At 73.1% G+C, this 55,666-nt stretch carries 56 protein-coding genes (2 of these 56 cut by a window edge); 36 read left to right on the top strand and 20 right to left on the bottom strand.

The genetic code is table 11. The annotated features are described in order from the left end of the window. Positions 1–306, top strand: partial view of a hypothetical protein gene (locus OG702_RS15245; protein ID WP_327289422.1) — the 3' end only. 489 nt of this gene lie to the left of the window's left edge; the window shows 306 of its 795 coding nt (coding positions 490–795); its start codon lies beyond the left edge, outside the window; its stop codon occupies positions 304–306. Here the strand turns inward: OG702_RS15245 and OG702_RS15240 are convergent. From OG702_RS15240 to OG702_RS15220, 5 genes are all read right to left on the bottom strand, one after another. Then, positions 293–1,333 carry a helix-turn-helix transcriptional regulator gene (locus OG702_RS15240; RefSeq protein ID WP_327289421.1) on the bottom strand — a complete coding sequence of 347 codons (1,041 nt, stop codon included), beginning with the start codon at positions 1,331–1,333 and terminating at the stop codon, positions 293–295. The genes OG702_RS15245 and OG702_RS15240 overlap by 14 nt on opposite strands. Continuing rightward, positions 1,330–2,391, bottom strand: a complete 1,062-nt coding sequence (locus tag OG702_RS15235; RefSeq protein ID WP_327289420.1) for a helix-turn-helix transcriptional regulator — start codon at positions 2,389–2,391, stop codon at positions 1,330–1,332. Before OG702_RS15235 ends, OG702_RS15240 begins: the two co-directional genes overlap by 4 nt. 353 nt (positions 2,392–2,744) lie before the next feature. Continuing rightward, positions 2,745–3,200 (bottom strand): tellurite resistance TerB family protein, encoded by a 456-nt coding sequence (locus OG702_RS15230; protein ID WP_327289419.1) that lies wholly within the window; start codon positions 3,198–3,200, stop codon positions 2,745–2,747. Between the two features lie 120 nt (positions 3,201–3,320). Beyond that, entirely contained in the window at positions 3,321–3,809 is a 489-nt protein-coding gene (locus OG702_RS15225; RefSeq protein WP_327289418.1) for a hypothetical protein, read from the bottom strand. A 134-nt stretch (positions 3,810–3,943) separates the two neighbouring features. After that, a complete protein-coding gene (locus OG702_RS15220; RefSeq protein WP_327289417.1) occupies positions 3,944–4,519 on the bottom strand; it encodes a TerD family protein in 576 nt (191 codons plus the stop codon). Positions 4,520–4,660: 141 nt separating this feature from the next. Here OG702_RS15220 and arfB point away from each other — a divergent pair, with 141 nt between their 5' ends. Further along, complete coding sequence (arfB, locus tag OG702_RS15215; RefSeq protein WP_327289416.1) at positions 4,661–5,089, top strand: alternative ribosome rescue aminoacyl-tRNA hydrolase ArfB; 429 nt, start codon at positions 4,661–4,663, stop codon at positions 5,087–5,089. Positions 5,090–5,130: 41 nt separating this feature from the next. Here arfB and OG702_RS15210 read toward each other — a convergent pair whose 3' ends face one another. Further along, positions 5,131–5,643: a flavin reductase family protein gene (locus OG702_RS15210; RefSeq protein ID WP_327289415.1), complete on the bottom strand. Its 513-nt coding sequence runs from the start codon at positions 5,641–5,643 to the stop codon at positions 5,131–5,133. 309 nt (positions 5,644–5,952) lie between these two features. On the opposite strand from OG702_RS15210, the gene cdgB reads away from it, so the two are divergent. Further along, a complete protein-coding gene (gene cdgB / locus OG702_RS15205; protein ID WP_327289414.1) occupies positions 5,953–7,611 on the top strand; it encodes a diguanylate cyclase CdgB in 1,659 nt (552 codons plus the stop codon). 317 nt (positions 7,612–7,928) lie between these two features. Here cdgB and OG702_RS15200 read toward each other — a convergent pair whose 3' ends face one another. Next, positions 7,929–8,900, bottom strand: a complete 972-nt coding sequence (locus tag OG702_RS15200; RefSeq protein WP_327289413.1) for a quinone oxidoreductase family protein — start codon at positions 8,898–8,900, stop codon at positions 7,929–7,931. A gap of 107 nt (positions 8,901–9,007) precedes the next feature. Between OG702_RS15200 and OG702_RS15195 the strand changes: the two genes are divergently transcribed. After that, on the top strand, positions 9,008–9,349 hold the full coding sequence (locus OG702_RS15195; RefSeq protein ID WP_327289412.1) for an ArsR/SmtB family transcription factor: 342 nt from the start codon (positions 9,008–9,010) through the stop codon (positions 9,347–9,349). 8 nt (positions 9,350–9,357) lie between these two features. Here the strand turns inward: OG702_RS15195 and OG702_RS15190 are convergent, their stop codons facing one another. Beyond that, positions 9,358–10,047 carry a response regulator transcription factor gene (locus OG702_RS15190; protein WP_327289411.1) on the bottom strand — a complete coding sequence of 230 codons (690 nt, stop codon included), beginning with the start codon at positions 10,045–10,047 and terminating at the stop codon, positions 9,358–9,360. Between the two features lie 34 nt (positions 10,048–10,081). Continuing rightward, positions 10,082–11,287, bottom strand: coding sequence for a sensor histidine kinase (locus OG702_RS15185; RefSeq protein WP_327289410.1), 1,206 nt, complete (start codon positions 11,285–11,287; stop codon positions 10,082–10,084). Between the two features lie 375 nt (positions 11,288–11,662). Between OG702_RS15185 and OG702_RS15180 the strand changes: the two genes are divergently transcribed. The 10 genes from OG702_RS15180 (at position 11,663) to OG702_RS15135 (ending at position 19,597) form a co-directional block, all read left to right on the top strand. After that, positions 11,663–12,571, top strand: coding sequence for a Rossmann-like and DUF2520 domain-containing protein (locus OG702_RS15180; RefSeq protein ID WP_327289409.1), 909 nt, complete (start codon positions 11,663–11,665; stop codon positions 12,569–12,571). Beyond that, positions 12,568–13,398 carry a pantoate--beta-alanine ligase gene (gene panC / locus OG702_RS15175; protein ID WP_327289408.1) on the top strand — a complete coding sequence of 277 codons (831 nt, stop codon included), beginning with the start codon at positions 12,568–12,570 and terminating at the stop codon, positions 13,396–13,398. Before OG702_RS15180 ends, panC begins: the two co-directional genes overlap by 4 nt. After that, entirely contained in the window at positions 13,395–15,149 is a 1,755-nt protein-coding gene (locus tag OG702_RS15170; protein WP_327289407.1) for an L-aspartate oxidase, read from the top strand. Before panC ends, OG702_RS15170 begins: the two co-directional genes overlap by 4 nt. Before the next feature lie 119 nt (positions 15,150–15,268). Next, positions 15,269–16,261: a carboxylating nicotinate-nucleotide diphosphorylase gene (nadC, locus tag OG702_RS15165; RefSeq protein WP_442814712.1), complete on the top strand. Its 993-nt coding sequence runs from the start codon at positions 15,269–15,271 to the stop codon at positions 16,259–16,261. A gap of 6 nt (positions 16,262–16,267) precedes the next feature. Beyond that, positions 16,268–17,062, top strand: a complete 795-nt coding sequence (locus tag OG702_RS15160) for a type III pantothenate kinase (RefSeq protein WP_327289405.1) — start codon at positions 16,268–16,270, stop codon at positions 17,060–17,062. Positions 17,063–17,171: 109 nt separating this feature from the next. Continuing rightward, positions 17,172–17,864 (top strand): hypothetical protein, encoded by a 693-nt coding sequence (locus OG702_RS15155; RefSeq protein WP_327289404.1) that lies wholly within the window; start codon positions 17,172–17,174, stop codon positions 17,862–17,864. A 108-nt stretch (positions 17,865–17,972) separates the two neighbouring features. After that, on the top strand, positions 17,973–18,149 hold the full coding sequence (locus OG702_RS15150) for a hypothetical protein (RefSeq protein WP_327289403.1): 177 nt from the start codon (positions 17,973–17,975) through the stop codon (positions 18,147–18,149). 65 nt (positions 18,150–18,214) lie between these two features. After that, complete coding sequence (locus OG702_RS15145; protein WP_327289402.1) at positions 18,215–18,610, top strand: BlaI/MecI/CopY family transcriptional regulator; 396 nt, start codon at positions 18,215–18,217, stop codon at positions 18,608–18,610. Positions 18,611–18,619: 9 nt separating this feature from the next. Then, positions 18,620–19,138: an amino-acid N-acetyltransferase gene (locus OG702_RS15140; RefSeq protein ID WP_327289401.1), complete on the top strand. Its 519-nt coding sequence runs from the start codon at positions 18,620–18,622 to the stop codon at positions 19,136–19,138. A 120-nt stretch (positions 19,139–19,258) separates the two neighbouring features. Further along, positions 19,259–19,597 carry a histone-like nucleoid-structuring protein Lsr2 gene (locus OG702_RS15135; RefSeq protein ID WP_327289400.1) on the top strand — a complete coding sequence of 113 codons (339 nt, stop codon included), beginning with the start codon at positions 19,259–19,261 and terminating at the stop codon, positions 19,595–19,597. Here the strand turns inward: OG702_RS15135 and OG702_RS15130 are convergent. Then, a complete protein-coding gene (locus OG702_RS15130) occupies positions 19,528–20,112 on the bottom strand; it encodes an SCO3374 family protein (protein ID WP_327289399.1) in 585 nt (194 codons plus the stop codon). The two genes, OG702_RS15135 and OG702_RS15130, sit on opposite strands and share 70 nt — an antisense overlap. Positions 20,113–20,563: 451 nt before the next feature. Here OG702_RS15130 and OG702_RS15125 point away from each other — a divergent pair, with 451 nt between their 5' ends. Then, the gene (locus tag OG702_RS15125; RefSeq protein ID WP_327289398.1) at positions 20,564–23,074 is read left to right on the top strand and encodes an ATP-dependent Clp protease ATP-binding subunit; all 2,511 of its coding nucleotides are present in this window, start codon (positions 20,564–20,566) and stop codon (positions 23,072–23,074) included. A 350-nt stretch (positions 23,075–23,424) separates the two neighbouring features. After that, positions 23,425–24,147: a M23 family metallopeptidase gene (locus tag OG702_RS15120; RefSeq protein WP_327289397.1), complete on the top strand. Its 723-nt coding sequence runs from the start codon at positions 23,425–23,427 to the stop codon at positions 24,145–24,147. A 36-nt stretch (positions 24,148–24,183) separates the two neighbouring features. Here OG702_RS15120 and OG702_RS15115 read toward each other — a convergent pair whose 3' ends face one another. Then, positions 24,184–24,777: a TetR/AcrR family transcriptional regulator gene (locus OG702_RS15115; RefSeq protein ID WP_327289396.1), complete on the bottom strand. Its 594-nt coding sequence runs from the start codon at positions 24,775–24,777 to the stop codon at positions 24,184–24,186. 211 nt (positions 24,778–24,988) lie between these two features. Here OG702_RS15115 and OG702_RS15110 point away from each other — a divergent pair, with 211 nt between their 5' ends. From OG702_RS15110 to OG702_RS15085, 6 genes are all read left to right on the top strand, one after another. Further along, positions 24,989–26,581, top strand: a complete 1,593-nt coding sequence (locus OG702_RS15110) for an MDR family MFS transporter (protein ID WP_327289395.1) — start codon at positions 24,989–24,991, stop codon at positions 26,579–26,581. A gap of 564 nt (positions 26,582–27,145) precedes the next feature. Beyond that, positions 27,146–27,286, top strand: coding sequence for a hypothetical protein (locus OG702_RS15105; protein WP_327289394.1), 141 nt, complete (start codon positions 27,146–27,148; stop codon positions 27,284–27,286). A 227-nt stretch (positions 27,287–27,513) separates the two neighbouring features. Beyond that, positions 27,514–28,053, top strand: a complete 540-nt coding sequence (locus tag OG702_RS15100) for a SigE family RNA polymerase sigma factor (protein ID WP_327289393.1) — start codon at positions 27,514–27,516, stop codon at positions 28,051–28,053. Then, positions 28,041–28,796 (top strand): hypothetical protein, encoded by a 756-nt coding sequence (locus OG702_RS15095; RefSeq protein ID WP_327289392.1) that lies wholly within the window; start codon positions 28,041–28,043, stop codon positions 28,794–28,796. The genes OG702_RS15100 and OG702_RS15095 overlap by 13 nt, the downstream gene beginning before the upstream one ends. Before the next feature lie 4 nt (positions 28,797–28,800). Beyond that, positions 28,801–29,481, top strand: coding sequence for a two-component system response regulator CseB (gene cseB, locus OG702_RS15090; protein ID WP_327289391.1), 681 nt, complete (start codon positions 28,801–28,803; stop codon positions 29,479–29,481). Positions 29,482–29,487: 6 nt separating this feature from the next. Beyond that, on the top strand, positions 29,488–30,732 hold the full coding sequence (locus tag OG702_RS15085) for a HAMP domain-containing sensor histidine kinase (protein WP_327289390.1): 1,245 nt from the start codon (positions 29,488–29,490) through the stop codon (positions 30,730–30,732). A gap of 116 nt (positions 30,733–30,848) precedes the next feature. Here OG702_RS15085 and OG702_RS15080 read toward each other — a convergent pair whose 3' ends face one another. Beyond that, a complete protein-coding gene (locus OG702_RS15080) occupies positions 30,849–31,793 on the bottom strand; it encodes an A/G-specific adenine glycosylase (protein WP_327289389.1) in 945 nt (314 codons plus the stop codon). 130 nt (positions 31,794–31,923) lie between these two features. On the opposite strand from OG702_RS15080, the gene OG702_RS15075 reads away from it, so the two are divergent. Then, positions 31,924–32,802, top strand: a complete 879-nt coding sequence (locus OG702_RS15075; protein WP_327289388.1) for a hypothetical protein — start codon at positions 31,924–31,926, stop codon at positions 32,800–32,802. 30 nt (positions 32,803–32,832) lie between these two features. On the opposite strand, the gene disA is transcribed toward OG702_RS15075, so the two are convergent. Further along, positions 32,833–33,984, bottom strand: coding sequence for a DNA integrity scanning diadenylate cyclase DisA (gene disA, locus OG702_RS15070; protein ID WP_442814428.1), 1,152 nt, complete (start codon positions 33,982–33,984; stop codon positions 32,833–32,835). Positions 33,985–34,073: 89 nt separating this feature from the next. Then, positions 34,074–35,471, bottom strand: a complete 1,398-nt coding sequence (gene radA, locus OG702_RS15065) for a DNA repair protein RadA (protein WP_327289387.1) — start codon at positions 35,469–35,471, stop codon at positions 34,074–34,076. A gap of 221 nt (positions 35,472–35,692) precedes the next feature. Here radA and OG702_RS15060 point away from each other — a divergent pair, with 221 nt between their 5' ends. Beyond that, complete coding sequence (locus OG702_RS15060; protein WP_327293238.1) at positions 35,693–37,435, top strand: hypothetical protein; 1,743 nt, start codon at positions 35,693–35,695, stop codon at positions 37,433–37,435. Between the two features lie 631 nt (positions 37,436–38,066). Here the strand turns inward: OG702_RS15060 and map are convergent. After that, a complete protein-coding gene (map, locus tag OG702_RS15055; RefSeq protein ID WP_327289386.1) occupies positions 38,067–38,834 on the bottom strand; it encodes a type I methionyl aminopeptidase in 768 nt (255 codons plus the stop codon). A 44-nt stretch (positions 38,835–38,878) separates the two neighbouring features. On the opposite strand from map, the gene OG702_RS15050 reads away from it, so the two are divergent. Beyond that, positions 38,879–39,148: a helix-turn-helix domain-containing protein gene (locus tag OG702_RS15050; RefSeq protein ID WP_327289385.1), complete on the top strand. Its 270-nt coding sequence runs from the start codon at positions 38,879–38,881 to the stop codon at positions 39,146–39,148. Positions 39,149–39,160: 12 nt separating this feature from the next. Here the strand turns inward: OG702_RS15050 and OG702_RS15045 are convergent, their stop codons facing one another. Further along, the gene (locus tag OG702_RS15045) at positions 39,161–39,958 is read right to left on the bottom strand and encodes a hypothetical protein (protein WP_327293237.1); all 798 of its coding nucleotides are present in this window, start codon (positions 39,956–39,958) and stop codon (positions 39,161–39,163) included. A gap of 221 nt (positions 39,959–40,179) precedes the next feature. Here OG702_RS15045 and OG702_RS15040 point away from each other — a divergent pair, with 221 nt between their 5' ends. The 4 genes from OG702_RS15040 to ilvD all read left to right on the top strand — a co-directional run bounded on the left by OG702_RS15040 (position 40,180) and on the right by ilvD (position 44,785). Further along, on the top strand, positions 40,180–41,235 hold the full coding sequence (locus tag OG702_RS15040; protein ID WP_442814427.1) for a Ppx/GppA phosphatase family protein: 1,056 nt from the start codon (positions 40,180–40,182) through the stop codon (positions 41,233–41,235). A 40-nt stretch (positions 41,236–41,275) separates the two neighbouring features. Then, positions 41,276–42,130: a sugar phosphate isomerase/epimerase family protein gene (locus OG702_RS15035; RefSeq protein WP_327289384.1), complete on the top strand. Its 855-nt coding sequence runs from the start codon at positions 41,276–41,278 to the stop codon at positions 42,128–42,130. Then, a complete protein-coding gene (locus OG702_RS15030; RefSeq protein ID WP_327289383.1) occupies positions 42,127–42,789 on the top strand; it encodes a TetR/AcrR family transcriptional regulator in 663 nt (220 codons plus the stop codon). Before OG702_RS15035 ends, OG702_RS15030 begins: the two co-directional genes overlap by 4 nt. A gap of 142 nt (positions 42,790–42,931) precedes the next feature. Further along, on the top strand, positions 42,932–44,785 hold the full coding sequence (gene ilvD, locus OG702_RS15025; protein ID WP_327289382.1) for a dihydroxy-acid dehydratase: 1,854 nt from the start codon (positions 42,932–42,934) through the stop codon (positions 44,783–44,785). A gap of 64 nt (positions 44,786–44,849) precedes the next feature. Here ilvD and OG702_RS15020 read toward each other — a convergent pair whose 3' ends face one another. Beyond that, positions 44,850–45,740, bottom strand: a complete 891-nt coding sequence (locus OG702_RS15020) for an SGNH/GDSL hydrolase family protein (protein WP_327293236.1) — start codon at positions 45,738–45,740, stop codon at positions 44,850–44,852. A 442-nt stretch (positions 45,741–46,182) separates the two neighbouring features. On the opposite strand from OG702_RS15020, the gene OG702_RS15015 reads away from it, so the two are divergent. From OG702_RS15015 to OG702_RS15005, 3 genes are all read left to right on the top strand, one after another. Beyond that, positions 46,183–46,569: an SSI family serine proteinase inhibitor gene (locus tag OG702_RS15015; protein WP_327289381.1), complete on the top strand. Its 387-nt coding sequence runs from the start codon at positions 46,183–46,185 to the stop codon at positions 46,567–46,569. Between the two features lie 168 nt (positions 46,570–46,737). Beyond that, complete coding sequence (locus OG702_RS15010) at positions 46,738–46,998, top strand: GlsB/YeaQ/YmgE family stress response membrane protein (protein WP_327289380.1); 261 nt, start codon at positions 46,738–46,740, stop codon at positions 46,996–46,998. An 83-nt stretch (positions 46,999–47,081) separates the two neighbouring features. Continuing rightward, positions 47,082–48,338, top strand: coding sequence for a GNAT family N-acetyltransferase (locus tag OG702_RS15005; RefSeq protein ID WP_327289379.1), 1,257 nt, complete (start codon positions 47,082–47,084; stop codon positions 48,336–48,338). An 8-nt stretch (positions 48,339–48,346) separates the two neighbouring features. Here OG702_RS15005 and OG702_RS15000 read toward each other — a convergent pair whose 3' ends face one another. After that, positions 48,347–50,314 carry a WD40 repeat domain-containing serine/threonine protein kinase gene (locus OG702_RS15000; protein WP_327289378.1) on the bottom strand — a complete coding sequence of 656 codons (1,968 nt, stop codon included), beginning with the start codon at positions 50,312–50,314 and terminating at the stop codon, positions 48,347–48,349. A 306-nt stretch (positions 50,315–50,620) separates the two neighbouring features. After that, the gene (locus tag OG702_RS14995) at positions 50,621–51,556 is read right to left on the bottom strand and encodes an SDR family NAD(P)-dependent oxidoreductase (RefSeq protein WP_327289377.1); all 936 of its coding nucleotides are present in this window, start codon (positions 51,554–51,556) and stop codon (positions 50,621–50,623) included. A 112-nt stretch (positions 51,557–51,668) separates the two neighbouring features. On the opposite strand from OG702_RS14995, the gene OG702_RS14990 reads away from it, so the two are divergent. Then, on the top strand, positions 51,669–52,619 hold the full coding sequence (locus tag OG702_RS14990) for a helix-turn-helix domain-containing protein (RefSeq protein ID WP_327289376.1): 951 nt from the start codon (positions 51,669–51,671) through the stop codon (positions 52,617–52,619). A 7-nt stretch (positions 52,620–52,626) separates the two neighbouring features. Here OG702_RS14990 and OG702_RS14985 read toward each other — a convergent pair whose 3' ends face one another. Beyond that, entirely contained in the window at positions 52,627–53,094 is a 468-nt protein-coding gene (locus OG702_RS14985; RefSeq protein ID WP_327289375.1) for a hypothetical protein, read from the bottom strand. Between the two features lie 184 nt (positions 53,095–53,278). Between OG702_RS14985 and OG702_RS14980 the strand changes: the two genes are divergently transcribed. The 3 genes from OG702_RS14980 to proC all read left to right on the top strand — a co-directional run. Then, positions 53,279–54,097 (top strand): ABC transporter ATP-binding protein, encoded by an 819-nt coding sequence (locus OG702_RS14980; protein ID WP_327289374.1) that lies wholly within the window; start codon positions 53,279–53,281, stop codon positions 54,095–54,097. Next, complete coding sequence (locus OG702_RS14975) at positions 54,094–54,831, top strand: ABC transporter permease (RefSeq protein WP_327289373.1); 738 nt, start codon at positions 54,094–54,096, stop codon at positions 54,829–54,831. The genes OG702_RS14980 and OG702_RS14975 overlap by 4 nt, the downstream gene beginning before the upstream one ends. Positions 54,832–54,904: 73 nt before the next feature. Next, positions 54,905–55,666, top strand: partial view of a pyrroline-5-carboxylate reductase gene (gene proC / locus OG702_RS14970; protein WP_327289372.1) — the 5' portion only. 48 nt of this gene lie beyond the right edge of the window; only the first 762 of its 810 coding nucleotides appear in the window; its start codon is at positions 54,905–54,907; the stop codon falls past the right edge of the window.

The following is a 55,666-nucleotide window of genomic DNA, read 5'->3' as shown; positions in this document are numbered from 1 at the left end:
GCGGCGGTGCTGCGCGTCGCGCACGACGCCGCGCTGGACGGGGAATGGGACGCGGCCACCCACTTCTACACGGTGGCCGCCGCCCGCCTGCACGGGCAGGGCTCCGCCGACGCCGAGCGGGTGGTGCGGCTGGCGGTCTCCGCCTGGCTGCGGACCGCGCGGCCGGTCTCCGCCCCGCTCGGCTTCGCCCTGGTGCACCTGCTCATCTCGACCTTCCCCGGGCTGCCGGGACCGATCGCCGCCCTGCTGCGCCGGCTGGCAGACCACCTGCCGGGGGCGGCCCGCGGCCCGGTCAGGGGCTGGTGAACAGCCCGGTGAACTCGGCGGCGGCGGCCAGCTTCAGGCCTGCCTCGAAGCGGCTGGCGGCGTCCAGCCGGTCCATCAGCTTGGCCACGGCCCGCTGCACGGTGCGGCGGTGGACGCTGAGCTTGCGGGCGATCTGGTCGTCGCTGAGCCCGTCGGCCATCAGCCGGATGATGGCCCGCTCCTGGGCGGTGACCTCCGGCTGGCCGCGGCCCGGCTCCGGCTCCGGGGCGTCGAGCGTCACCGCGCGCAGCCAGAAGTCCTCGAAGAGGGCGATGTACGACTTCACCAGCACCGCGCCGACGACCACCACGAGCGACTGGCCGGGGTCTTCTGGATCAGCGGCGAGCAGCGCCGTGTGCCGGTCGAAGATCAGCAGGTCGTACGGCGCATGGTCGATCAGCCTGACCTCCGCACCGGCGGCCGCCAGCTCCTGGACGTACCGCAGGTGCTTGGGGGTGTGCAGGCACGAGCGGGGGTATATCGCCCGCACCCGCACCCCGCGTGCCAGCATCCCCCGGTCCCGGTCGAGCGAGGACTCCAGGATCTCCATCGGCGGCATCGGCCCCGGGTGCAGCGAGTCGCAGCTGAAGCGCATCGACTCGTTCAGGTCGATCATCATCTGCTTCTTGTGCACGTCGCCGCCGAGGAAGCGCACCGCGACATCCGCCGCGTCGTCCTGCGCGACGACCGGCTCGTAGACCGTCATCAGCGAGTGCAGCACCCGCTGCATCTCCCGCACCCCGCGCTCGTGCTCGGCGGCCGCGGACCGATACGCCTCGATCGCCCCGAAGATCGCCGCCTGCGGCTCCACCGGTCTGAGGGTCCCGTTGTCCTTCGGCCGCAGCAGGCCGAGCCGTTCGAGCCAGCGCCAGCCGGCCGCCGCCTGCGCCTCGTCCAGGTCCGCCGCCGCCCGCAGCTGCTCGGCCGACGCCCCGGCGTCCCTGCGTATCTCCCGGTAGAGGGCGAGCGCGGCCTCCTCGTCCCGCCCGTCGGCGGTGTCGGCCGGCACCGTGTGCGGCGGCCTCACCGCACGACGAAGGTCTTGGCGAACTCCGCGTCGTTGGCCAGTTTCAGGCCCGCCTCGAAGCGGCTGGTGGCGTTGAGCCGCTCCATCAGCTTGGCGATGGCCCGCTGGACCGTACGGCGGTGCACGCCCAGCTTGCGGGCGATCTGGTCGTCGCTGAGCCCGTCGGCCATCAGCCGGATGATGACCCGCTCCTGGCCGGTGATCTCGCTGTCCTCGGCCGTGCTCGCGGTGGCCCGCGCCAGGGTCAGCCCGCGCAGCCAGCAGTCCTCGTAGACCGCGAGGAAGGAGCGGATCAGCGCGGTGCCGCGGATGACGATGACCGCCTCGCTGGGGCGCTCGGGGTCGGCGGCCAGCACGGCGGCGTCCCGGTCGAAGGTGAGCATGTCGAAGGGCGCGTGGTCGACCAGCCGCAGCTCCACCCCCGAGTCGGCCAGGGTGTGCAGGTAGCGGGCGTACTTGGGGGAGTGCAGGCAGGACATCGGGTAGATCGCCCGGCTGCGGACACCGCGGGCCATGATCGTACGGTCGTGCTCCAGCGACGCCTCCAGCACCTCGATCGACGGCATCGGCCCCGGATGCATCGAGCCGCAGGAGGTACGGGCAGCGTCGGACAGGTCGAGCCTGGTGCGCTGCTTGCGGCGCGGCTCGGTGATGAACTCCACCAAGACCTCGCTCGTCTCGCGCTGCACCGCGGGCCGGTAGACCGACAGCAGCGCCTCGGTCACCCGCTGCAGCCGCACCCCGCTGCGCAGCTGCTCGGTCGCGTTGATCTGGTACTGGTCCATGGCCCTGGCCAGCGCGGCGTCCGGATCGATGGCCTCGGCGACGCCTTCGCGTATCTGCACCAGGCCCAGTTCGTTCAGCCGGCGCCAGCCGCGCCCGTTGTGCGCGTCGTCCAGGCCGGCAGCCGAGTAGAGGTCGTCACTGGGGATGCCGCCCTTGGTGCGCAGCATCTCGTACAGCGCGAGCGCCGCGTCCTCGTCCCGCTGGGTGCTGACTCCGCCCGACGTGCTCGCCGCCCCCGCCGGGCCGGCCTCCTCACTCGGTACGGGAAGCATGTGCCTTCCTCCATAGGGTGATCCGGCGGCCACTCGGATACCGAAGGGCGCCCCCGCACGCCCGAGGTTCCCCGAACCCCAAGTATCTGTGCCTGCCACAGAGTGTCACGCAAGTATTACCCGCGAACGGAGCCGAACGTACTGGGTATCCGCAACGTGCAACCGGCATGTGACAGGGCTCGCGCCGATTCCGGAGCATATTGTGCCGGACCGGCCCCTGGCTTCGGCCGGGTCCGGACATTATCCGCCCCGCGCGGCCTCCCGCGCACACATGGCGATGCCCGGGACGCGGACGGGCGTCCCGGGCATGGGTGTGCCACCGGCGCGGCCGGCCGCGGGGACCGGCGGGGCGGTCAGAGGTCGAACTCCTGCGGGTTGAGGCCCACCGCGTAGCAGGCCTCGCGCACGACGGCCTGCTCGGTCTTGTCGAAGTCGCCGTCGGCGCCGCCGATGACGATGCCGATCTGGATCACCGCACGCGCCTCGGTCGGCTTCTTCTGCACCTTGCCGATCTCCTGGAGGATCGCCACCTTGCCGAAGGCGAAGTCGGCGGTCAGCTTGCCCAGGTAGTCCTCGAAGCGGCGCTGCAGGTCGAGCGCCGGGAAGTTCTGCAGCACCTCGTTGGTGCCGATCAGCGCGGCGACCCGCTGCCGCTCGGCCGGGTCGATGGTGCCGTCGGCGGCGGACACCAGCGCGCACATCGCCATGCTGGCGTCCCGGAAGGCACCGCTCTTCAGGTCGTTCTTCTTGGCGTTCAGCTGAGTCTGCATGTTGCTCGCGGACTCCTTGAAGCGGTCCCACAGGGCCATCGGGCGTCTCCTCGCACAGGCGGTCGTTACGGTCTGAGAACTCATCCGGAGCGTAAAGGAGTTCCCAAGCCGACCGTAACGCCCCCCACCGGGGTGTCCCGGACGGCCGGGCGGCGTGCTTCAGACCCGGGGGAAGCGGGCGAGCAGCGCCCACAGGGCCGGGTTGCCCGCCAGGCCCTCGTGCATGTCGGTGAGGTCGGCGACCACGTCGTGCAGGAAGTCCCTTGCCTCGCGCCGCAGTTCGGCGTGCCGGACCGGCAGCGCGGGCTCGTCGGGCAGCCAGTCGGCGGTCACGTCCACGAAGCCGAAGCGGCGTACGAAACGCAGCCGGTCGGTGGATTCGGTGAAGTCGAACTCGGCGTGTTGCGGCCGCGCCGCCCGGCCGCCCGCCGGGTCCCGGTCCAGCTGCTCGGCGATGTCGCACAGCGCCCAGGCGAAGTCCAGCACCGGCACCCACCCCCACGCGGTGGACAGTTCCCGCTCGCCCTCGGCCAGGTAGACGTCGCCGCAGAAGAGGTCGTGCCGCAGCGCCCGTACGTCCGCGGTGCGGTAGTCCGTCTGCGGGGGGTCGGGGAAGCGGCGGGAGAGGGCGTAGCCGAGGTCGATCACCGGCTGATCGTGCCAGATCGGCCGAAGGCCCCCGCGCCGGCCGGGGCGCGGCCGGTACGGGGGGCGTCCCACCTGCGGATCAGCGGCAGGTCAGCGGCGGGTCAGCGGCGGGCCAGCGGCGGGCCAGCGGCGGGTCAGAGCGAGACGCCGAAGTCGGTGGCGATGCCGACCAGGCCGGAGGCGTAGCCCTGGCCGACCGCGCGGAACTTCCACTCGGCACCGTTGCGGTACAGCTCGCCGAAGACCATCGCGGTCTCGGTGGCGGCGTCCTCGCTCAGGTCGTAGCGGGCGATCTCGCCGCCGCCGGCCTGGTTGACGATGCGGATGTAGGCGTTGCGCACCTGGCCGAAGTTCTGGCTGCGGGCCTCGGCGTCGTAGATGGAGACCGGGAAGACGATCTTCTCGATGTCGGCGGGCAGCCCTGCCAGGTTGACGTTGATGGCCTCGTCGTCGCCCTCGCCGGCGCCGGTGCGGTTGTCACCGGTGTGCACGATGGTCTGGTCCGGCGTCTGCTTGTTGTTGAAGAAGACGAAGTGTCCGTCGGAGTAGACCTTGCCGCCCGCGTTGACCGCGATGGCGCTCGCGTCGAGGTCGAAGTCCGTGCCGGTGGTGGTGCGGACGTCCCAGCCGAGGCCGACCGTCACTGCCGTCAGTCCGGGCGCCTCTTTGGTCAGCGAGACGTTGCCGCCCTTGGACAGGCTTACCGCCATGGGATGTCCCCTTTGTGTCTGGTCGTAGGTGTTGCCGTCGAAACTACCCTCATCGGACTGAACGCGGACCGGGGATGCGCTGGTTCCGCACGGCGGGGTAAATCCCGTGACGCGGGGCGTCCGGCGCGGGATCATGGAGACATGTCCGGGCCACTGACCATCCGCGGTTCCGTCTCCGTACCGGAGGCGGAGCTCCAGTGGCGTTTCTCCCGCTCCTCAGGACCCGGCGGCCAGCACGTCAACACCACGGACAGCCAGGTCGAGCTGCGGTTCGACCTCGCGGCGACCGAGGCGCTGCCCCCGGTGTGGAAGCGGCGGGCGCTGGAGCGGCTGGAGGGGCGGCTGACCGGCGGCGTGATCGCGGTACGGGCCTCCGAGCACCGCTCGCAGTGGCGCAACCGGGAGACGGCCATGGCGCGGCTGGCCGCGCTGCTTGGCGAGGCGACGGCGCCGCCGCCGAAGGTGCGGCGGGCGACGAAGATCCCGCGCGGCATCAACGAGCGGCGGCTGCGGGGCAAGAAGCGCCGCAGCGAGACCAAGCGGGGCCGCAGCGGCGGCGGCTGGGACTGACCCGCCCGGCCGCCCGTGCCCGGCCCGCTGCCCGCTGCTGCTCAGCGCAGGAAGCGGTAGCGGCCGCGGAAGTACGTCAGCGGGCCGCCCTCGGCGCTGGGGGTACTGGCGGCCAGTACATGCGCCACCACCAGCACGTGGTCGCCGGCCGGTACGCGCTGTGCCGTCTCGCACTCCAGTATCGACAGGGCGCCGCCCAGGATCGGGGCGCCGGAGTGCTCACCGCGGTAGTAGGAGATGTCCTCGAAGAGCAGCCGGTCGCTGATCCGGCCGCGCAGCGCGAAGCGCCCGGCGATGTGCCGCTGGCTCTCGCTGAGCACGGACGCGGCCCAGCGGGGCTGCCGCTCGAGCAGCTCGTCCATCCGGGAGCCGACCCGGATGCTCACCAGCACCATCGCGGGTTCGAGGGAGACGGACATGAAGGCGGTCGCGGTCATACCGACGTCCTCGCCGCGCGGCCCGTCGTCCGGGTCGTGCGCGGTGATGAGGACGACGCCCGCCGACAGGCGGGTCATCGCGGCGCGGAAGGCATCGGTGTCGACGGTCTGGGCCATGGTGGTCCCAGGATGCCGGTCTGGTGAAGTGTGAAGCACGTTCCTCACGTTACGGGTCGGTACGAGGATGCGGATCGGGCTGTGGTCGCAGTCATGTCGGGGCGTGGTCCTAGGACCTCCCCCACACCCTGCGTATTCATGCGCTTACGTGATGATGTGACTTGAGTCACAAGCAGCAGTAATTGTTGACCCTGTGTACCGACCGTAAAGCTCGCTGTGATTCAGTGGCCGGTGTAAGCCGGTGGCATCGGTGTCATCGGATGTATCGCAGAGATCACGGGAGTTGTTGTCGAGGGCGCGGAGAGGGGCATGGATACCGAGTCGGAGCCGTATGTCCGCCTCGCGACCTTGCGTCAACTGCACCAGGTCGTGGCGGACCTCAACACGGCACGCAGTCTTGCCGACACCCTGCAGGCGGTGGCCGACGGGGTGGTCAAAGGGCTGGGTTACGACCTGGCCGCCGTCAACCTGGTCCGCCCCGACGGTGACCTCGTCGTCGCCGCGTTCGCCGGCAGCACGGCCGGCGAGGCGCTGCTGTCCGGCAAGGTCGGCCCGCGCGCGTCCTGGGAGCGGCGGCTCAGCATGGGCCAGCGCTGGGGCTCGCTGCGCTTCATCCCGCACACCGAGGGCTGGGTCCTCATCGACGACGACGTGCCGCAGTGGCACACCGAGGGCCCGCTGCCGCGCTTCGCCGACGAGTGGCACCCCGGCGACCGCCTCTACGCCCCCATGCAGTCCTCGCAGAACGGCGGCGGCGAGCTGATCGGCGTGATCTCCGTCGACCGCCCCTCCACCGGCCGCCACCCCGGCCCCTGGGGCTGCGAGGCGCTCCAGATGTACGCCTTCCAGGCCGGCATCGCGATCAGCAACGCCCGGATGCGCGCCAACATGCAGCGCGCCCTGGTCCGGCTCGAACGCGACCAGCAGGCACTGCGGGCCAGCGAGGAGAGCTTCCGGCAGGCCTTCGAGTACGCGCCGAGCGGCATGGCCATCGCCGAGATGGGCGGCGACCAGCACGGGAAGCTGCTGCGGGCCAACGACGCGCTGTGCCGGCTGCTGGGCCGCACCGCCTCGGTCATGCGGCGCTACTCCTTCTCCGACCTCGTCCACCCCGAGGACGTCGGTCTGCTGCTGCGCACCTCGGCCGAGGGGGGCCGGGCCGAACTGCGGCTGGCCCGCCGCGACGGCTCCTACGTCTGGGTCTCGCTGCGCAATTCCGTCGTCGCCGACACCGCTGACGGGCCGCGCTTCCTGCTCACCCACGTCGAGGACATCGAGGAGCGCAAGGGCCGCGAGCTGCAACTCGCCCACCGCGCCAGCCACGACTCGCTCACCGGCCTGCCCAACAGCGCGGAGCTGCGCGCCCGGCTGTCCGCCCGGCTGTGCAACCGCCCGCAGGACAAGGACGCGACCGCACTGGCCGTGGAGGCCGAAGGACCCGACGAATTCGCCTTCAGCTACGGCTACGGCCCCGAGGAGCTGGCCGCGCCGCTCAACGCGGTCGGCTACGACTCGCACGTCCACACCGTCGCGCCCGACGAGAACGACCCGGCGCCCGGGAAGGGGCTCGCCGTCCTGTTCTGCGACCTGGACGGCTTCAAGTCCATCAACGACCGCTACGGCCACCACACCGGTGACGCCGTCCTCATCGAGGTGGCCCGCCGGCTGACCGGCGCCGTCCGCGACGGCGACACCGTCGCGCGGCTCGGCGGCGACGAATTCGTCGTCCTGGCCGACGGGCTCGCCCCGGCCGACGCGGCCGATCTCGCGGTGCGGCTGCGCAACGCGATCATCCCGCCCATCCGGGTGGACGGCCGCCCGGTCCGGGTCGGCGCGAGCTTCGGTATCGGGTGGGCCGGCTGCGGTATGACCGCGGAGGAAGTTCTCCACTCGGCGGACCAGCGCATGTACGTCGAGAAGCGCAGCCGCTCCTCCTCCCCCCGCCCCAACCACCGCCGCGCCGGCTGATCCCCTGCCTCACCCGGCCTGTCCGGGCCCCCTTCCCCCGGCGGGGGGCGCGCTGTCCCGACGAGACGGGTGCCACATGCGGTGACGCCGCTTCTTTCCCGCCCCCTGGGCTTGTCGCGCAGTTCCCCGCGCCCCTGAAAAACGCCCACCCTCCGCGCCCAGGCCAAGCGCCCTGAGGGGCGCGCGCAACCACGACGGCGCGAAAGCGGCACGCCCACGGCAAGTGGCACTCACCTGGGGGCGCGGGGAACTGCGCGACCAGCCACGACGGTGGGAAAGAGGCGCCGCCAGAGCAATTGGCACGACAAAGACGTGGCTCAGGTGCGGAGCAGAAGTTTGCCGGTGGTCGAGCGGGTCTCGACAAGACGGTGGGCCTCGGCCGCGTCCGTGAGGGCGAACTCCGCGGTGACGGGGAGCTCCACGCCACCGTCCGTCACCGCACGGAAGGCCGCCGCAGCCAGCTGCCGCAAGCGTTGCGGGTCCGCGGCGGCGAGGCCCATCAGGGAGAAGCCGGAGACGCTGAGCCCTGCGGGGTAGACGTCGGGGGGACCGATCTGCCAGGGCGCGGCGGAGCCGGAGTTGCCGAAGGAGACGAGCCGCCCGAAGCGCGCGGTGACGGCGAGCGTGCGGCGGAAGTTCTCGCCGCCCATCGGGTCGAGGGCGATGTCGACGCCCCGTCCTCCCGTCGCCCCCATCACGTCCGTGTCGAAGCTCGGCGTCAGGAAGACCTGGTCGTAGCCCGACTTGAGGGCGTGCGGCGCCTTGTCGAAGCTGGAGACGACGCCGTAGACCGCACTGGCCCCGCCCAGCCGGGCGAGCTGGCCCGCGACGGTGCCGACGCCGCCCGCGGCACTGTGGACGAGGACGGTGTCGCCCTCGCGCAGCCGCGCGATGTCGTGCAGGAGGGCGTACGCCGTGGGCAGCACGCTCGGCAGCGACGCCGCGACGCGCAGGCCGAGCCCGGGCGGGACCGGGAAGGTCGTCGCGGCGGGCGCGACCGCGATCTCGGAGTAACCGCCGCCGCGCAGAAAGGAGGTGACCTCCTGTCCGGGCGCGAACGCGGTGACCCCCTCGCCGACGGCGAGCACGCGGCCGGCGACTTCGAGGCCCGGGCGGAACGGCAGCGACTCGACGCGGTAGCCCTCCGCTCTGGCCAGGACGTCGGCGAAGTTGATGCCGGCGTAGGCGACCTCGACGGTCACCTCGCCAGGCCCTGGCGTGGGTTCCGGCAGGTCGACCTGGTGCAGCACCTCGGGTCCGCCGAACTCCTCGAAGATCATGGCGCGCATGGCGCATCCCCCTTGCTGTTCAATGTAAAGCGAACACCGCCGAGTGTATGATCCAGATCGAACACTCGGCAACTCCGTTCGGTCCGACCCACCTCTGGGAGGATGTCATGACCGCGTCGCGGGCTCACCGGGCCGCCCCGGACCACACCCACCCGGACCACGTACCCTTCCTGACCGCGCTCAGCGCCCTCGCCGACCCCGTACGGCTGCGGCTGGTGCGGGAGTTGGCCGGATCGGCCGACTGGGAGCGCACCTGCGGCTCGTTCGACGTGCCGGTCGGAAAGGCGGCGCTCAGCCACCACTTCGCCACCCTGCGGGCAGCCGGCCTGGTCGAGCAGCGCGACGAGGGCCCCAAGCGGCTCAACCGGCTGCGCAAGGCCGAGTTCGACGCCCGCTTCCCCGGTCTGCTCGACCTCGCCCTGCGCCCGGAGCCCGCGCCGGAGGCGTAACGGCAGCCTCACAGCCCACCGCCGCCCGCCTGGACCAGGCCGGACTCGTAGGCGAGCACCACCGCCTGCACCCGGTCGCGCAGATCCAGCTTCGTCAGGATCCGCCCGACATGCGTCTTGACCGTCGCCTCGGACAGCACCAGCTTGCGGGCGATCTCGCCGTTCGACAGGCCCTGCGCCACCAGCAGCAGCACCTGCCGCTCCCGGTCGGTGAGCTTGTCCAGCTCCCGATGCCGCGGCTCGGAACCCGCGGCGGGCAGCATCGGTGTGAAGCGGTCGAGCAGCCGCCGGGTCGTACTCGGCGCGACCACCGCGTCGCCGCTGTGCACGGCGCGGATCGCCGCCAGCAGCTCGGCCGGCGGCACGTCCTTGAGCATGAATCCGGCCGCTCCCGCCTTGAGCGCGGCGAACGCGTACTCGTCCAGGTCGAAGGTGGTCAGGATGAGCACCCGCGGGCAGCCGTCGGCGCCGCCGCGGTCACTGCCGCAGATCCGGCGGGTCGCCTCGACGCCGTCCATCCGCGGCATCCGCACGTCCATCAGCACCACGTCGACCCGGGTGGCCCGCAGCACCTCGACCGCCTCGGCGCCGTCGCCCGCCTCGGCGACGACCTCCATGTCCGGCTGCGCCGCCAGCACCATACGGAAGCCGGTACGCAGCAGCACCTGGTCGTCCACCAGCATGACGCGGATCGCCATCAGATCCCTCTCCTGTCCGTTCGCCCCGCCGCGGTCAGCGGCCGGTACGCAGCGGCAGCACCGCGCTGATGCGGAAACCGCCTTCCGGGCGCGGGCCGGCGTTCAGCGTGCCGCCGACCATGCCGATCCGTTCCCGCATGCCGATCAGGCCCTGCCCGAGCCCGTCCCTGCCGCCCTGCTCGTACAGGCCGTCGGGGCCGCCCCGCCCGTCGTCCTCGATCAGCAGGTCGAGCGCCGCGTCCCCGAACCCCAGCATGACGCTGGCGCTCGCCCCGTCACCGCCGTGCTTGCGCACGTTGGTCAGCGCCTCCTGCACGATGCGGTACGCCGTCAGCTCCACCCCGCTGGACAGCGGCCGCGCCTGCCCCGCGACCTCGAACCGTACCGGCAGTCCCGCGCCGCGCACCTGGTCGATCAGGTCCGCCAGCTGGTCCACCCCGGGCTGCGGCACGTACTCCCCGCCCGCGTCGTCCCCGGCCCGCAGCAGCCCCAGCAGCCGGCGCATCTCTGCCAGCGCCTGCCTGCCGGTGGTGGAGATCGTGGCGAGCGCCTGCTTGGCCTGGTCGGGCGCGACATCCAGTACGTAGGCGGCGCCGTCGGCCTGCACCACCATCACCGAGACGTTGTGGGCGACGACGTCGTGCAGCTCCCGGGCTATCCGCGCCCGTTCCGCCGCGACCGCCGCCTTCGACTGGGCCTCCCGCTCCCGGTGCAGCCGCTCCGCCCGCTCCTCCAGCTGCGCGTAATACGCCCGGCGGGTGCGCAGCCGGTCGCCGATCACCCACGACAGCGCGAAGATCACGGTCAGGAAGAAGGTCTGGAGCAGCGTCGTCCAGATCGTCGAGTACTGGTCGTGCGGCGGCCACCGCACCATGGCGACGGGCGTCGCCAGCAGCCCCGCGGCCAGGGCCAGCCGGGAGGACCAGCGCGCGCCGTTCGAGGCGCAGGTGTAGATGATCACCAGCATCGCGGCGTCGCCGGGCTCCGGCGCCTGCACGTTCAGCACGAGCTGGGCGGCGCCGGTGCCGATCGCGAGCAGCAGCATCCTCTCCGGCGCGCGGCGCCGCAGCGCCACGACGGCGGCGAGGGCGAACGACACCGGGACGGCGGCGGCGCGGGCCGCCAGGGACGGGCTGTGGTCGGCGGCGATCCACACCGCGCACACCGCGAGCAGGACGACGGCCCAGAAGCTGTCGACCCACGTCGGGTGTTTGCGGAGAATCTCGTAGACGCGCTGCACACAGCCAGCGTATGTACCCCATCGCCCCCCGGGGTCACCCCCGGGAGCGATCCCCCCTACACCCCAAGGTGGACCCCACCCCCCAGACGCAAATCCGCACGCCCACAGCAGGTGGCCCCCACCCAGGGGCGCGAGGGACTGCGCGCGCAACCCCCACCGGCGGAAAGGCGCACGCCCACCGTAAGGGGCACCCCCTGAGGGGCGCGAGGAACTGCGCGCGCAACCACGACGCACCGCGAGGCGCACCGCCACCGCAAGTGGCCCCCACCCCCAAGGCGCCGCCAGGCATCAGCGTGGGGTGCGTCACGGACGCAGCGCGAACGAGTTCGCGTAGGATTGACGAGAAGGGGCCGTCAACCCACAGCGGGAGGCGTAATGGTGGAGGAACGGCCCGGCCGACTGACCGTGGGGGTCGTGGGGGCCGGGCGGGTGGGACCCGCGCTGGCGGCGGCGCTGGGGATGGCCGGGCACCGGCCCGTCGCCGCCTCAGGTGTGTCGGAGGCGTCCAGGCGCCGCGCCGAGGCACTGCTGCCGGGCGTACCGATGCTGGAGCCGGGCCAGGTGATGGCCACCGCCGACCTCGTCCTGCTGACCGTCCCGGACGACGCGCTGCCCGACCTCGTCAGAGGCCTGGCGGAGACCGGGGCGGTCCGGCCCGGACAGCTGCTCGTGCACACCTCGGGCCGTTACGGCACCGCCGTGCTGGACCCGGCGCTGCGCGCCGGCGCGCTGCCGCTGGCGCTGCACCCTGCGATGACCTTCACCGGCACTCCGGTGGACGTGCAGCGGCTGGCCGGCTGCTCGTTCGGGGTGACCGCCCCGGGCGAACTGCGGCTGGCCGCGGAGGCGCTGGTCATCGAGATGGGCGGCGAGCCCGAGTGGGTCGAGGAACAGGCCCGCCCGCTCTACCACGCGGCGCTGGCGATCGGCGCGAACCACCTGGTCACGCTGGTGGCCCAGGCCAGGGACCTGCTGCGGATCGCGGGCGTCGCGGAGCCGGGCCGGATGCTCGGCCCGCTCCTCGGCGCGGCCCTGGACAACGCGCTGCGCTCCGGCGACGGGGCGCTGACCGGCCCGGTGGCCCGCGGCGACGCCGGCACCGTCGCCGCGCACCTGCGCGAGCTGCGGGAGCACGCCCCCGAGACGGTGCCCTCCTACGTGGCGATGGCCCGCGCGACCGCGGACCGAGCCCTGGCCAACGGCATGCTCAAGGCCGAGTACGCGGAGGCGCTGCTGGGCGCCCTGTCCGACGAGCCCGGCCCACCGGACGGGGGCATCGCATGACCGACCTGCTGCATCACGCCAAGGACCTGGCGCCCGCCGGGGCGGTGGTGATGACGATGGGCGCGCTCCACGAAGGGCACGCCTCGCTGATCCGCGAGGCCCGCCTCCTGGCGGGCACCGGCACGGTGACGGTGACGGTCTTCGTCAATCCGCTGCAGTTCGGTCCGAACGAGGACCTGGCCCGCTACCCCCGCACCCTGGCGGCGGACGTCGAGCTCGCAGCGGAGTGCGGCGCCGACGTGGTCTTCGCGCCGGACGTCGACGAGGTCTACCCCGGCGGGCAGCCGCGGGTGCGGATCAGCGCCGGGCCGATGGGGGAGGGCTACGAGGGCGCGTCCCGCCCCGGCCACTTCGACGGCATGCTCACTGTGGTGGCGAAGCTGCTGCACCTGACGCGGCCGGCGACGGCCCTCTACGGCCAGAAGGACGCCCAGCAGCTGGCGCTGATCCGCCGCATGGTGACGGACCTGAACTTCCCGGTGCGCATCGCCGCGGTCCCCACCGTCCGGGAGCCGGACGGCCTGGCGCTGTCCAGCCGCAACCGCTTCCTGACCCCCGCCGACCGCGAGCAGGCACTCGCGCTGTCCCGCGCCCTCTTCGCCGGCCGCGACAAGGCGGCGGACGGGCCGCGGGCGGTGCGGGCGGCGGCCGAGGCGGTGGCCGCCTCGGCCGGTCTGAAGGCCGACTATCTGGCCCTGATCGACCCTTCCGACTTCACCGAGGCCTCGCCCGACCACACCGGACCCGCCGTGCTGGCGGTGGCCGCGAAGATCGGCAGCACCCGGCTGATCGACAACATCCCGCTGGAATTCGGAGCCGCGCAATGAACGCATCAGGAGCCGGCAGCAGCACCGGCATACGCCTGCACGCCCCCGCGCCCGGCTGGGCGATCAAGGCCGACGTGGTCGTGGTGGGCTCCGGGGTCGCCGGGCTCACCGTGGCGCTGCGGTGCGCCGCGGCCGGCGCCAAGGTCACCGTGGTGACCAAGGCGCATCTGGACGACGGGTCGACGCGCTGGGCGCAGGGCGGCATCGCCGCGGCCCTGGGCGACGGCGACACCCCAGAGCAGCATCTGGACGACACCCTGGTCGCGGGCGCGGGCCTGTGCGACGAGGAGGCGGTCCGCACCCTGGTGAGCGAGGGACCCGACGCCGTGCGGCGGCTGATGGCCACCGGCGCCCGCTTCGACACCGACCCGGCCAGCGGTGAGATCCTGCTGACCCGCGAGGGCGGCCACCACCGGCACCGTATCGTGCACGCCGGCGGCGACGCGACCGGCGCTGAGGTCTCCCGCGCCCTGATCGGCGCGGTGCGGGCGGCGGGGATCGAGCTGATCGAGAACGCCCTCGTCCTCGATCTGCTCGACGACGCCCAGGGCCGTACCGCCGGCGTCACCCTGCACGTGATGGGGCAGGGCCGCCGCGACGGCGTCGGCGCGGTCCATTCCCGCGCCGTGGTGCTGGCGACCGGCGGTATGGGCCAGGTCTTCTCCGCGACCACCAACCCCGCGGTGTCCACCGGCGACGGCGTGGCCCTGGCGCTGCGCGCTGGCGCCGAGGTCAGCGACGTCGAGTTCGTGCAGTTCCACCCGACCGTGCTGTGGCTCGGCCCGGACGCGGAGGGCCAGCAGCCGCTGGTGTCCGAGGCGGTGCGCGGCGAGGGCGCGTATCTGGTCGACGCCGAAGGCGTCCGCTTCATGGTCGGCCAGCACGAGCTGGCCGAGCTGGCGCCGCGGGACATCGTGGCCAAGGCCATCACCCGGCGGATGCAGGAGACCGGCGCCCAGCACATGTACCTCGACGGCCGGCACTTCGGTCCGCGGATGTGGGCCGAGCGCTTCCCGACCATCCTGGCCGCCTGCCGCGCGCACGGCATCGACCCGGTGACCGGGCTGATCCCGGTGGCGCCCGCCGCGCACTACGCCTCGGGCGGCGTCCGCACCGACCTCCACGGGCGGACGACGGTGCCCGGCCTCTACGCGTGCGGCGAGGTCGCCTGCACCGGGGTGCACGGCGCCAACCGGCTGGCGTCGAACTCGCTGCTCGAAGGCCTGGTCTTCGCCGAGCGGATCGCCGCCGACGTGCTGGCCGACCGCAGCGAACCGCCCGCGGAGCCGGTGGTCCCCGCGCCCGGCGGCGCCCCGCTGCTGGCCTCCGAGGCCCGTTTCGAGGTGCAGCGCATCATGACCGCCGGCGCCGGGGTGCTGCGCAGCGCGGAGTCGCTGACGGTGGCGGCCGGCGCGCTGGAGCGGCTGCACACCGCGGCGGTGGAGGCGTACGACAGGGAGGGCAAGACCGCGGAGCCTTGCGTGGAGACGTGGGAGTCCACCAATCTGAGTCTGGTCGCCCGCGTGCTGGTCGCCGCTGCCCGGCGCCGCGAGGAGACCCGCGGCTGCCACTGGCGCGAGGACCGCCCCGACCGCGACGACCGCGACTGGCGGCGCCACCTCGTCGTACGCCTCACCCCGCACCGCACGCTCGACGTCCGCACGACGCAGGGCCCGGACCTCCCGCCGGTCCGCGGCGCGCGGGCGGCGGCCGTCGTCGGGGATGATGGGGCCGGGAGCGCCCGCGGCTGACCCGTACGCCCGCCCGCGGCACCGCCGCACCCCTGCACGAAGCCCAGGCACCGCCAGGCACCGCCTCAGAAGGAGCACCAGTGACCAGCCCCGACCGCCCGCAGCCCGTCGCCCTCCCGCTGCCGCAGTTCGGCCCGCCGGACGAGGCGAGCGGCGGTGGCGGCTGCGGGGACGGCTGCGGCTGCGGCGCCGGCGGCGAGGACTACGACCTCGATCCGCTGGAGTGCGGCCTCGACCCCGACCTGGCAGAGCTCATCGCGGAGTCGGGCCTCGACCCGGTGCAGGTCGAGGACATCGCGCACCTGGCCATCGAGGAGGACCTCGACCAGGGCGTCGACATCACCACCGTGGCCACCGTCCCCGAGGAGTCCCGGGCGGTCGGCGACTTCACCGCCCGCGAGGCCGGCACGGTCGCGGGCCTGCGGGTGGCCGAGGCGGTGCTCTCGGTGGTGTGCACCGACGAGTTCGAGGTCGAGCGGCACGTCGAGGACGGCGACCGGGTCGCGGCGGGCCAGAAGGTGCTGACCGTACGCTCCAGGACCCGCGACCTGCTGACCGCCGAGCGCAGCGCCCTCAACCTGCTGTGCCGGCTGTCCGGCATCGCGACCGCCACCCGCGCCTGGGCCGACGCCCTGGAGGGCACCAGGGCGCAGGTGCGCGACACCAGGAAGACCACACCGGGCCTGCGGGCGCTGGAGAAGTACGCGGTGCGCTGCGGCGGCGGCGCCAACCACCGCATGTCGCTGTCCGACGCGGCCTTGGTCAAGGACAACCACGTGGTGGCCGCCGGCGGCGTCGCCCAGGCCTTCAAGCTGGTGCGCGCGGAGTTCCCCGACGTGCCGATCGAGGTCGAGGTCGACACCCTGCACCAGGTGCGCGAGGTGCTCGACGCCGGCGCCGACCTGATCCTGCTGGACAACTTCACCCCCGCCGAGACCGCCGAGGCGGTGGCGATCGTCGGCGGCCGGGCCTTCCTGGAGTCCTCGGGCAGGCTCACCCTGCAGACCGCCCGCGCCTACGCGGAGACCGGCGTGAACTTCCTGGCGGTGGGCGCGCTGACCCACTCCTCCCCGATCCTGGACATCGGCCTCGACCTGCGAGCGGAAGCGTAGAGCCGGATGCTGCTCACCATCGACGTCGGCAACACCCACACCGTCCTGGGACTCTTCGACGGCGAGGAGATCGTCGAGCACTGGCGGATCTCCACCGACGCCCGGCGCACCGCCGACGAGCTGGCGGTGCTGCTCCAGGGCCTGATGGGCATGCATCCGCTGCTGGGCGACCTCGGCGACGGCATCGACGGGATCGCGATCTGCTCGACGGTGCCCTCGGTGCTGCACGAGCTGCGCGAGGTGACCAGGCGCTACTACGGCGACGTGCCCGCCGTGCTGGTCGAGCCGGGCGTGAAGACCGGCGTGCCGATCCTGGTGGACCACCCCAAGGAGGTCGGCGCGGACCGGATCATCAACTCGCTGGCCGCCGTCCATCTCTACGGCGGCCCGTGCATCGTGGTGGACTTCGGCACCGCAACGACCTTCGACGCGGTCTCGGCCCGCGGTGAGTACATCGGCGGCGCCATCGCGCCGGGCATCGAGATCTCGGTCGACGCGCTCGGCGTGCGCGGCGCCCAGCTGCGCAAGATCGAGCTGGCCAGGCCGCGCAGCGTGATCGGCAAGAACACGATCGAGGCGATGCAGTCCGGCATCCTCTACGGTTTCGCCGGCCAGGCGGACGGCATCGCCGAGCGCATGGCCCGCGAGCTGGCCGCCGACCCGGACGACGTCACGGTCATCGCCACGGGCGGGCTGGCGCCGCTGGTCCTGAACGAGGCGTCGATCATCGACACGCACGAGCCGTGGCTGACCCTGATCGGGCTCCGCCTGGTGTACGAGCGCAACGTCTCCACGACCTGACCCCGGTCTCCGCTCCCCACCGGGGGCGCGGGTCGCCCGGCGGCCGGGGCGAAACACCGGGGGCGGGGTATTGCGCGGCATTTGTCTGCTTAGCGCATAAGGTCCAGGCATGCCTACGCCACACGGAAACCTTGGCGGCATGGCGTTCAGCGCCAACGAGCTGCGGGTGCTGCGGCGCGCCCTCGCGGAGGTGCTGCACCCCAGCAGGACCGCCGCGGCCGTCGCGCCCGGCGCGGCGCCCGCCACGCACGTCCAGGACTACGTCAGGCTCGCCGAGGCGGTGGACGACGCGGTCCAGGAGGCGGGACGGCAGCGTGCCTTCCTGCTGGCGGAACTGCGCCGGTACCGCGAGGCGCTGCCCGGCTCGGCGGCCGGTTATCTGGAACGGCTCACCGCCGCCGTGGCGGCGGGACATCTGCCGGGCCCGGACGACCTGACCGCGCTGCGCACGCTGCGCGCCCAGGCCACCGGCAGCCCGGAGCACCACCGGCGTACCGCACTGCTGCGCCACTGCGAACACCTGGCAGACAACGACGTACGACCGCGTCTGGAGGCCCATATGCCCGCGCCGCGCCGCCTGCTCGCCCTCCCCGGCACGTCCGCCGCCGACGAGGGGCCCGACGCCGAGCCCAAGCCCCGGCCCAAGCCGGCGCCCGCGACGCCGCCGGCGCCCGACCCCGGCCGCCGCACCCCGACCCCGGCCGAGATCTGGCCGCCCGGGCGGCGCCCCGCGCCCCGTCCCGAGGACGAGGACGCGATGGCCGCGCTGGCCGGCCTGGTGGGCCCGCGCCGGGCCTGCTGACGCCGAAGCCCCGCCTTTCCGCGCTTTCGCGCCGCGATTTCCGGGTGCCCCGGCCGTGTCGGGGCACCCGTATGCGGGACACGGCGACGGCGTGGCTACGCTGACGGCATGAACTACGTTTCCGCGATCGTGCCGCCGCTGGTGATGGCGATCTTCTTCATCTGCATGATCGTCACGATGATCAAGCACCAGGGCGGCGCGAACAAGGCCAGGGAGGACGCGGCGGTGGACGCCGCCTTCGCCCAGGCCGAGGCCGCGCGCCGCGCCGCCGCAGAGGAGCGCTGAACCCCGAATCCCCGACGGGTTCGCATTCCGGGCATTCAGCCTTACCAGCGCTTAGTATTTCCGGTGTGCCCCGGCCATTGGGAGACCTCGAAGACGCCGTCATGACCCGGGTGTGGGAGTGGAACCGTCCGGTCACCGTTCGTGAGGTTCTCGAGGACCTGGCGCGGCAGCGGACCATCGCCTACACCACCGTGATGACCGTAATGGACAACCTGCGCCAGAAGGGGTGGCTGCGCAGGGAGGCCGATGGGCGCGCTTATCGCTATGAGGCGGTATCGACGAGAGCGGCATACTCCGCCGCACTGATGAACGAAGCCTGGGCCGCGAGCGACAACCCTGCCGCGGCCCTCGTGCACTTCTTCGGCATGATGTCGCCGGAACAGCGTGAAGCGGTCCGGGACGCAATGCGCATCATCCAGTCCGTGGACCCCTCGGGGCCGCCGGAAGACGAAGGACGATAGCGTCCCTGCATGCCCCTCGTGTCGAATGACGTCACCATCCGCAGGGCCCGCACCGCCGATGTCCCCGCGGTACGGCGGTTGCTGGACTCGTATGTGCGCGACCGCATCCTGCTGGACAAGCCGACGGTGACGCTTTATGAGGACATCCAGGAGTTCTGGGTCGCCGAACGGGACGAGGACGCGGTGGTGGTCGCCTGCGGCGCCCTGCATGTGATGTGGGAGGACCTGGCCGAGGTCAGGACGCTTGCGGTGGATCCGGTTCTGCGCGGCTCGGGTGTCGGCCACCAGTTGCTGTCGAAGTTGCTGCAGACCGCACGGTGGCTGGGCGTGCGCCGAATTTTCTGCCTCACGTTCGAAGTGGACTTCTTCGCGAAGCACGGCTTCCGCGAGACCGGGGACACTCCGGTGGACGGCGATGTGTTCGGGGAGCTGCTGCGTTCCAATGACGAGGGTGTCGCCGAGTTCCTGGACCTGGAGCGAGTGAAACCGAACACCTTGGGCAACAGTCGCATGCTGCTGCAACTGTGACGATCCGGTTTGTCCGGATCGCACTGTCTCGGGCGGACCTCTTCGTGCAAGGGGTTTGTGTTTTTCCCGCAAAGGCGCTTTGCTTTTACCGTTAATCCGTTTTCGATGAAAGGGAAGCCGGTGGCACAGAAGGTTCAGGTCCTTCTCGTAGACGACCTCGACGGTGGTGAGGCGGACGAGACCGTGACGTTCGCACTCGATGGTGTGACGTACGAGATCGACCTCACCACGGCGAATGCCGACAAGCTGCGCGGGCTGCTCAACCCGTACACGGACAGTGGTCGCAGGACGGGCGGCCGGGTCGGCCGCGGCCGTACCAAGGCGGTGCGCGGCGGTGGCGCGTCGGGTCCGGACACCGCGAAGATCCGCGCCTGGGCGAAGGAGAAGGGCTACGAGGTCAACGACCGCGGCCGGGTGCCGGCCACGATCCGCGAGGCGTACGAGAAGGCCCACGGCTGATCCTGGGTGCGCGCCCGCAGCGCGATCCGGTGGCAGGCGGTCGCCAGTGCGGCGACCAGGGTCGGGAGGCCGATGGGGATGCCGGAACCATCGGCTCCTCCGGTGACCCGCAGTGCGGGGAGCGTGGCCTCCACCTCGACGCCCGGCCGGGGGGGCCGCAGCCACACCGGTGCCGACCGGTCGTATGCGGCCTCCCGGCGGCCCCACTCGGGGTGCGCCGGCGCCCGCATCTGCTGTCCGGTGCCCAGCGCGGCCACGTCCAGCGGGATGCCGCCCCACTCCAGCCACTCCAGCAGCCCGGGCAGCTCCTCGGCGGCGCCCGCGGCGACAAGCAGCCGTACCCGGTGCCCGTCGAGCGCCACCGGGCCGAGTTCCCCGGGGCGCGGGAACCGGGTCAGCAGCGCGTACCCGACCGCGGCCGGCACATCGAGCGCGTCGAACCGCACCCCGGTGACCAGCCCCGGCGGCAGCACCCCCGACAGCGGCCACCCCAGCTCGTGCTCGTACCAGCCCATGCCAGTGCAACTGCGGGGCCGCACCGGGGTTACGTATCGCGCACGACTGAACACTTACGGTGTGCGGAATGTACGATTCCGGAGGGGCGTCCCCCGGCTTGAACTGTTCGCCCAGGCGCAAGGTTGTTCGCCCGTAGCGCACACCTGTCGGACATCCGGTGTGGACTGTCGGTCGCTGAGGGTAAGAAGTACCTAGTGGGAAGGGCTGGTGTGACGGCAGGCACGGCAGGCGTTCGCCACGGGCGTAGTTGATAAAGACGTATTCGCCTGGCCTGCGGGAACATCGTCTCGCACCATCGAGGTTGTGGGAGTGACGTCAGCCGGTAGCGCAGCTTTCCCCGTGGCAGCGGGGGTGGATACGTGAGCGGCGCCGCTGTGCGGGACTAGCATGCGGAAGGACAGGGAGGGGACCGACCCCTCACTGCCCGACCGCTCTGAGGAGCGATTAACGATGTTCGAGAGGTTCACCGACCGCGCGCGGCGGGTTGTCGTCCTGGCTCAGGAAGAAGCCCGGATGCTCAACCACAACTACATCGGCACCGAGCACATCCTCCTGGGCCTGATCCACGAGGGTGAGGGTGTCGCCGCTAAGGCCCTGGAGAGCCTCGGGATTTCTCTTGAGGCGGTCCGCCAGCAGGTGGAGGAGATCATCGGCCAGGGGCAGCAGGCCCCGTCCGGCCACATCCCCTTCACTCCCCGGGCCAAGAAGGTCCTGGAGCTGTCGCTCCGCGAGGCTCTTCAGCTCGGCCACAACTACATCGGCACCGAGCACATCCTGCTCGGCCTGATCCGCGAGGGCGAGGGCGTCGCCGCCCAGGTCCTGGTGAAGCTGGGCGCCGATCTGAACCGGGTCAGGCAGCAGGTCATCCAGCTGCTCTCCGGGTATTCGGGCGGCAAGGAGTCGGCCACGGCCGGCGGGCCGGCCGAGGGCACGCCCTCGACCTCGCTCGTCCTTGACCAGTTCGGCCGGAATCTGACCCAGGCCGCCAGAGAGACCAAGCTCGACCCGGTCATCGGGCGCGAGAAGGAAATCGAGCGGGTCATGCAGGTGCTGTCCCGCCGTACGAAGAACAACCCGGTCCTCATCGGCGAACCCGGCGTCGGCAAGACCGCCGTCGTGGAGGGCCTGGCCCAGGCGATCGTCAAGGGCGAGGTGCCCGAGACGCTCAAGGACAAGCAGCTCTACACCCTGGACCTCGGCGCCCTGGTGGCCGGCTCCCGTTACCGCGGTGACTTCGAGGAGCGCCTGAAGAAGGTGCTCAAGGAGATCCGCACCCGCGGCGACATCATCCTGTTCATCGACGAGCTGCACACCCTGGTCGGCGCCGGCGCCGCCGAGGGCGCGATCGACGCGGCCTCGATCCTCAAGCCGATGCTGGCCCGCGGTGAGCTGCAGACCATCGGTGCGACCACGCTCGACGAGTACCGCAAGTATCTGGAGAAGGACGCGGCCCTCGAGCGCCGCTTCCAGCCCATCCAGGTCGCCGAGCCGTCGCTGCCGCACACCATCGAGATCCTCAAGGGTCTGCGCGACCGGTACGAGGCCCACCACCGGGTGTCCATCACCGATGAGGCCCTGGTGCAGGCCGCCACGCTGGCCGACCGCTACATCTCGGACCGCTTCCTGCCGGACAAGGCGATCGACCTGATCGACGAGGCCGGCTCCCGGATGCGGATCCGCCGGATGACGGCGCCGCCTGACCTGCGCGAGTTCGACGAGAAGATCGCCGAGGTCCGCCGGGAGAAGGAGTCCGCGATCGACTCGCAGGACTTCGAGAAGGCCGCGTCCCTGCGGGACAACGAGAAGCAGCTGCTCGCCGCGAAGGCCAAGCGGGAGAAGGAGTGGAAGGCCGGCGACATGGACGTCGTCGCCGAGGTCGACGGCGACCTGATCGCCGAGGTCCTCGCCACCGCCACCGGCATCCCGGTCTTCAAGCTGACCGAGGAGGAGTCCTCCCGGCTGCTGCACATGGAGGACGAGCTCCACAAGCGCATCATCGGGCAGAAGGACGCCGTCAAGGCGCTGTCCAAGGCGATCCGCCGTACTCGCGCGGGTCTGAAGGACCCCAAGCGCCCCGGTGGCTCGTTCATCTTCGCCGGCCCGTCCGGTGTCGGTAAGACCGAGCTGTCCAAGGCGCTCGCCGAGTTCCTCTTCGGCGACGAGGACGCGCTGATCTCGCTCGACATGTCGGAGTTCAGCGAGAAGCACACCGTCTCGCGGCTCTTCGGCTCCCCGCCCGGCTACGTCGGGTACGAGGAGGGCGGCCAGCTCACCGAGAAGGTGCGGCGCAAGCCGTTCTCGGTCGTGCTCTTCGACGAGGTCGAGAAGGCGCACCCGGACATCTTCAACAGCCTGCTGCAGATCCTGGAGGACGGTCGCCTGACCGACTCCCAGGGCCGGGTCGTCGACTTCAAGAACACGGTGATCATCATGACCACCAACCTCGGCACCCGCGACATCTCCAAGGGCTTCAACCTGGGCTTCGCCGCCCAGGGCGACACGAAGTCCGGGTACGAGCGGATGAAGAACAAGGTCAGCGACGAGCTCAAGCAGCACTTCCGCCCCGAGTTCCTCAACCGTGTGGACGACGTCATCGTCTTCCCGCAGCTCAGCCAGGACGACATCCTGCAGATCGTCGACCTGATGATCAGCGCGGTGGACGAGCGGCTGCGCGATCGCGACATGGGCATCGAGCTCAGCCTGGAGGCCAAGGAACTGCTCTCCAAGCGCGGCTACGACCCGGTGATGGGTGCCAGGCCGCTGCGGCGGACGATCCAGCGGGAGATCGAGGACTCGCTCTCCGAGAAGATCCTCTTCGGCGAGCTGCGTCCCGGCCACATCGTGGTCGTGGAGGTCGAGGGCGAGGGTGAGACGGCGACGTTCACCTTCCGTGGCGAGGAGAAGGTCACGGTGGCGGACGCCCCGCCCGTCGAGACCCCCAACCTCTCCAAGGAGGGCTAGCCCTCCAGCGCTCCACCCGCCCGGGCCCCGGCCCCGGACCTCTCCCGAGGTCCGGGGCCGGGGCCCTTCGGCGTGCCCGGCCGGGCCGTCCCCGGACCCCCGGAGTGAGGCCTGGCACGTGACGCGCGCCACGTACTACCGGGATTAGTCGGTACGGGACTCGCACCCCGGGTGGGCGAATCGGACTATTCGCCTGTTTTCGCCCCCGGGTGGCCGCTCTTACGAGGCCGCCGGCTACGACCGCCGGTAGGAGGAGGGGTGTTTGCCGGGCCCCGGACACCCGGGTTACCAAGGGGGAGCGACGGGCCGCACCCGGCCCGATACCCCCACCCAGTGAGGTTATTTTCTGCATGCGTAAGAACTCGACGATGAAGAACCGCACCCCGAAGTCCGTGAACCGCCGCCGGGCTGCCGTGGTGACCGGAGGACTGGTCGCGGCGATCGCGCTGGGCTCGACCGCAGCGTTCGCCGCGAGCAGCGGCGGCGCGCACGAGGCGGCCCCCGCCGCCGCAAGCACCGCGAGCATGAGCAACGTGGCTGACGTGCTGCAGAAGCAGGCGACCGGCCAGAAGGACGCGGCCGCACAGGCCAAGGCCAAGGCGAAGGCCGCCGCGGAGGCGAAGAAGAAGGCCGCCATCAAGGCCGCCGTCGACCGCAAGGCACGGATCGCGGGCTGGGAGACCCCGGCGGCCCACTACGTGCTCGGCGCGGGCTACCACCAGGTCGGCAAGCACTGGATCAACACCCACTCCGGCCAGGACTTCGTCGTACCGTCCGGCACCTCGGTCCGGGCCGCCCACACCGGCACCGTCGTGACGGCGGGCTGGGGCGGCGCCTACGGCAACAACATCGTGCTCAAGCACGGCACGCACCTGTTCACCCAGTACGGCCACCTGTCCCACATCGGTGTGCACATCGGGCAGTACGTGATCACCGGCCAGGAGATCGGCAAGTCCGGCTCCACCGGCAACTCGACCGGCCCCCACCTGCACTTCGAGGTCCGTACGACCCCCTACTACGGCTCCTCCGTCGAGCCCCTGCACTTCCTGCGGGCGCACGGCGTGAACCCGTAAGCAGGAGCAGGACGGCGTCAAGGGGCCGCCGGCGAGTCAACCCGTAAGGATGCTCGCCTCGGCCTGGGCGACGAGATCGAGGGCGACCTCGAGGATGGCTGCGCGCTTCTCCTCGGGGTCGCCCTCGACGTTCTGCGTCACGAACAGGCCGGCGTGCATCGCGAAGAGCGCGGTGACGCTGCGGACCTGCGCCCCGATGGGCGCCGCGGGGTCCTTGAGCAGCTCGCCCAGCGCCTTCATGCTGCTGCGGAAGTTCTCGCCGACGGTCAGCTCGCGTACGGTCGCCTGGTTCTCCTGGATGAAGCGGAAGAGGTCGACCGAGCTCCAGAGGATCTCGCTGTAGCGCCGCAGCAGCTCCTGCTTGGTGGCCAGCGAGTGCGGCTGGCCCTCGGCCCAGCTGATCAGTTCGCGCAGCGGCCGTGCCAGGTCCTCGGCGACGCTGCTGAGGATGTCTTCCTTGGTCTTGAAGTGGTAGTACAGCGCGGCCTTCGTGACGTCGAGCCGCTCGGCGATCTCCCGGAGCGAGGTCTTCTCGTAGCCCTGCTCGGCGAACAGCTCCAGCGCCACCTGCTGGATACGGCGGCGCGTGTCGCCCCTTCGCGGCTGCGGATGCTGCTGCGGTGTGTCCATTGGTGTGTCGCTCTCCTGCTGCACTACGTCACCCCTCCGTCGGGGAGTGTGACCGGCCCGAAGCCCTCACGGTAGGGCCTACTCACGAGGCTACGCACTTACTTGACGCCCGGCTAGTAAGCAGCGTAGCTTGCAGGCACACAACTGCACTAGCCGGGCGGCAGGTAAGTTTCCCTGAACCTCCGCCCTGCACGGGGGAGGAACACCGGTCATGTCCCAGACCGAAGCCGTCAAGCCGTCCGCGCCCGAGCCGCCCGGTGTGGCGGCCGCCAAGGAGCCACGCCAGCGCAGCGTCCGGGTGGTGATGGTCGGCCTGATGATCGCCATGCTGCTCGCGATGCTCGACAACATGATCGTCGGCACCGCGATGCCGACCATCGTCGGCGAGCTGGGCGGCCTCGACCACCTGTCGTGGGTGGTCACCGCCTACACCCTGGCCACCGCCGCCTCCACCCCCATCTGGGGCAAGCTCGGCGACATGTACGGTCGCAAGGGGATCTTCCTCACCTCGATCGTGCTGTTCCTGGTCGGCTCCGCCGCGTCCGGCATGGCGCAGAGCATGGACCAGCTGATCGGCTTCCGCGCCTTCCAGGGCCTGGGCGCCGGCGGTCTGATGGTCGGCGTGATGGCGATCATCGGCGAGATGATCCCGCCCCGCGAGCGAGGCAAGTACCAGGGCCTGATCGCCGGTGTCATGGCCATCGCCATGATCGGCGGCCCGCTGGTCGGCGGCTCCATCACCGACAACTGGGGATGGCGCTGGAGCTTCTACATCAACCTGCCGATCGGCGTCGTCGCGCTGGCGATGGTCACCATCGTGCTGCACCTGCCCAAGAAGCGCAGCGAGGGCCGTATCGACTACTGGGGCGCCTCGCTGCTCACCGTGGCGATCACCTCGCTGGTGCTGCTGACCACCTGGGGCGGCACGCAGTACGCCTGGGGCTCCGTGCAGATCATCGGCCTGCTGGTGCTGGGCCTGGCCACGCTGGGCGCCTTCGTCTACGCCGAGACCCGCGCGCCCGAGCCGATCATGCCGCTGCGGATCTTCCGGAACGCGAACTTCTCGCTGATCTCGGGGATCGGCTTCCTGGTCGGCTTCACGATGTTCGGCGCGATGACCTTCCTGCCGCTCTACCAGCAGACCGTCCAGGGTGCCTCGGCGACCAACTCCGGCCTGCTGCTGCTGCCGATGCTGCTCGCGATGATGGCGGTCTCGATGGTCGCCGGCCGGGTGACCACCTCCACCGGCCGCTACAAGATCTTCCCGATCGTCGGCGGCGGCCTGATCACCGCCGGCCTGCTCCTGCTGTCGATGATGGACGTCCACACCACCCGGGTCACCTCCGGCCTCTACATGGCCGTGCTGGGCGCGGGCATGGGCTTCATCATGCAGATCACCATGCTGATCGCGCAGAACAGCGTGGAGATGCGCGACATCGGCGTCGGCTCGTCGTCCGCCACGCTCTTCCGTACCATCGGCGGCTCCTTCGGCGTCTCCCTCTTCGGCGCGCTGTTCTCGCACAAGGTGCAGAGCGGCATGGACTCCAGCGCGGCCGGTGCGGCCGCCACGAAGAGCGGCGCCCAGCTCGACCCGGCGACGATCGCCAAGTTCCCGCCGGCGGTGAAGGACGCGTACTTCCACGCGGTCGCCTCCGGCACGCACGTGGTCTTCCTGTGGGGCGCGGTGGTCAGCGTGCTCGGCTTCCTGGCCGCCTGGTTCATCGTCGAGACCCCGCTGCGCGGCTCCGCCGCGAAGCCGGCCGTCAAGCCGGAGGACGAGCCCCTGCTGGCCGACGCGCTCTGACCCGCCCCCGGCCACGCCCGCGGAACCCCCAGCCCCCTCCGGCCGTCACCGGCCGGAGGGGGCTGCCCCGTACCCGGCCGCCGCCGGGCGGCAGCCCTTCGGGGGTACCCGAGGCGCGCGGGGACCGGCGGCGTCGCGTGAACGAGCTGAACTTCCGGGGGAAAGATCGGTACCGCGCGGCCGGGCCGCAACTGATCGGCGTGGGCTGCGGGTTGGCGGTGGAGGCGGTCTTGGCCGGATTCCGGTTCGGGGTGACGGGCTTCTGCTGGCTGGTGGGCGGGACGGTCGCGCTCGTCGGCCTCGGCGTCATGGTGGGGCGCAGGAGCCGGACGACGGTCGGGGCGGCGGGGATAACCGTCTGCCGGGGTTTCGGGCGCGGCCGCACCTACCCCTGGCAGGACATCCGCCGGATCGACGTACGCGAGGGCACCAGCCAGTACGGGACGTCGCGCTCGGCGCGGCTCACCCTCGCCGACGGGCGGCGCCGCGCGCTGCCCGCGCTCCTGCACAGCACCCCTACCCGCACCCCGACTTCGACGCGGACTTCCACCGGGTCGTCCGCTGGTGGACGTCGCAGACGGACCCGGCCTGGCGCTTCCAGCCGCCGGAGCGCTGGTGGCAGCGGGTCTCGCCGCATACGGCCGGAGCCCTGCTGGGCGGGTGGTCATCACGGTGGTCGTCGGGGTCGTCGTCATCGCCTTCTAGCGCCGGGGAACCCGGCGAGTCCGCCCCGATTCGGCACCGTTCGACCGTTTTCTCCGAGGCCGTTACACAACCGATGGGTCGCTGTGCACCCGCTGTGCGCTCGTGGTGGCGGAAGCCTGACATCCGGTCCGTAATTTCAATTCCGGCCGGAGCGGAACGCCCGGCCGCGGCCGTGGTGGGAGCGCCCGGGCGCGAGGGCAGGCGGGCGGATTCGGGGCGGAGGCACCATGGCGGCGGACGGCGCGGTACTGGAGTTCGAGGAGTACGTGAGGACCCGGCAGGACGCCCTGCTGCGCAGCGCCCGGCGGCTCGTGCCTGACCCGGTCGACGCGCAGGACCTCGTACAGACCGCGCTGGTGCGCACCTACCCCCGGTGGGACGGCATCGCCGACAAGGCCCTCGCGGACGCCTACATGCGGCGGGTGATGATCAACACCAGGACCGAGTGGTGGCGCAACCGCAAGCTGGAGGAGGTGGCCACCGGCGACCTGCCGGAGCCGGCCGTGGAGGACGGCGCCGAGCAGCGGGCCGACCGGGAGATGCTGCGTGACGTGCTGGCCGTGCTCGCGCCCAAGCAGCGGCAGGTCGTCGTACTGCGCCACTACGGGCAGCTGTCCACCGAGGAGACGGCACGTGCGCTCGGCATGTCCACCGGTACGGTGAAGAGCACGCTGCACCGGGCGCTCGCCCGCCTGCGCCACGAGCTGGAGCACGGCAGTTACGGCTACTCGCGACCGGAGACGGAGGAGGCGATGTGCGCCGCATAAGACCCGGTACGGCCGCGATGGGCGCGCTGACCTGCGCGTGCGTCGTGGTGACGGGCTGCGGTACGTCCGGCACCGGGGCGCGCAGGGAGGGCCCGGCGCCGACCGCCGGCGTCAAGTCGCCGTCGACCGCCGTCGCCCCGGCGATCGCCCGCGACCCGCGTGCGCTGGCCACGATGGTCCGCCGGGACAGCAGCGTCAGCCAGGGCGTGCGCCAGGACCTGACCCCGTGTTCCGGGGACAGCTACCCGATGGCCACCGACGCCGGCGACCTCACCGCCGGCGACGGCCCCGACCTGGTGGTCAACGTCACGACCTGCGGTGACGGCCTCGGCGTCGCCGCGTACGTCTACCGTATGGTGAACGGCAAATACCAGAACGTCTTCGCAGACGAGCGCCCGCCGGTCTACGGCAGCGTCGAGGACGGGCAGTTGCAGATCATCCACGAGGTGTACAAGGTGGACGACCCGGTGTCGTACCCGACCGGGCAGGAGTCGGTGCTGTACGCCTGGCGCGACGGCCGCTTCGTCCAGGTCTCGCGCAGCTACGCCGACTTCGGCGAGCCGACGCCGACCGTACGGCCCGAGCCGACGTCCACCGAGCCGGTGCCCCGACCCGACTCCGACCCGCTCGACCCGGAGTTGCCGACCGTCTCCGCCGGCGCGACGGCGCCGGCGCCCGCCCCGACGACCGCTACGCCGGTGGCGTCGCCAGGCGCCGCCAGGTCCGCGCCGGGGAGCCGCTGACCCGATGGCCGCCACCCACGTCCTCTTCGTCGAGGACGACGACGTCATCCGCGAGGCCACCACGCTGGCCCTGGAACGCGACGGCTTCCAGGTCACCGCCGCCCCCGACGGGCTGACCGGCCTGGCGGCCTTCCGCGCCCACCGGCCGGACATCGCGCTGCTCGACGTGATGGTGCCCGGCCTGGACGGGGTGAGCCTGTGCCGGCGGATCAGGGACGAGTCGACCGTGCCGGTCATCATGGTCTCGGCCCGCGCCGACGCCATCGACATCGTCCTCGGCCTGGAGGCCGGCGCCGACGACTACGTCACCAAGCCCTTCGACGGCGCGGTGCTCGTCGCCCGGATACGTGCGGTGCTGCGCCGCTTCCGCGCCAGCGCCGCCGGCGACCCGCAGGACGGCGCGCTGCTCTCCTTCGGCGACATCGCGATCGACCCGGAGGGCCTGGAGGTCACCCGGGCCGGTGAACGCCTCGCGCTGACGCCCACCGAGATGCGGCTGCTGCTGGAGTTCGCCGCCGCGCCCGGCACCGTGCTGTCCCGCGACCGGCTGCTGACCCGGGTCTGGGACTACGACTGGGGCGGCGACACCCGGGTGGTGGACGTGCACGTCCAGCGGCTGCGGGCCAAGGTCGGCCAGGACCGTATCGAGACCGTGCGCGGCTTCGGCTACAAGCTGCGGGCCTGACCGCCGATGGCATGGCGTTTCCGCCCCACCCTCACCCTGCGCTGGAAGCTCAGCGCCGCCATAGCGGTCGTCTCCGCGCTGGTCGTCGTCGCGCTGAGCCTGGTCGTGCACAACGCCGCCAGGGTCAGCATGATCAACAGCGCCAGGGACGTCCAGGACGAGCGCGTCCAGTCCGCGCTGCGGATCTACGAGACCAACGGCCGCCTGGTCTTCTACGCGGCGCTCAACGACCCGGCGCTGCCGCCCGAGCTGAAGGACTACGCGGCCAAGGGCCAGCGCGCCACCTTCGTCGAGCAGACCCGCGCGGGGCTGGAGGTCTGGGCCGAGACACCGGCGGGCGACGGCAAGGTGCTCTCGCTCAAGACCGGTTTCACCGACCGCTACTCGGTGCTCGTCGACCTCGACCGGACCCTGGTCCTCGGTTCGGTCGCCGTGGTGCTCGGGGGCACCGCGATCGGCGTGGTCGTGGGGGGACGCATGTCGCGGCGGCTGCGGAAGGCGGCGACGGCCGCCCGCAAGGTCGCGAACGGCGACACCCAGGTCAGGGTGCGCGAGGCGATCGGCGGCCGGGGCCGCGACGAGACCGACGAGCTGGCCCGGGCGGTCGACGCGATGGCCGACGCCCTGCAACTGCGGCTGGAGGCCGAGCGGCGGGTCACCGCGGACATCGCCCACGAGCTGCGCACCCCGGTGACGGGCCTGGTCACCGCCGCCGAACTGCTGCCCCCCGGCCGCCCGTCCGAGCTGGTACGCGACCGGGTGCACGCGCTGCGCACCCTGGTCGAGGACGTCCTGGAAGTCGCCCGCCTGGACGGCGCCGCCGAGCAGGCCGACCTCCAGGAGGTCGCGCTGGCGGAGTTCGTCCGCCGCCGGGTGCCGGTGCTGGCCCCGGACGCCGGTGTCACCGTCGCCGAGGACGCCGTCGTGCAGACCGACCCGCGCCGGCTTGAGCGCATCCTGGGCAATCTGCTCGCCAACGCCGCCCGGCACGGCGGCGCACCCATCGACGTGCTGGTCGACGGCCCCTTCCTGCGGGTCCGCGACCACGGTCCCGGCTTCCCTGAGGACCTGCTCCGCGCGGGCCCCAGCCGCTTCCGTACCGGCTCCCCCGACCGTGCGGGCGCCGGCCACGGGCTGGGCCTGACCATAGCCACCGGCCAGGCCCGCGTGCTGGGCGCCCGCCTCACCTTGCGCAACGCCCCGGCGTCGGACGGCGGCGGGGCGGTGGCGCAACTGCTGCTGCCGCGCTGACGGACCGCGGCGGGCGGGCCGGCAGTGGGTGGCCAGCGGTGCAGCGGGCCGGTGGCCAGCGGTCGGACCGGGAGCCCGTGTCAGACCGGGACCCCGTCTCAGACCGTCAGCCCGTGTCAGACCGGCAGCCGGTACACGCCATCCGCCAGCGGCTCGACCAGGCCGTCCTCGACCAGGCCGTCCAGAGCCCTGGCGCGCTGCACGGGCTCGTGCCACACCGAGTCCAGCGCCGCTTGCGGCACCGGCCCCGGCGAGGCCCGCAGCACCGCCAGCAGCCGGCCGCGCACCTGGCGGTCGGTCCCGGCGTACGACTGGCCGCGGCGCGGCGGGCCGTCGTGCGGCGGCGAACCGGCCAGCCGCCAGGCGCACAGCGCCGCCACCGGGCACTGCCCGCACTGCGGGGAGCGGGCGGTGCACACCAGCGCGCCCAGCTCCATGGTGGCCGCGGCCCAGCGGGCGGCCGTCGCCTCGTCGGCGGGCAGCAGGCCCGCCGCCGTACGCCGCTCGGCGGCCGTCGTGGCGTTCGGTGGGTGGGCGACACCGGTCACCACCCGGGCGAAGACCCGCCGCACATTCGTGTCGAGCACGATGTGCCGCCGCCCGTAGGCGAACGAGGCGACCGCCGCCGCCGTGTACTCGCCGACGCCGGGCAGCGCCAGCAGTTCGCTGTGCTCGCGCGGCACTTCACCGCCGTGCCGCTGCGCTATCGCGCCGGCCGCGGCGTGCAGCCGCAGGGCGCGGCGCGGATAGCCGAGCCGGCCCCACGCTCTGACCGCCTCGCCGGGCGACTCGGCGGCCAGGTCGGCCGGGCGCGGCCAGCGGGCCAGCCACTGCTCGTGCACCGGCAGCACCCGGACCACCGGGGTCTGCTGGAGCATGAACTCGCTGACCATCACCGACCAGGCGCCCGCGTCCGGGCGGCGCCAGGGCAGGTCACGGGCGTGGTCGCCGAACCAGTCGATGACCAGCTCGTGCAGCGCGGCCGCGGCCGAGGGCCCGGCGGCCTGGGCGGCGGTGGTGGCGGTCGCGGACTCGGGGGTGTGGTGGAGATGTGTGCTCATCGCCTCGCGATCCTCGCACACGCCACCCACAGCGACCGGTTGCCGACGTAAACGTGATCATCGGCAAAGACCGGGCACCGAGCGGCGGGTGTTGCGGCGGCACACGGGTGATCTCCCCTAGAGTTCGCGTGTGGGCTCGTTGCGCAATCCCGTCGGACCTCTCCCGTCGTCCATCTACTGGCGGCGGCGGACAGTGGTGTTCGCTCTCGTCGCGATCCTCGCCGTGCTGGGGATCTGGGCGCTGACCTCCGGTGACGGCGGCGGAGGCGGCAAGGGCTCGTCCGCGCCCACCGGGTCGCACTCCCCGGCGGCGACCATCACCGCCGGGCCCGCGCCGACCGGCAGCCACATCACCGGCCGCCCCGGCGGCCGCGACACCGCCCCCGCGGACGGCGGCGCCGCCTCCGACGGCGGTGCGGGCGACGGGACTTCGGCCGGTGCGGACGCGGGTGCCTCCGCCGGCGCGTCGGCGGGCGACACGGGCACCTCGACGGGCACGTCCGCGGGAGCGGGCACGTCCGCCGGTGCCGGCTCCGCCGGCGGCTCCTCGGGCGCCGGCGCGGGTACGGGCGCGGGCGGCGACCAGGTCCCGGTCGGCTCGACACTGCCCAACTGCTCGCCCGGCACGGTCTCGCTGTCCCTGACCAGCGTGCAGAACGCGTACTCGCCCGGCGAGACCCCGGTCTTCCAGCTGCGCGCCACCAACTCCGGCACGGTGACCTGCAAGGTGGACTTCGGTCCGCGCAGCGCGGTCTTCACCGTCACCAAGACCCCGGACGACAGCCACGTATGGGCCTCGAACGACTGCCCGGCCAGTACGTCGCCGTATCTGCTCCAGGTGCCGGCGCACGGCACCACCACCTACACCCTGCACTGGAACGGCAAGACCAGTTCCCCGCAGTGCGCCAAGCCCAAGGGCGCGCAGGCCGCGCCCGGCAACTACCTCACGCAGGCCCAACTGCCCGGCTACGGCACCAAGAGCGTGCCGTTCGTGCTGTCGCAGGACTGAGCCGGCCAAGCCCCGGCCGGACGGCCGGGGCTACACGTAGCGTTCGAGGATCGAGGACTCCGCCAGCCGCGACAGGCCCTCGCGGACCGAGCGGGCGCGGGCCTCGCCCACACCGTCGACCGCCTGCAGGTCGTCCACGCTGGCGGCGAGCAGCTTCTGCAGCCCGCCGAAGTGCTCGACCAGCCGCTCGATCACCGTGTTCGGCAGCCGCGGCACCTTGGCCAGCAGCCGGTAACCCCGGGGCGAGACCGCCGAGTCCAGCGACTCGGGCGAACCGGTGTAACCCAACGCCCGTGCCACCGTGGTCAGTTCGATCAGCTCGCTCTGCGGCAGCGCGTCCAGCTCGGCCATCGCCTCGGCGACCGTACGGCTGCGCTTGGCGGTCGGCTCCGGAACGTAGTCCCGGGCCACCAGCTCGCGCTCCGGCTCCACGCCCGCGATCAGCTCGTCGAGCTGCAGCGACAGCAGCCGCCCGTCGGTGCCCAACTCCACGACGTATTCGGCGATCTCGGTGGCGATCCGGCGGACCATCTCCAGCCGCTGCGCCACCGCCGTCACGTCGCGGACCGTGACCAGGTCCTCGATCTCCAGCGCCGACAGCGTGCCGGCCACCTCGTCAAGACGCAGTTTGTACCGCTCCAGGGTGGCCAGCGCCTGGTTCGCGCGGGACAGGATCGCCGCCGAGTCCTCAAGGACCCGGCGCTGCCCGTCCACGTACAGCGCGATCAGCCGCATCGACTGGCTGACCGACACCACGGGGAAGTTGACCTGCTTGCTGACCCGGTCCGCGGTGCGGTGCCGGGTGCCGGTCTCCTCGGTCGGGATCGTCGGGTCGGGCACCAACTGGACGCCCGCCCGCAGGATCTTGGTGATGTCCTTGTCCAGGATCAGCGCGCCGTCCAGCTTGCACAGCTCGCGCAGCCGGGTCGCGGTGAACTCCACGTCGAGGACGAAGCCGCCGGTGCACAGCGACTCCACCGTCTTGTCCATGCCCAGCACGAGCAGGCCGCCGGTGTTGCCGCGCAGGATGCGTTCGAGCCCGTCGCGCAGCCCGGTGCCGGGCGCGACAGCGCTCAGCGAGGCGCGCATCAGCCCGCCGTCCTGGCCGGTGCCGGACCTGCTGGCGGAGTCCGCCGCTGCCTTGCGGGCCGGGGCGGCGCCTGCCCGGTCGTTGGCTGCCACTGCGTTCCTCCGGTCGGTGCGGTTTGGAGTGAGTTTACGTCGTCCGCGCCGCGGGCCGCCGATCGCCGGCGTGCGCCCCCCGGTGCCCGCTACCCCGCGGACTGGCCCCGGGACGCCCTGGACGGCAGTGCGCGCAGCGCGTCACCGATGTCCGAGACCTCGATCACACGCATCCCCGCGGGCACCTTGCCGGGGTCGGTGGGCACCAGGGCGTGCGTGAAGCCGAGCCTGGCCGCCTCCGACAGGCGGCGCTGCACACCGGTGACCCGGCGCACCTCGCCGGCCAGCCCCACCTCGCCGATCGCCACCAGATTCTTCGGCAGCGGGGTGTCGATCGCCGCGCTGGCCAGCGCGAGCGCCACCGCCAGGTCGGCGGCCGGCTCGGTGAGCTTCACCCCGCCGACCGTCGCCGTGTAGATGTCCTGCTTGCCGATCGCCTTGATCCGGCCGCGCTGTTCGAGCACCGCGAGCATCATCGACACCCGGGACGTCTCCAGGCCCGATGTCGTACGCCGCGGCGAAGGGATCTGGGTGTCCACCGTCAGGGCCTGCACCTCGGCGACCAGCGGCCGCTTGCCTTCCAGGGTCACCGTCAGGCAGGTGCCGGGCACCGGCTCGTCGCGCCGGGTCAGGAACAGGCCCGACGGGTCGGCCAGCCCCGTGATGCCCTCGTCGTGCAGCTCGAAGCAGCCGACCTCGTCGGTGGCGCCGTAGCGGTTCTTCACCCCGCGGATAAGCCGCAGCCGCGCGTGCCGGTCGCCCTCGAAGCTCAGCACCACGTCCACCAGGTGCTCCAGCAGCCGCGGGCCGGCGATCGCACCGTCCTTGGTGACATGGCCGACCAGCAGCGTGGCCATCCCGCGCTCCTTGGACGCCCGGATCAGCGCGCCGGCGACCTCCCTGATCTGCGCCATGCCGCCGGGGGCGCCGTCGATCTCCGGCGAGGCCACGGTCTGCACCGAGTCCAGCACCAGCAGGGCGGGCTTGACGTCGTCCAGATGCCCGAGCACCGCGGACAGGTCCGTCTCGGCCGCCAGATAGAGGTGGTCGGCGAGCGCGCCGATCCGGTCCGCGCGCAGCCGCACCTGCGAGGCCGACTCCTCACCCGTCACGTAGAGCACCGGGCTCTGCGCGCTGGACGCCTTCGCCGCCACGTCCAGCAGCAGCGTCGACTTGCCGACACCCGGCTCCCCGGCGAGCAGTGCCACCGCGCCGGGGACCAGGCCGCCGCCGAGCACCCGGTCCAGCTCCGGCACCCCGGTCGAGCGCGCGGTCGCCTGCCGCCCGTCGACCTGGCCGATCGGCCGGGCCGGCGAACTCACCCGCCCCGGCGCGGTGGTGCGCACCGCGGAGACCCCGCCGTACTCCTCGACCGTCCCCCACGCCTGGCACTCCCCGCACCGGCCGAGCCACTTGACGGTGGTCCAGCCGCACTCGGTGCAGCGGTAGGAGGGACGGTCCTTCGAAGCGGGCTTGCGGGTGGCCATGCCGCCACCGTAGCGGTCGGGTACGACATGCCGCCCCGGCCGGTGCCGGTGGTGGGGGCGCACCCGGGGGGCGTGCGGTGCGGGCCTCGGGCGTGCGCACGCCTGTTCACTCGTAAGGATGGCCGAACTGTCCCCTTTCGGTGCGCATCGCTACCCGTAAGGGTTAATGGCCGCGAGGACGGCTGAAGCGGGGGCGGTCGCGGGCCTACCGTCACCCGGTGATGAGCAGGCAGGAGACCCCCACCCCCACCCCGCAGACGACCGGTGCGCACCGCAGGCACCGGGCGTCCGCGTCAGGGCGCTCGGCTGCACGGTCCGCTGCGCGCTCGGCGGCCCGCGACTCCCGCGACTCCCGGGAGAGCGACGCGGTGCGCCGCCCGCACGGCACGCTGCCGATGGTGCCGCCCGCGCACTACGAGCCGTACCTCGACGGCCTGTTCACCTACTGCCTGTCCATCCTGTGCGAGCACGACGCCGCCTCGGGCGCGCTCGGCGAGGTCCTCGCCCTCGCGGAACGCCAGCGGACCCGGCTGCGCGACCCCGCCCTGCGGCGCCCCTGGCTCTACGCCCTCGCCCGCTGGTCCTGCCTGCGCCGGCTCGCCGCGGGCACCCCGCTGGCGCCGGTCCGCGCCGCGGCCTCCGTCGCCGACCAGCGGGCCGCCCAACTCGCCGCCCTGGCCTGGCCGGAGGCCGCGGGCACCACGCCCGAGCAGCGCGAGGCCCTGGAACTGGCCGTACGCCACCAGCTGCCGCCGCACGAGGTCGCCGCCGTCCTCGGCCTCGAAACGGACGCCGCCCGCTCCCTGCTGGCCCGCGCCGCCTGCGAGGTCGAGCGGACCCGGGCCGCGCTGGCCGTCGTCGACACCGGGCGCTGCGTCTCCCTGGCCCAACTCGCCGGCGACACCCAGGTCCTGCTCGGGCCGGTGCTCCGTGACGAGCTCGTCCGCCACGTCGACGAGTGCACGGTGTGCCGGCGCACGGCGGAACGCGCTGTCGCCGCCGGGCCCTGGCCCGGCGCCGCCGCGGGCGCCACCGCCGTCCTCGCGCTGATCGAGGCGCCGCGGGCCGGCGCGTGCGCCGCGCTGCTGCACGCCATGGAGACCGGGGCCGGCCGCACCCGGGACGCCACGCCCCGCTTCGACCGGCGCGGCTTCCCGCTGGACCTGAAGGACCGGGCCGCGCGGCGGGCGCAGTTGCGGCACCGTGCCGTGACGACCACGGTCGTCGCGGCGGTCGTCGCCGCGCCCGTCCTGGCGATCTGGGCCGCGTATCGGGCGACGCCGCTCGGCGGCGACGACGGGCCGCACAGCGGCGGCCGCGCGGCGGCCGGGGCCCCCGACGGGGTGGGGCTGCCGTACGAGAAGGCCGGCAGTTCGCACCCCCGGCCCTCGGGGCCTGGCGGGCCGCCCGGGGCGGACGCGGCGGTGCCCGGCGCGGTGGACGTCACCGCGGTGACCGTCACGCCCTCCGGCGGGCCGTCCAGGACCGGTGCGGGCTATCTGACGGTGACGGCCGCGTCCGCCCGGGGGCGCACCCTGGTCACCCTCACCGCGAGCGGCTCCGGTGACGTGCGGTGGACCGCGTCGCCGTCCGGCGGGTGGCTGCGGCTGTCCGCGACCTCGGGGGTGCTGCGGTCCGGCGAGTCGGTCACCGTCTCGATCTGGGTGGTCCGCCAGCTGGCTCCCGCCGGGGCCTGGACGGCGTCGGTGGCCTTCGCGCCGGCCAATGCCACGGTGCTTCTGCGGGGGATCTCGCGTCGGGCGGTGCCGCCGCGGCCGGGGTCGTCGGCCGGGGCGGGCGCGTCTCCGGGTGGGGCGTCGCCGACGGGGTCACCGGGTCCCTCGTCGGACCCGGGGCCGCCGACGCCCACGCCCACTCCCACGCCGACGTCGTCGGACTCGGCGTCCCCGTCGCCGTCGGAGGGGTCGGGCTCGCCGGACCCCTCGTCGCCGTCGCCGGGCTGATCCGGGTTTTGGCGGGGTGTTGCCCGCCCGCCCGCCCACCCGTGCGGGTGTTTGGTCGGGTGCGGGTGCCGCTGGTGGGTGGGTCGGTGCCGCCCCGGGGGTATCTCCTCGGCCTGCGCACCATGGCTCTTACGGTTCCTTCCAGCGGGAGTTGTGCGCAGTCCTGCGGGGACACCCCCGGCCGTCCCCTTCCCGCCGCCGGCGGCTCCCTGCCGACACTGGCTGGGGGGGAGGGGTTCGGACGTGGGCACCGCCTCCCGTGCCCGCCCCCGGGGGCGCTGGATGGCTCCCCGGGGACCCTTTGCTGCGGGCGTCATGCCTGCCCGCGCGGGACGCCTGCGGCGCCTCCTCACCCACGGCGCGACAGCCGCCGATGGTGGTCACCCCCACAAGAAGGCCGTTCGCCAAACAACTACTCGCACGGGTGGCGCGGGTGGGAAACACCCCGCGCCGCAGGCGCGGGAAACCCCCCGCCGACGGCGGCGGCCCCCAGCGGTGCCGCAGGCGCGGGAAACCCCCCACGGACGTGCCCCCGCCGACGGCGGCGGCCCCCAGCGGTGCCGCAGGCGCGGGAGACCCCCCACGGACGTGCACCCGCCAGTGGTGGCGGCCCCCCGGCAGGGGAGTGGGGTCAGAGCAGGGTCAGGACGCGGGGGCCGTCCGCTGTGACGGCGACCGTGTGCTCGATGTGCGCCGCGCGGCTGCCGTCGACCGTGCGCAGGGTCCATCCGTCCGCAGCGGTGGCGTATTCGTCCCGCCCGCCCGCCATGAGCATCGGCTCGATCGCCAGGGCCAGCCCCGGCCGGAGGGGGAATCCGCGCCCCGGCCGCCCCCGGTTCGGCACGTGCGGGTCCTCGTGCATGCGGCGCCCGATGCCGTGGCCGCCGAAGTCCGCCGGCATGCCGCAGCGCGCGGTCCTGGCGACCTGGCCGATCGCGTGCGAGATGTCGCCGATGCGGTTGCCCGCCACGGCCGCGGCGATGCCCGCGTCGAGGGCACGCCGGGTCGCGGCGATGAGGTCGAGGTCGGCGGGGCGCGGGGTGCCGACCGTGAAGGAGATCGCGGCGTCACCGGTCCAGCCGTCGAGTTCGGCGCCGCAGTCGATGCTGACGAGGTCGCCGTCGCGCAGCCGGTAGTCGGTGGGGATGCCGTGGACGATCGCGTCGTTGACCGACGCGCAGATCACGGCCGGGAAGGGGGTCGGGGCGAAGGGCGGGCGGTAGCCCAGGAACGGGGAGCCGGCGCCGGCCTCGTCGAGGACGGCGCGGGCGGCTTCGTCGAGCTGGCGCAGCGACACCCCGACGGCGGCCGCCTCCTGGGCGGCGGCCAGTGCGCGGGCGACGACCCGGCCGGCCTCGCGCATCGCGTCCAGTGCCGTGTCGGTCTTGATCTCCACCATGGTGGTCCTCCTCCAATTCTTATACCGGTATTAGTATCACAGGCATGGTGAGGACTCCTTTGACCCCGTGGGAACGCAGGCGCGGTGAGCGGTTCGGCGCGCTGCTGCGTGCGGCGCGCGGTGAACGCAGCATGGTGGAGGTCGCGGCGGCGGCCGGCGTATCGGCGGAGACGCTGCGCAAGATCGAGACGGGCCGGGCGCCGACACCGGCCTTCTTCACGGTGGCGGCGCTCGCCGGCGCGCTGGGGCTGTCGCTCGACGTCCTGGTCACCGCGTGTGCCCAGGACGCGGAGGCGGCGGCGCTGTCGGCCTGACGGCCGGGGCCGTCAGGCCGGGTCGGCCGGGTGCGGGGCGAGCAGCGGGAGGGCGGTGGCCAGCCGGGTCTCGCAGGCGGCGGCCAGTTCGGCGTAGGCGGCCTCGCCCATCAGCTCGGTGAGCTCGGCGCGGTAGGAGACGTAGACGGGTTCGCCGGCGCCGTGGGCGGAGGTCGCGGAGGTGCACCACCAGTGCAGGTCGTGGCCGCCGGGGCCCCAGCCGCGGCGGTCGTACTCGCCGATGGAGACGACCAGCACGCGGGTGTCGTCGGGGCGGTCGACCCACTCGAAGGTGCGGCGGATCGGCAGCTGCCAGCACACGTCGGGCTTGGTCTCCAGCGGTTCGCGCTTCTCGCGCAGCGCGAGGGCGTGCAGCGCGCAGCCCTGGCCGCCGGCGAAGCCGGCCCGGTTGGAGAAGATGCAGGCGCCGTCCACGACCCGGGTCTGCCGCTCGCCGTCCTCGTTCTCCTCCGCCCAGAAGCCGCCGGGTCCGGCGCCGAGGCCGTGGAGCTGCCAGGTCTCCGGCGTCAGGCGGGCGGCGTGCTCGGCGACCCGCTTCTCGTCGTCGTCGTCGGAGAAGTGCGCGCCGAGCGAGCAGCAGCCGTCGTCGGCGCGGCCGGCCACGATCCCCTGGCAGCCGCTGCCGAAGACGCAGCCCCAGCGGGAGGTCAGCCAGGTCAGGTCGCAGCGGAAGACCTGCTCCTCGTCGGCCGGGTCGCCGAACTCCACCCAGGCGCGGGCGAAGTCGAGGTCGGCCTCGTCGGCCGTCGCCACCGGCTGGATCTGCTGTACGCCCTTGCGGGTCTTCACCTTTGCCACGTCGCCTAGCGTAAGACCGGAATGCACCGAATACGGTCACGCGCCCCGCGCCGATTGGTTCCGGCCGTCCTGCGGGGCCTCCGCCCGGTGCGATGACCCTCTCGTAGGCCGAAGCCGACCGGCCGGCTGGCGGGTCGTGGCCGGTCCCGGCCGGGCGGGAGCCGCCGCACCGGGAAGGCGGCGGCTCCTGGGGCTGCCCTAAAGTGCTGCCCATGCGACTGGGAGTGCTCGACGTGGGTTCCAACACCGTTCACCTGTTGGTCGTGGACGCGCACCCGGGCGCGCGGCCGTTGCCGGCGTATTCGCACAAGGCGGAGCTGCGGCTCGCCGAGCTGCTGGACGAGGGCGGGGCGATCAGCGCGGACGGGGTCGACCGGCTGGTCGGGACGATCGCGGACGCGCTGCGGGTCGCGGAGGACAAGGGCGCGGAGGACGTGCTGCCGTTCGCGACGTCGGCGGTGCGGGAGGCGGCCAACGGCGAGCCGGTGCTTGCCCGGGTCGAGCAGGAGACCGGGGTGCGGCTGACGGTGCTGTCGGGCGAGGACGAGTCGCGGCTGACCTTCCTCGCGGTGCGGCGGTGGTTCGGCTGGTCGGCGGGGAAGCTGCTGGTGCTGGACATCGGCGGCGGCTCGCTGGAGGTCGGCTACGGGATGGACGAGTATCCGGACGCCGCGGTGTCGCTGCCGCTGGGCGCGGGGCGGCTGACCGGCGGGTGGCTGCCGGGCGACCCGCCGGGCGCGCAGGACGTACGCCATCTGCGGCGGCACGTGCGGGCCGAGATCGCCAGGACGGTCGCGGAGTTCGCCCGGCTCGGGGCGCCCGATCTCGCGGTGGGGACGTCCAAGACGTTCCGGCAGCTGGCCAGGATCTGCGGCGCCGCCCGCAGCGCCGAGGGGCTGTACGTGCAGCGGCTGCTGCGCCGCGACGCGCTGGAGGAGTGGGTGCCGCGGCTGGCGGCGATGACCGCGCAGCGGCGGGCCGGGCTGCCGGGGGTCTCCGAGGGGCGAGCCGGGCAGCTGCTGGCCGGCGCGCTGGTGGCCGAGGGGGCGATGGACCTCTACGGGGTGAGCGAGCTGGAGATCTGCCCGTGGGCACTGCGCGAGGGTGTGATCCTGCGCAAGCTGGACGTCATGGCCGCGGACACCGCGGGCGCCGCCTCGGCCGGGGGTCTCGCGGGCGACACGCACGGCACTGTGGCCAACCCCACACCCGGGACCGCGCCGTTCAACGGCGGTACGGCGGCCACCGTGGCCCGCAGGCCCGCCTGAGACCCCCATGCTCATGGGGCCCCGCCGTACCCTGGCTCCCGTGGCTGAACCAGTGGACCCCAGCAAACGAACCGGCGGCGTATCCGGCGTGAAGGTCGCGCTGTCCACGGCCTCGGTGTACCCGGAGTCCACGGCGACGGCGTTCGAGATCGCCGCCCGGCTCGGATACGACGGGGTCGAGGTGATGGTGTGGACCGACCCGGTCAGCCAGGACGTCGACGCGCTCCAGCGGCTGTCGGACTACCACCGGATGCCGATCCTGGCCGTGCACGCGCCCTGCCTGCTGATCACCCAGCGGGTGTGGTCAACCGACCCGTGGGTGAAGCTGCAGCGGGCCAGGAAGGCCGCCCTGCGGCTGGGCGCCTCGACGGTCGTGGTGCACCCGCCCTTCCGCTGGCAGCGCACCTACGCCCGGGACTTCGTCCGCGGCATCTGGCGGATGGCGGACGAGACCGAGGTGCGCTTCGCCGTCGAGAACATGTACCCGTGGCGCTACCGGGACCGCGAGATGCTGGCGTACGCGCCGGACTGGGACGTGACCAAGGAGGACTACCGGCACTTCACGGTGGACCTCTCGCACGCGGCCACGTCACGCACCGAGGCGCTGGAGATGGTCGGGCGGATGGGCGACCGGCTGGCGCACGTCCACCTCGCCGACGGCAGCGGCTCGGCGAAGGACGAGCACCTGGTGCCGGGGCGCGGCACGCAGCCGTGCGGCCCGCTGCTGGAGTCGCTGGCGGCGACCGACTACCGCGGGCACGTGGTGATCGAGGTCAACACCCGGCGGGCGATGTCGGCGGCCGAGCGCGAGGCCGACCTCGCGGAGGCGCTGGCCTTCACCCGCCGGCACCTGGCGGTGCCCTCGCCGTCCCGCCCGTCGTCGGTCCGGGCGTGAGCGGTACGCCACTGGACGGCGGTACGCCCCGCCGCCGCGGCCGGCCCGCGGGGACGCGGGCGGGTGCGGCGGCCGGGACCCGGGAGCGGATCCTCGCCGCGGCCCGCGAGGAGTTCTCCGCCCGCGGTTACGACCGGACCTCGGTGCGTTCCATCGGCAAGGCCGCCGACGTCGACGCGGCCCTGGTCCACCACTACTTCGGCACCAAGGAGCAGGTCTTCGCGGCCGCCGTCGAGGTGTCCTTCGGCCCGGCGCTCGAACTGCCCGGCTTCGTGGCGGCCGGCGGCCAGGACGGCATGGGGGAGCGGGTGGCCCGCTTCATGCTGGGCGTGTGGGAGAACCCGGTCACCAGGGAGCCGCTGCTGGCGATCGTGCGGTCGGCGGTGACCAACGAGCGGGCCGCGGCGGTCTTCCGCGCCCTGGTGGGCCGCAAGGTGCTGGCCCGGGTGGCGGGGGAGCTGCGGGTGCCCGACCCCGAGTTCCGGGTGCAGCTCGCCGCCGCGCAGCTGGTCGGGATCATCATGCTGCGCTACGTGGTGAAGGTGGAGCCGATCGCCTCGGCGGCCCCGGAGGACCTGGTCGCGGTGGTGGCGCCGACGCTGCAGCGCTACCTGACCGACCCGGACGTGGGCCCGGGAGCGGGCGGCGCGCGGCCGTAGCACGCGCGTACGGAAGGCAGGACGCCCGTTCCGTCATCCGGACGAGCCGTCCGGATCCTGGGCGACGGGCGTACTCTCGACGGCACGGTCGCGCGTCGCGGCCCCGTCGTACGAGCTGAGTGAACCCAAGGGAGTGGACACCGTGCCCGAGCTGAGGTCACGTACGGTCACCCACGGCCGCAACATGGCAGGCGCCCGTGCGCTGATGCGCGCGTCCGGCGTGGACAGCGCAGACATCGGCAAGCCGATCGTCGCGGTCGCCAACAGCTTCACCGAGTTCGTACCCGGGCACACCCACCTCCAGCCGGTCGGCCGGATCGTCTCCGCGGCGATCAAGGCGGCCGGCGCGGTGCCGCGCGAGTTCAACACCATCGCCGTGGACGACGGCATCGCCATGGGCCACGGCGGCATGCTCTACTCCCTGCCGTCCCGCGACCTGATCGCCGACTCCGTCGAGTACATGGTCGAGGCGCACTGCGCCGACGCGCTGATCTGCATCTCCAACTGCGACAAGATCACCCCGGGCATGCTGATGGCCGCGCTGCGGCTGAACATCCCCACGGTCTTCGTCTCCGGCGGCCCCATGGAGGCCGGCCGCGCCACCCTGGTCGACGGCACGGTCCGCAAGCTCGACCTGATCAACGCGATCGCCGACGCCGTCAACGAGGACGTCTCGGACGCCGACATCCTCCGTATCGAGGAGAACGCCTGCCCGACCTGCGGCTCGTGTTCGGGGATGTTCACCGCCAACTCGATGAACTGCCTGACCGAGGCGATGGGCCTGGCGCTGCCCGGCAACGGCTCGGTGCTCGCCACCCACACCGCACGCAAGGCGCTCTACGAGGACGCCGGCCGCACCGTCGTGGAGCTGACCAGGCGCCACTACGAGCAGGACGACGCGAGCGTGCTGCCGCGCGCCATCGCGACCCGGGCCGCGTTCGACAACGCCATGGCCCTGGACATCGCCATGGGCGGCTCCACCAACACCATCCTGCACCTGCTGGCCGCCGCCCAGGAGGCCGAGCTCGACTACGGCCTGACCGACATCGACGCCGTCTCGCGCCGGGTGCCCTGCCTGGCCAAGGTCGCGCCGAACGTGGCACCCGGCGGCACGTACTACATGGAGGACGTGCACCGGGCCGGCGGCATCCCGGCGATCCTCGGCGAGCTCTACCGCGGCGGCCTGCTCAACGAGGACGTGCACACCGTCCACTCCTCCTCCATCAAGGAATGGCTCGACACCTGGGACGTCCGCGGCGGTTCGCCGTCCGAGACCGCCGTCGAGCTGTGGCACGCGGCCCCCGGCTGCGTCCGCTCCGCGCAGGCCTTCTCGCAGTCCGAGCGCTGGGACTCGCTGGACACCGACGCGGCGGGCGGCTGCATCCGCGACGTCGGGCACGCCTACTCCCAGGACGGCGGACTCGCCGTGCTGCGCGGCAACCTCGCCGTGGACGGCGCCGTCGTGAAGACCGCGGGCGTCGACGAGTCGATCTGGACCTTCGAGGGCCCTGCGGTGGTCTGCGAGTCGCAGGAGGAGGCCGTCGAGAAGATCCTCCGCAAGGAGATCAGCCCCGGCGACGTCATCGTCATCCGCTACGAGGGCCCGCGCGGCGGCCCCGGCATGCAGGAGATGCTCTACCCGACCTCGTACCTGAAGGGCCGCGGCCTCGGCAAGTCCTGCGCCCTGATCACCGACGGCCGCTTCTCCGGCGGCACGTCGGGCCTGTCCATCGGCCACGCCTCGCCCGAGGCGGCCTCCGGCGGCACCATCGCGCTGGTCGAGGACGGCGACCGCATCCGGATCGACATCCCGGCGCGGTCCATGGAACTGCTGGTCTCCGATGAGGAGCTGGCGTCCCGCAGGGCGGCGCTCGGCGGCGTCTACGCTCCCCGCGACCGGGAGCGCAAGGTGTCCACCGCGCTGCGCGCGTACGCCGCCATGGCCACCAGCGCGGACCGGGGCGCGGTGCGCGACATCTCCAAGCTCGAAGGCTGAGCGGTACGGCGCCGCGGCCGCCCCGGGTGCTTCCCGGGGCGGCCGCGCCGTTCGTGAGCCGGTGTCAGCTCAGGCCCAGCACCGCCGCGGTCCGGTCGGCGAGCTTCGACTCGCCGAGCGCGTTGGGGTGCACGGGCACGAAGTTGGTGCCGAAGAGGACCGGCTCGATCCACCGGGTGCCGGCCGGCGCGCAGGCGTCATGTCCCTCCGACACCCCCGACACGTCCACGTACGTGGCCCCGGTCTCCGCGGCCGCGCGGCGCACCGCCGCGTTGAGGTGGGTCTGCAGGTCCCGCAGGTAGGGCACGTCGCCGGAGGCGATCGGCAGCTTCGCGAAGCAGCCGGCGACCGGGGCGGCGGGCACGATCCAGGGGTAGCCGAGCACGGCCACCCGGGCGTTGGGCGCCTTGGCGCGTACCGCGGCGAGGGTGGACCTCAGCGCCTGGTAGGTGCTGTTGTCGACCTGGTCGTCGAAGGTGCTGCCGTAAAGGCTCTGGCAGGGGTGCCCGAACCCGAGGGTCGCGATGCCGGCCGACCCGCAGGCGAGGATCGCGTCGATGAAGGTGTTGTTGTCGTTGCCGCCGATCGTCATCGTGACCAGCCCGGTGCTGCCGCTCAGCGCGTCCAACTGCGGTGCCACGCCCGGATACTGCGCCCCGGCGAAGTCCTTGGTCTGCGCGCCGCCACACGTGACGTCGGTGAGCGCGAGCCCCGCACGGGCGGCGAGGACGTGCGGGTAGTTCGCGGTGGACCGCACGCACAGCAGCGCGGCGGACGGGTCGAGCGGCAGGATGCCCGACCCGGCGCTGTAGCTGTCGCCCATCGCCACGTACGACTGGGCGGCGCTCCGGGCCGGCGCGGCCTGCGCGGCCGGGGCGTTCAGGCTGAGCACCGCCAGGGTGCCGGCGGCCAGGGCCGCCGCGATCCCGCGGGCGGGGCGGGTCGTGATGCGCATCGACATCTGCTGTCTCCTTTGACGCTGACATGACACTGGCATCGATTGGTGCGGATATCTGTCGGGATCGGATGAAGTCGGCGGTGCTCCGCCGAAGTTACTGACTGGTCAGTCGGCGGTCAATGCCCCACGCACGCACCGCCCCCCCGCCATCCACTTCTTCACCATTCCGCCCCACCCTGCCCCCGCTCCAGAGGGCACCCCGCAGGGGCGCGAGGAACTGCGCGCCCAGCCACAGCGCACCGCAGGTGTGAAGGCGACAGGATGTGGCACTCACTCAGGGGCGCGGGGAACTGCGCGACAAGCCCCCACCGGGTCGCGGGCGGCGGGCCACCGCAAGTACCACTCCCGGGGGCGCAACCCCCTGTTGGCGTCCCCAATTCGGGGGCCACCACGGCGCGGCGCCGTCTCCCCGCCCCAGCCACGCAGTGAAGTGGCCGGCGTGAAAGAGATCATGGCCGCGGCAGCGGCAAGCGCGTTGCTCGCCGCGGTGAGCCAGGTAGCCGCACCCCCCGCCCCGGGGCACGCACCCCCCGCCCCTGGGCAGGGGCTCGTCCTGAAAGCCGGCACCCGCAGCGCGACCCTCGCGTGCGAGCCCGTACCGCACGGATCCCACCCCCTCCCCCTCCCGGCGTGCACCGCCCTGTCCGCCGCGAACGGCGACTTCGACGCGCTGCCGGGCCAACTGGCCGTCTGCCATGACCCGTACGCCCCTGTCGTCGTCACCGCCCGAGGCGAGTTCCGCGGCCAACCGGTCGACTGGCGCAAGAAGTTCGCCAACTCCTGTGTCCTGCGGGCCGCGACCGGCCCGGTCTTCGCCTTCGCCTAGCCGGCCGGCGCGGAGGCCGGCGCAGAGGCCGGCGCAGAGGCCGGCCCGGGGGCGGGGCGCAGGCCGGTACCCAAGAGCCTGCGCGGAGCCGGTGGCGTGGTTCCGCCGGACCGGGGAAAGCGGCAGGCAGGCCCCGAGAGGCGGGGCCAGGAAAGCGAGGCAGCAGACATGTCATTCCTCTGGGCAATCGTCGCGGGCCTGATCATCGGCCTGCTGGCCAAGCTCGTCCTGCCCGGACGCCAGCCGATTCCGCTGTGGCTGACGGTCGTCCTGGGTGCGATCGGCGGGCTGCTGGGCAACGCCCTGGCCTCGGCCTTCGGCGTCGCCGACACCAACGGTGTGGACTGGGTCCGCCACGCGATGCAGATCGGTGCCGCCGCAGTGCTGATCGCCGTGGTCACCCCGGCCTGGGGAAGGCGTCGCGCCTGACGCCCCCGCCTGCGGGGCACGCGGTGAACCGAGGAGTGCGGGGAGCGTCCCGGCCGCCTGGCCGGGACGTAGGGTGAGACTCCATGAGCAGGCACATGTCGTTCGAGCGGTTGCACAACTTCCGTGACCTCGGCGGTTACCCCACCGCCGGCGGTCACGTAGTCCGTTGGGGGCGCCTCTTCCGCTCCGACTCGCTCGGCAAGCTCGGCGGCGCGGACTGGGACCGCTTCCTCGACCTCGGGGTGACCACGGTCATCGACCTGCGCCACCCGGCGGAGATCGACGCCAAGGGCCGGGCGCCCGAGCACCCGACGCTCGCGTATCACAACCTCAGCATCGAGCACCGCCCCTACGACCAGCCGTCCCAGGGGCCCGAGGTGGAGCCCGGCCCCTACCTGGCCGCGCACTACCTGGAGGTCGCCGAGGACGGCGTGAAGGAACTGCGCCAGGCGTTGGACCTCATCGCCGCCCCGGACACCGGGCCGGTGGTCTTCCACTGCGCCTCAGGCAAGGACCGCACCGGCCAACTCGCCGCCCTGATACTGGCGTTGCTGGGTGTGCCGGACGACGTCATCATCGAGGACTTCGCTCTCACCGAACTGGCCGCCGACCGCCTGCTCGCCGACTGGACCGCGGACAACGGCGGCGTGGCCCCCCGCTGGCCCGCCTACTGCCACGCGCCTGCCGACGTGATGCGGATCTTCCTCACGGCGATGGCCGACACCTACGGTTCCGTCCAGGCCTACGCGGCCGAGCAGTTGGGCGTCGACGCCGAGCTGGTCGCCGCGCTGCGCCGCAACCTCCTTGAGCCGCCGCTCGTTTTCCGCCGTGCCGGCGAGGCCGACGTGCCGGTACTGGTCGGCCTGCGCGACGCCGCCGCCCGCTGGCAGATCGCCCGCGGCATCGACCAGTGGCAGCCGGGCGAGTTGGGCGAGGACCACTTCCGCGCGCGGCTCGCGGACGGCGAGGTGTGGATCGCCACGCTCGGCCCCGGCGGCCCGGTCGCCGGCGCCTGGGAGCTGTGGTGGCAGGACCCGGCGGCCTGGGGGACCAGACCGGGCGCCGCCGGCTACGTCCACCGCCTGATGACCGCCCGCGACACCGCACCGCCCGGCACCGGCCGCCGCCTGCTCGCCGAGGCGGAACGCCGCGTCGCCGAGGCCGGGTTGGAGCTGTGCCGGCTGGACTGCCTGGCCGGCAACGCCGTGCTGCGCACCTACTACCGGGCCGCCGGCTACGAGGTCGTCGGCGAGCAGTCCGCGAAGTCCGGTGCGCGGGGGACGACTTACGCGGTCACCCTGCTGGAGAAGCGCCTGGCGCCGGTAACCATCGCTGCGTAGAACGGGATTCAGGCGGCGGCCGGGCTGACCTTCCACAGCCGGACCGTCTTGTCCGCGTTGGCGGCGGCCATGGTCTTCCCGTCGGGGCTGAAGGCGATCGACCGCACCAGGCCGCCGTGGCCGGCGAAGGTCATGACGACCTCGCGCCGGTCCACGCTCCAGACCTCGACGGTGCCGTCCTCGGCGCCGGTGGCCAGGATCGTGCCGTCCGGGCTGAAGGCCACCGCGTAGAGGGGCCCGGCCCGGCTGGTGAGGACGGTGACCTGATCGGGTCCGGTGCCGGTCCACAGCCGCAGCGAGCCGGTCGCGGCGGCGAAGACCCCGCCTTTTCGCGCGTAGGCCACGGCCGAGGTCTCGGCTGCCATGCCGACGGCGCTGTCGAAGAGGGTGAAGGGCCCCTGCGAGGCGACGTTCCAGTAGATGACGGTGCCGCCCGAGTCGACGCTCAGCACGCTCGTGCCGTCGGGGTTGTAGGCCACCGACAGCACGGGGTCGCGGTGGGCTCCGGTGAGGACGCCGCTCTGCCTGCGCCGCGCGACGTCCCACAGCACGACGTTCGCGTCGTCCCGGCCCGCGGCCAGCGTCTTGCCGTCGGGGCTGAAGGCCACCGTGCGGCACCTCACGCTCTTCGGGGTGCTCAGCCCGGCGGGCACCGCCGCCGGATCGAGCCGGGTCGCGTCCCGCAGCAGGACGTTCCCGTCGGCGCCCGCCTCCGCGAGGATCTTCCCGTCCGGGCTGTACGCCACCGTGTCGACGGGGTAGGTCGCGTCACCCGAGCCGTCGAGCCTCGTGACCCGCTTGCTGGTGGCGACGTCCCAGACCACGACGGCGTTCCCCCCGCCGCCGGCGGCGATGTTGTCGCTGTCCTGGCTGAACGCCACGGCGTAGGCGGCGCCCGTGAGACCCGTCAGCACGGAGGACTCCACGATCCGCAGTGAGCCGCGGTCCTTCTTCGGCCACAGCGCCAGTGCCGTCCCGCCCGTCGCCGCGGCCAGCGCGGCGGCGCCGCCGCCCCGCAGGAGGCTGCGGCGCCGCGGCCCCCGGGCCTGACCGGCGCCCGCGCCGGGGTTCGGGCGCGGGGGCCCGCCGGGCGCCGGGACGGTGTGCGCGGCCGGGTCCGCGCCGGGACTCCGGACCGTGGGCGTATACGCCGCCGGGCCCGCCCCCCGCAGCCGGCCGGCCGTGGTTGCCGCGTCGGGACGCGCCGCCGGGTCCTTCGCCAGCAGCTCGGCGACCAGCGACTCGACGCCCGCCGGCACATCGGCCCGCAGCGACCGCAGCGGCGCCGGCACGTCCTCCACGTGGCGCCGCATCAGCGCCCACGGGTGCTCGCCCGTGGGGAAGGGCGGGGCGCCGGTCAGCAGGGCGTGGAGCACGCACCCGAGCGCGTAAAGATCGCTCTGGACGGTGACGTGCTCGCCCCGCCACTGCTCCGGCGACATGTACGGCGGCGAGCCGAACGGGCGGCCGGTGAGCGTCAGCCCCTCCGTCGCCTCCGCGGTCCACGCGATGCCGAAGTCGCAGATCTTCAGGCGGCCGTCGGCCGTCAGGAACAGGTTGGCGGGTTTGAGGTCGCGGTGCACCACCTTCCGCGCGTGCGCGGCCGCCAGCGCGTCGGCGGCCTGCGCCGCCAGGTCCACCGCCTGGGCCACCGGCAGCCCGCCGGGCGCGGAAGCCGCCAGCAGATGCGCGAGGTCGGTGCCCTCCAGCAGCTCCATCACCAGGAAAAGCCGCCCGTCGTGGTGCCCGACGTCATGCACCACCGTGATCCCGGGGTGCTGCAGCCGCGCCCCGATCGACGCCTCCCGCCGGAAGCGCTGCAACGCCTCGTGCCCGGCGTCGACCGTGAGCAGCACCTTCACGGCGACGGGCCGGCCCAGCGCCTCGTCGAAGGCCCGCCACACCTCGCCCATCCCGCCCCGCCCGAGCCGCGAGTCCAGCCGATACCGCCCGGCTATCCGCTCTCCCGCCTGCACCCTGCCCCCTGCCGCGACCACTAGCCCGTGCCGTGCGGGCCATTCTGCAACACCACCCCCACCCCCGACCCCCACGACGACCTCCCAGCCCCCTCAGGCGCCCAATGAACCGCCCGCACAACAGGATGTGGCACCCCTTGGGTGGTGCGGGGAACGCGCGCTCAGCCAGAGCGCACCGCAGGTGTGAACGCAACGGGATGTGGACCCCCCTCAGGGGCGCGAGGACTGCGCGACAAGCCCCCGCCGGGCTCCAGTCGAGGCAGCGGGCCACCGCACGTGGCGCCGACCCTCAGAGCGCGCCCGACGCTAGAGCAGCGCGAGCGCCGTGTCCCACAGCCGCCCGGCATTGCCCGGGTCGAGGGCGAAGGGGGCGACGCCGCCGCCGAAGAGCGGCGGGGCCTGGTCGAGCAGGGCGGCCTCCGCGGCGTCCTCGAAGTAACGGCCGCCGACCCCGTCGAGCAGCGGGGACGCGGCAAGCAGCACGGAGGTGGCGGCCCCCTGGGCCACGGTCTTGCGCCGCTCGGGCGGGGTGCGCAGACCGCCGGTGTGCTGCTGGAGGTTGGTGGCGATGGCACCGGGGTTGACCGCGTTGGCCAGGATCCCGTCGCCGGCCCAGCGCCTGGTCGCCTCGACGGCGAGCAGCACGTCGGCCGTCTTGGACTCCCCGTAGGCGACGAGCGGCTGGTAGGGCCGGAAACGGTAGTCCAGGTCGTCGAAGACGACCGGCGCGAAGAGGTGCGCGCTGGAGCTCAGCGACACGACCCGGGCGCCGCCGGCCCGGGCCAGCGCAGGGTGCAGGGCGGTGGTGAGGGCGAAGTGCCCGAGGAAGTTCACGGCGAACTGCAGCTCGCGGCCCTGCGGGGTGCGGGTCAGTTCGGGCGGCGCCATGATCCCGGCGTTGTTCACCAGCATGTGCAGCGGCCCGTCCCAGCCGGCGGCGAAGTCGCGGACCGAGCCGAGGTCGGCGAGGTCCAGCCGGCCGGCCGTGACCGTTGCGTTGCCGGTGGACGCGCTGATCGCCTCGGCCGTGCGCCGCCCGGCGGCCGCGTCCCGTACGCCGAGTACGACCTCGGCCCCCGCGGCGGCCAGCGCCCGCGCGGTCTCGGTGCCGACCCCCGAGGTGGCTCCGGTGACGAGGGCGCGGCGCCCGGTCAGGTCGAGGCCGGCCAGCACCTCGCCGGCGGTGGAGGCGAAGCCGAAGGGGGTGGTGAGCGGTGTCTTCGAAGGAGTGAGTCCGTTCATACGTCCGAGGGTGCACGACCGCGTCACGGTGAGTAAGACCCTGCTGACACCGGTACCCGCAGGGACAGGCTGCGGGCCGCACGCGGCCGGCCGCCGGGCTTACGGTGGAAAGGTGGCTACCGCAAACAGGCTGGGCGACTATCTCCGCACCCGCCGCGAACGCGTCCAGCCCGCCGACGTCGGGCTCCCCGAGGGCGGGCGGCGCAGGGTGCCCGGACTGCGCCGCGAGGAGGTCGCGCTGCTCGCGGGCATCAGCGTGGAGTATTACCTGCGGCTCGAACAGGGCCGTGACCAGCACCCTTCGCCGCCGGTGCTGGCAGGTATCGCCCGCGCCCTGCAGCTCGACACCGACGCCGAGCGCTATCTGACCGAGCTGGCCGCCATGCCCGCCGCGCGCCGCAGGCCGGCCAGGCCGGAGCGCGTCAGCCCCGAGGTGCGGACGCTGATCGACAACTGGACCAGCACCCCCGCCCTGGTCCACGGCCGCTACATGACGACGCTGGCCGCCAACCCGCTGGCCGTCGCCCTGAACCCCTTCTTCGCCCCCGGCGTGAACACGCTGCGTGCGGCCTTCCTCGAACCGGCGATGCGCGACCTCTACCGCGACTGGGACGCTATGACGGCCAAGGCCGTCGCCTATCTGCGGTCGATCATCGGCGCCGCCGACGACCCCCGCCTGGCCGAGCTGATCGGCGAGCTGAGCCTGCGCAGCGACCGCTTCCGTACGCTGTGGGGCCGCCAGGACGTCCGCCGGCGGACCAGCGGGCTCACGCTGCTTCAGCACCCGCAGGTCGGTCCGCTCGACCTGCACTACGAGAAGCTGGCGCTGCCCTCCGCACCGGGCCAGATGCTCATCACCTACCACGCCGAGCCGGGCTCGCCCTCGTACGAACGCCTCCAGCTGCTCGCCCACCTGACCCCGGCGCAGGGTCCTGGTGCGACCTCGTCCCCGGCAGCAGAGGACCGGCACATGGCCACGGCTTCGTCCCTTGCCACGCCTGCGGGCATCGCCCAGGCCTCGCGCGGCGCCGCGGGCCGGCCCGCGGCACCGCCGCGGCAGTAGCCGCCCGCTACTTGCGGGACGCCCCGACGGCGCCGACGACGCCCACCACGGCCGCGACCACGGCGCCGTGCCACAGCCCGGTCCATATGGTGCTGAAGAAGCCCTGGCTGGTGAGCACCTGCCGGATGACCAGGTCGCTGAGGAACATCAGCCCGGCGGGCACCGCCGCCACCTGCCACGGGTGCGAGCGTGCCCAGCGGCGCAGCCGCCGGTCGCGGCCCGAGCCGTGCGAGGAGTAGCCGAGCACCGCGCCGGACCCGCCGACGCAGAAGAAGAGCAGGGCCGCGATCGAGATCGCACCGGACAGGATGCCGAGGCCGAAGTGCCCGTGCACCAGGTGCAGTGCGAGGGACACACCGCCGCCGAGGGCGCCGACTGCGGCCGCGGGCCGCCACGGTCCGAGGGTCGCGGACGCCACGGCCAACTGCCGCTTCTCCGTGCCGGAAACAACGATTTCACGGGATGAACGACTCATACCGCAACAGTCCTCCGCCACCGGCACGAAGGCCATAGGGGATGACCCTGACGCGCCCCCCATGCCCCGCCCGCACCCTCCGCCCCTGACCGGAGGCCCCCGGATCGCACAGGCCCCCAGCGGCTGCCGGCGATACCCCCGCCGCGGCCTTGACGCGGAAGCATTGCGGGTGTTTATTCACCGCATGATGAATAAACACCCGGAACCCGCCGTCGAGGCGGCCGGCCTCCGCGTCGTCCGCGGTGGCCGCACCGTGCTCGACGACCTCGCCTTCGCGATCCCCCGCGGCCGCATCACCGGCCTGCTCGGGCCGAGCGGCTGCGGGAAGTCCACCCTCATACGGGCCGTCATCGGCTCCCAGGCACACGTCACCGGCACCCTCACCGTCCTCGGCCGCCCCGCGGGCCACCGCGCCCTGCGGCCCAGGGTCGGCTACGTCACCCAGGCACCCTCCGTCTACGCCGACCTGACCGCCCGGCAGAACCTCGACTACTACGCCGCGGTCCTCGGCATCCCCCGCCGGGACCGCCCCGCCCAGGTGGACCGCGCACTGCACGACGTCGACCTCGTCCCGCACGCCGACGCCCTCGCCGGGAAGCTGTCCGGCGGCCAGCGCGGCCGCGTCTCGCTCGCCGTCGCACTGCTCGGCGACCCCGAACTGCTCGTGCTCGACGAACCCACCGTCGGCCTCGACCCGGTGCTGCGCCGGGACCTGTGGCAGCTCTTCCACCGCCTCACCGACGAGCGCGGCGCGACCGTCCTGGTCTCCTCCCACGCCATGGACGAGGCCGAACGCTGCCACCGCCTGCTGCTCCTGCGCGACGGCCGGCTGCTGGCCGACGACACCCCCGACGCCCTGCGCCACAGCACCGGGACCGACACCGTCGAGGACGCCTTCCTGCACCTGGTCGACCAGGCGAACGCCGCCGACCGCGCCCCGTCCGGCCCCGCCGCACCCGCCCCCTCCGACACCGCCGCGCCCACGGAGGCGACCTCGCGATGAACCCCGCCCGTACGCTCGCCACCGCACGCCGGGTGCTGCGCCAGCTCAGCCACGACCCGCGCACCATCGCCTTGATGCTGGTGGTGCCCTGCGTCCTGCTGACGCTGCTCAAATACGTCTTCGACGCCAGCCCGCACACCTTCGACTCCGCCGGCGCCTCCCTGCTCGGCGTCTTCCCGCTGATCACGATGTTCCTGGTCACGTCCATCGCCACGCTGCGCGAACGCACCTCAGGCACCCTGGAACGCCTGCTGTCCATGCCGCTGGGCAAGGCCGACCTGCTCGCCGGCTACGCCCTCGCCTTCGGCGTCGTCGCCGTCGTCCAGGCCGCACTCGCCACCGGGCTGGTCTTCGCCGTCCTCGGCCTGGACGTCGCGGGATCCGGCTGGCTGCTGCTGGTTGTCGCGCTCGCCGACGCCTTCCTCGGCACCGCGCTCGGGCTGTTCGTCAGCGCCTTCGCCTCCAGCGAGTTCCAGGCCGTGCAGTTCCTGCCCGCCGTCCTGCTCCCGCAACTGCTGCTCTGCGGCCTGTTCGTGCCGCGCGGCGACATGCAGCCGGTGCTCTCCGGGGTGTCCGACGTGCTGCCGATGTCGTACGCGGTCGACGGCATGAGCCAGGTCGTCCGGCACACCGGCGTCACCGGCGACTTCGTACGCGACCTCGCCGTCGTCGCCGGATGCGCGCTGCTCGCCCTCGCGCTCGGCGCCGCCACCCTGCGCCGCCGCACGTCGTGACCGGGGCGCGATCCGGGTGACCGGGGCGTGGACGTACCCGCTGCCGGACGGCCGTTGGCGGCATTATGGCCCCATGACCCAGCAGACAGTCGCCGTCCTCGGCACCGGAAAGATCGGCGAGGCCCTGCTCTCCGGCATGATCCGGGCCGGATGGGCACCCGCCGACCTCCTCGTCACCGCCCGCCGCAAGGACCGGGCCGACGAGCTGCGTGCCCGCTACGGCATCGAGCCCGTCGACAACGCCGAGGCGGCGAAGTCCGCCGACACCCTGATCCTGGCCGTCAAACCGCAGGACATGGCGGCCCTGCTGGACGAGCTCGCCCCGCACGTGCCGGCCGACCGCCTGGTCATCAGCGCCGCCGCCGGCATCCCCACCGGCTTCTTCGAGGGCCGCCTCGCCGACGGCACCCCCGTGGTCCGGGTGATGCCCAACACCCCGGTGCTGGTCGACGAGGGCATGTCGGTGATCTCGGCCGGACGCTACGCAGACGAGTCCCATCTCGCCCGGACCGAAGCCATCTTCCAGCCGGTCGGCAAGACCCTGCGGGTCCCGGAGAAGCACCAGGACGCCGCCACCGCGCTGTCCGGCTCCGGCCCGGCGTACTTCTACTACCTGGTCGAGGCCATGACCGACGCCGGCATCCTGCTCGGCCTGCCCCGCTCCCAGGCCCACGACCTCATCGTGCAGTCCGCGATCGGCGCCGCCGTGATGCTCCGCGACAGCGGCGAACACCCGGTCAAGCTCCGCGAGGCGGTGACCTCCCCGGCCGGCACCACGATCAGCGCCATCCGGGAGCTGGAGAACCACGGCGTCCGCGCCGCGCTCCTCGCCGCC

The organism is Streptomyces sp. NBC_01198, from assembly GCF_036010485.1.
In the GTDB taxonomy this organism is placed as follows: Bacteria; Actinomycetota; Actinomycetes; order Streptomycetales; family Streptomycetaceae; genus Actinacidiphila.
This window is presented reverse-complemented; position numbering and strand designations above follow the sequence as displayed.

Excerpts from the sequence above, each read along its gene's own strand:
- OG702_RS15235 (WP_327289420.1), bottom strand. The coding sequence starts at position 2,391 with ATGCTTCCCGTACCGAGTGAGGAGGCCGGCCCGGCGGGGGCGGCGAGC.
- OG702_RS15230 (WP_327289419.1), bottom strand. The coding sequence starts at position 3,200 with ATGGCCCTGTGGGACCGCTTCAAGGAGTCCGCGAGCAACATGCAGACT.
- OG702_RS15220 (WP_327289417.1), bottom strand. The coding sequence starts at position 4,519 with ATGGCGGTAAGCCTGTCCAAGGGCGGCAACGTCTCGCTGACCAAAGAG.
- arfB (WP_327289416.1), top strand. The coding sequence starts at position 4,661 with ATGTCCGGGCCACTGACCATCCGCGGTTCCGTCTCCGTACCGGAGGCG.
- OG702_RS15210 (WP_327289415.1), bottom strand. The coding sequence starts at position 5,643 with ATGGCCCAGACCGTCGACACCGATGCCTTCCGCGCCGCGATGACCCGC.
- cdgB (WP_327289414.1), top strand. The coding sequence starts at position 5,953 with ATGGATACCGAGTCGGAGCCGTATGTCCGCCTCGCGACCTTGCGTCAA.
- OG702_RS15200 (WP_327289413.1), bottom strand. The coding sequence starts at position 8,900 with ATGCGCGCCATGATCTTCGAGGAGTTCGGCGGACCCGAGGTGCTGCAC.
- OG702_RS15195 (WP_327289412.1), top strand. The coding sequence starts at position 9,008 with ATGACCGCGTCGCGGGCTCACCGGGCCGCCCCGGACCACACCCACCCG.
- OG702_RS15190 (WP_327289411.1), bottom strand. The coding sequence starts at position 10,047 with ATGGCGATCCGCGTCATGCTGGTGGACGACCAGGTGCTGCTGCGTACC.
- OG702_RS15180 (WP_327289409.1), top strand. The coding sequence starts at position 11,663 with ATGGTGGAGGAACGGCCCGGCCGACTGACCGTGGGGGTCGTGGGGGCC.
- panC (WP_327289408.1), top strand. The coding sequence starts at position 12,568 with ATGACCGACCTGCTGCATCACGCCAAGGACCTGGCGCCCGCCGGGGCG.
- OG702_RS15170 (WP_327289407.1), top strand. The coding sequence starts at position 13,395 with ATGAACGCATCAGGAGCCGGCAGCAGCACCGGCATACGCCTGCACGCC.
- OG702_RS15160 (WP_327289405.1), top strand. The coding sequence starts at position 16,268 with ATGCTGCTCACCATCGACGTCGGCAACACCCACACCGTCCTGGGACTC.
- OG702_RS15155 (WP_327289404.1), top strand. The coding sequence starts at position 17,172 with ATGCCTACGCCACACGGAAACCTTGGCGGCATGGCGTTCAGCGCCAAC.
- OG702_RS15150 (WP_327289403.1), top strand. The coding sequence starts at position 17,973 with ATGAACTACGTTTCCGCGATCGTGCCGCCGCTGGTGATGGCGATCTTC.
- OG702_RS15140 (WP_327289401.1), top strand. The coding sequence starts at position 18,620 with ATGCCCCTCGTGTCGAATGACGTCACCATCCGCAGGGCCCGCACCGCC.
- OG702_RS15130 (WP_327289399.1), bottom strand. The coding sequence starts at position 20,112 with ATGGGCTGGTACGAGCACGAGCTGGGGTGGCCGCTGTCGGGGGTGCTG.
- OG702_RS15125 (WP_327289398.1), top strand. The coding sequence starts at position 20,564 with ATGTTCGAGAGGTTCACCGACCGCGCGCGGCGGGTTGTCGTCCTGGCT.
- OG702_RS15120 (WP_327289397.1), top strand. The coding sequence starts at position 23,425 with ATGCGTAAGAACTCGACGATGAAGAACCGCACCCCGAAGTCCGTGAAC.
- OG702_RS15115 (WP_327289396.1), bottom strand. The coding sequence starts at position 24,777 with ATGGACACACCGCAGCAGCATCCGCAGCCGCGAAGGGGCGACACGCGC.
- OG702_RS15110 (WP_327289395.1), top strand. The coding sequence starts at position 24,989 with ATGTCCCAGACCGAAGCCGTCAAGCCGTCCGCGCCCGAGCCGCCCGGT.
- OG702_RS15100 (WP_327289393.1), top strand. The coding sequence starts at position 27,514 with ATGGCGGCGGACGGCGCGGTACTGGAGTTCGAGGAGTACGTGAGGACC.
- cseB (WP_327289391.1), top strand. The coding sequence starts at position 28,801 with ATGGCCGCCACCCACGTCCTCTTCGTCGAGGACGACGACGTCATCCGC.
- OG702_RS15085 (WP_327289390.1), top strand. The coding sequence starts at position 29,488 with ATGGCATGGCGTTTCCGCCCCACCCTCACCCTGCGCTGGAAGCTCAGC.
- OG702_RS15080 (WP_327289389.1), bottom strand. The coding sequence starts at position 31,793 with ATGAGCACACATCTCCACCACACCCCCGAGTCCGCGACCGCCACCACC.
- radA (WP_327289387.1), bottom strand. The coding sequence starts at position 35,471 with ATGGCCACCCGCAAGCCCGCTTCGAAGGACCGTCCCTCCTACCGCTGC.
- OG702_RS15060 (WP_327293238.1), top strand. The coding sequence starts at position 35,693 with ATGAGCAGGCAGGAGACCCCCACCCCCACCCCGCAGACGACCGGTGCG.
- map (WP_327289386.1), bottom strand. The coding sequence starts at position 38,834 with ATGGTGGAGATCAAGACCGACACGGCACTGGACGCGATGCGCGAGGCC.
- OG702_RS15050 (WP_327289385.1), top strand. The coding sequence starts at position 38,879 with ATGGTGAGGACTCCTTTGACCCCGTGGGAACGCAGGCGCGGTGAGCGG.
- OG702_RS15040 (WP_442814427.1), top strand. The coding sequence starts at position 40,180 with ATGCGACTGGGAGTGCTCGACGTGGGTTCCAACACCGTTCACCTGTTG.
- OG702_RS15020 (WP_327293236.1), bottom strand. The coding sequence starts at position 45,740 with ATGCGCATCACGACCCGCCCCGCCCGCGGGATCGCGGCGGCCCTGGCC.
- OG702_RS15010 (WP_327289380.1), top strand. The coding sequence starts at position 46,738 with ATGTCATTCCTCTGGGCAATCGTCGCGGGCCTGATCATCGGCCTGCTG.
- OG702_RS15005 (WP_327289379.1), top strand. The coding sequence starts at position 47,082 with ATGAGCAGGCACATGTCGTTCGAGCGGTTGCACAACTTCCGTGACCTC.
- OG702_RS14995 (WP_327289377.1), bottom strand. The coding sequence starts at position 51,556 with ATGAACGGACTCACTCCTTCGAAGACACCGCTCACCACCCCCTTCGGC.
- OG702_RS14985 (WP_327289375.1), bottom strand. The coding sequence starts at position 53,094 with ATGAGTCGTTCATCCCGTGAAATCGTTGTTTCCGGCACGGAGAAGCGG.
- OG702_RS14980 (WP_327289374.1), top strand. The coding sequence starts at position 53,279 with ATGATGAATAAACACCCGGAACCCGCCGTCGAGGCGGCCGGCCTCCGC.
- OG702_RS14975 (WP_327289373.1), top strand. The coding sequence starts at position 54,094 with ATGAACCCCGCCCGTACGCTCGCCACCGCACGCCGGGTGCTGCGCCAG.